We start from the raw sequence: 57,671 nt of genomic DNA, 5'->3' as shown, positions 1-57,671 counted from the left end.
CGAACTCCATCTCAGCCAAATCGATGGCATCGGTTTCGTCCACATGGGCCTGCGTATCGACATCGATAGCATGCTTGAGGGTGTGGGAGGCCGAGATAAAGGCGCCATTGCCTCGGGAATGCACAACGACGTCGCCTCCTATCACGTTGAGCCCTTTGTATGTACGGTCAAAACGCACATGTTGCCCGCCGTCCCTGTCCACTATGACATCACGAACGAAAAACTGATCGCCAGATGATTTTTCAACCGCCTGACCATGGGCCTTGATATGGCCTAGTGCGCGTTTTACCGGATCATGGTTGCTGACGGCCCAGGCTGCAGTAGCATATCCCGTTGTCAGGGTTATCATCATTGAGACAAATAATTTCTTGAGTTTCATAAGTAAATTCCTCAAATAAAATGATTGACTTAGCCTCGATCCCTGAAAATTTTTACTAAAACATTAAGTCATTACCCATACCGCCGATCCATCTCAAAACGTAAGGCACTATGCTTTGGTCTTTTTTGCACTCCAAGCGCAGTACTAGCCGCAATCTTCTTAATGCATTATTAAGCTACACCTATAGGCTATGAAAATATATGGTCCTTATGTACTACTTAATTGATACATCCCACCGCCTTCATCTCGGCATCATCCCAACCGTTAATCATGACTAAGGCATTTCAAGATACTCATCAGGATTTGAGAGGAAACGCAAACCTAACAATCATCATAAGCCTCTAAAATCCAAAACAGCTCAGCACGCTACACCGTGGAACAGGCGAGAAGACTTGCGAATGGAGATTGGATGGAGCGAGATAACCCTTCCCTGCTGAAGCCGTGGGCCGGGAATTTTACGAAGTTAGAGCGAGAGCGAAGTCAAATACGAGGCCATCCTGCACGGCGCCAAGTCATTGTGCTGGCATAGCAAAAAAGGGTAACTTCGTGGCGGACAGGACGTACGCGGGTCGCCGAAGGCGAGGCGAACAGCTTACTTTTCATTGCTGAAGCCGGCAGATCTCTTTTCAGCATTCGCGAAAAATGCTAGCCAGAGATAAGAGATGTCAAATGCTTACCGTCTTAATACCGCGAAGAAGGCCAAGAGAAAGCAACGGGATTTTATATATGAGACGAACCACCTGCAGGTGGCTCGTCAGTGAATCCGCTTTGCGCAGTTCAGATAATCATACCTCCAGCTTTGCCGGAGGTGTTTGACTTGAGCTTGAAATAGTTAGCTTACCTTCCCATGGCACTGCTTATACTTCTTGCCTGAACCGCAAGGGCATAAATCATTCCGGCCGACCTTATCGCCGTAACGAACGAACGGCTGTGCAGCCAGTGGGTCGTTTTCAGCCTCTTCAGGTTCCTGCTCGGCCGCATCCAGAGATGGCGCCTCGGCATGTTCGAAATGCAATTCCTTCGGCGCCTGCGCTTGTCTTTGTGCATCGATGGCTTCGACATCTTCTTCCTGTCTGACCTGCACCTTGCACAATATAGTGATCACTTCGTATTTGATGTGATCGAGCAGATGCGTGAACATTTCGAACGCTTCGCGCTTATATTCCTGCTTCGGATCTTTCTGCGCGTAGCCACGGAAATGAATGCCCTGACGCAGGTAGTCCATCGCCGCCAGATGCTCCTTCCAGCTGTTGTCCAGCACTTGCAACATCACCGATTTTTCGAAATGCTGCATGACGCCCTGAGTGATCTTCTTTTCCTTGTCCTTATGCGCCTGCTCCATCGCCTCGACGATGCGCGCGCGCAGCGACTCTTCCTGCAGTTTACGATCCTCGTCGAGCATTTTCCGAATCTGAACCTCGACATGGAATTCCTGCTGGATATGCTCCTCGAGCCCGGCGATATCCCATTGCTCTTCCATCGAACGCGGCGGGATGTATTGAGTGATCACATTGTTGATCACATCTTTCCGGATCGCGGTGATGATGTCTGAGATTTCTTCGGCCGCCATCAGCTCGTTGCGCTGCGAGTAAACGACTTTGCGTTGATCGTTCGCGACATCGTCGTAAGCCAGAATTTCCTTACGGATATCGAAGTTGCGCGCTTCGACCTTGCGCTGTGCGTTTTCGATCGCCCGGGTCACCCACGGATGCTCGATAGCTTCGCCGTTGCCCATGCCGAGCTTGGCCATCAAGGCCGCAACGCGGTCGGAAGCGAAGATACGCATCAGATCGTCTTCGAGCGCCAGATAGAAGCGCGTAGATCCCGGATCGCCCTGACGGCCGGAACGGCCTCTGAGCTGGTTGTCGATACGCCGCGATTCGTGGCGCTCCGAGCCGATCACATGCAGACCGCCGCTCGCAATCACCTCATTATGGCGATCCAGCCAGACGCCGCGCACATGCGCTTTTTCTTCGTCGGTCGCATCGGGGCCCAAGACTTTCAGCTCGGCGTCCAGATTGCCGCCGAGCACGATGTCGGTACCACGGCCCGCCATATTGGTCGCGATCGTAACCGCGCCGGGCTTGCCGGCCTGTTCGATGATATGCGCTTCGCGTTCATGCTGCTTCGCATTCAACACTTCATGCGGAATGCCTTGTTGTTGCAACAAGGAGGAAAGCAGCTCCGAATTTTCGATCGAGGTGGTGCCGACCAGAACCGGCTGTTGGCGTTCGACACAGCGTTTGATGTCTTCGGCAACCGCCTGGTATTTTTCCGCGGCGGTCAAATAAACCAGATCGCCCATATCCTTGCGGATCAACGGCCGGTGTGTCGGAATCACGACCACTTCGAGTCCGTAAATTTTGTTCAGCTCGAACGCTTCGGTGTCGGCGGTGCCGGTCATACCGGAGAGCTTGTGGTAAAGCCGGAAATAGTTTTGGAAGGTGATCGACGCCAGCGTCTGGTTCTCGCTTTGGATCGGTACATGCTCCTTGGCCTCGACCGCCTGATGCAGGCCTTCGGACCAGCGCCGGCCCGGCATGATGCGGCCGGTGAATTCATCGACGATGATCACCTGATTGCTCTGCACGATGTAATGCACGTCCTTTTTAAACAGCACATGGGCGCGCAACGAGGCGCTCAGATAATGCATCAGACGGATATTCGAGGCGTCGTAAAGACTGCTGTCCTCGACCATCAGGCCGTGCTCGACCATCAGCCGTTCGACGCGTTCATGGCCTTCCTCGGTCAGATGCACCTGACGCGTTTTTTCATCGAGCGAAAAATCGCCGGGCTCACCTTCTTTTTCCTGTTTGGTCAGGAAAGGGATGATCGCATTGGCCTTCATATAGATTTCGGAGCTTTCTTCGGAAGGCCCGGAAATGATCAGCGGCGTCCGCGCCTCGTCGATCAGGATCGAATCGACCTCGTCGACGATCGCAAAATGCAGTTCGCGCTGGACTTTTTCTTCGAGACTGAACGCCATGTTGTCGCGCAGATAATCGAAGCCGAATTCGTTGTTGGTGCCGTAAGTGATGTCGCAGGAATACGAATGACGGCGGACGTCATAATCCATCTGGCTGATGATCACGCCGGTGGTCATGCCCAGGAATTCGTACAGCCGCCCCATCCATTCGGCGTCGCGGCGCGCCAGGTAATCGTTCACGGTGACCACATGCACGCCGCGTCCCGGCAATGCATTCAGGTAAGCCGCCAACGTCGCCATCAACGTCTTGCCTTCGCCGGTCTTCATTTCGGCGATCTTGCCGTCATGCAGGATCATGCCGCCGATCAACTGCACGTCGTAATGGCGCATGCCGAAGACCCGCGACGACGCTTCCCGAACCGTCGCGAAGGCTTCCGGAATCAGGTTGTCGAGCTTTTCGCCCTGTGTAAGCCGGTCGCGAAATTCCTGTGTTTTCGCCTTTAAATCTTGATCCGACAGTTTTTCATACTCAGAAGATAAATCATTGATCCTTTTGACCAACTTTCTTTTCTTTTTAATCAGCCTGTCGTTTCGGCTCCCTACAACAAATTTGACCAGCTTACCCAGCATGTTATTTCCGAAATTTAGTAATTGTGAATCAAAAACCCTGATTATAACCTTTTTGCCGTTTTTTTTATAGCAATGGGGATTACCCATCGGCAACGAAGGCGATCGGCTTGCGCTAAAAACAACTGCCGTAATCCAACAGCAGTTCCTCGCAATTGAAGAAGAGACGCGGATATTCGGCGCGGATGTACAGTTTCAAGGCGTACTCCAAAAACACGGCGACCGTGATGAAACGCGCGCCGGCGCCCTGCCAACGGAAGCGGGCATTCGGCGAACAGCGCCAGATCGACACCGTCCACCAGATGATCGGCAGCAGCAGGACAAAATGCACGTCATCCCAGCTCGACACGGTCAACTGTCCCGATTTGACCAGCCAATCCGCGCTGAACAACGCGGCATTCAACACCCCGAAGAACGGCCAAAATACGGTGCTTAGCCCCTGCCCGCCTACCCAGCACGAAAACAAATAATTATCGAAAGACAATGGCCGAAACGCGCCCTCCGGGGTAGGCGCCAGAACCCACACGATCACAAACAGCCCGGCCATGATAAACAAGGCCTCGGCCGGGCTCAATAAATTGATCTGATTGAACAGGATAGACAACGAATAAATAAACATGATGAACGTATGCAATGCCGCAATCAATCCGGCGCGTAATCCCAAATCAGCACTACCCGAACCGGTACCCGTATGTAATAATACTCCATTTAATTAAGCGGCACTTCGTTAAACCACGACAGCACGGGACATAGGCAATGGACGAAAACAAAAAGAAAGCGCTCGGCGCGGCATTGATGCAGATCGAGAAGCAGTTCGGCAAGGGCTCTGTGATGCGGATGGGTGATGTGGCGGCGTCTCGGGACATCGAGGTCGTTTCGACCGGCTCTTTGGGGCTGGACATTGCGCTTGGCTGCGGCGGCTTGCCGCGCGGACGGATCGTCGAAATCTACGGGCCGGAATCATCCGGCAAAACCACGCTGACCTTGCAGGTGATCGCCGAAGTGCAAAAACTCGGCGGCACGGCCGCGTTCGTCGATGCCGAACACGCGCTGGACCCGGGTTATGCCGAAAAAATCGGCGTGAATGTCGATGACCTCCTGGTTTCGCAGCCTGATACCGGCGAGCAGGCGCTCGAAATCACCGACATGCTGGTGCGCTCCGGCGCGGTGGACATCGTCGTGGTCGATTCGGTCGCGGCGCTGACGCCGAAGGCCGAGATCGAAGGCGACATGGGCGATTCGCACATGGGCCTGCAGGCGCGGCTGATGTCGCAGGCGTTGCGCAAACTGACCGCGAACATCAAGCGTTCGAATACGCTGGTAATCTTCATCAACCAGATCCGAATGAAGATCGGCGTGATGTTCGGCAACCCCGAAACCACGACCGGCGGCAACGCGCTGAAGTTTTACGCATCGGTACGGCTCGATATTCGCCGGATCGGCTCGGTCAAGAAGGGCGAAGAAATAATCGGCAACGAGACGCGCGTGAAGGTCGTCAAGAACAAGGTCGCGCCGCCGTTCAAGCAGGCCGAATTCGAGATTCTGTACGGCGAAGGCATTTCTTTCTTTGGCGAGTTAGTCGATCTCGGCGTCAATTTCGGGTTCATCCAGAAAGCCGGCTCCTGGTACAGCTATGGCGATGAAAAGATCGGCCAGGGCAAGGACAACGCGAAGCTGTATCTGAAAGAGCATCCGGACAAGGCCAGCGAAATCGAAGCGAAAATACGCGCGGAAGCCTTCGGCAAGACGCTGCCGGTTTCGGCTAAGCCCGAACTCGACGACGATTGAAGCCTGCGCTCTGACTTTACGTGGATCAGGCGGACGCCAAAATCAGGGCTGAATGCTTGCGCCTGTTGACCGGACGCGAGCACAGCCGAAAAGAATTGCTGCAAAAACTGGCCGTCAAAGGCTTTGCCAAGGAAAGCATCGAGCCGATCCTGGAAGAATTGAGCGCAGAGAACTGGCAAAGCGATGCGCGTTACGCGGAAAGCTATGCGCGTTCGCGGATCCTGAAAGGTTACGGCCCGACTTTTATCGCCTATGAACTGCGTCAACACGGCATCGATCTCGGCAAGACTCCCCTGTTTGATCTCGAAGCGCTCGCCGAATCGGTCGCCGGCGGCTGGATGGCGCTTTTGCAGCAGATTTATAGTAAGAAGTACGGCAACGACCCGATTCCGAATCGGAATGAATGGGCGAAACGCAGCCGGTTTTTGTTACAGCGCGGCTTTACCAACGCAATGATTGCCGATTTATTGAAAAACATCTCGAACACTTTTTAGCCTTTTAACCGCATAACCTATGAAAAAGTTGACCAGCGCAGAACTGCGCTCCGCCTTCCTGGAATTTTTCCGCCAACGCGGACATACGATCGAGCCGTCCAGTTCGCTGATTCCCGGCAACGACCCTACCCTGTTGTTCACGAACGCCGGCATGGTGCAGTACAAGGATGTGTTTTTGGGACGCGAGCAACGCGACTTTACCCGCGCGGCGACCAGCCAGCGCTGCGTGCGCGCCGGCGGCAAGCATAACGACCTGGAGAACGTCGGCTATACCGCAAGGCATCATACCTTTTTCGAAATGCTCGGCAACTTCAGTTTCGGCGATTATTTCAAGAAGGATGCGATTCATTTCGCCTGGGAATTCTTGACCCAGGAAATGGAGATCCCGCCGCAAAAATTATGGGTGACCGTGTTCGAAGAAGACAGCGAAGCCGAAAGCATCTGGCTGAACGATGTCGGCGTCGACCCTAAGCGCTTTTCACGAATCGGCGCAAAAGACAATTTCTGGTCGATGGGCGACACCGGCCCCTGCGGCCCGTGCAGCGAAATCTTCTACGACCACGGCGAATCGATTCCGGGCGGCCCTCCGGGCTCTCCCGATGAGGAAGGCGACCGCTACATCGAGATCTGGAACCTGGTATTCATGCAGTACGACCGCTCCGCCGACGGCACCCTGACGTCGCTGCCGAAGCCTTCGGTCGATACCGGCATGGGGCTGGAACGGATCGCGGCGGTCTCGCAAGGCGTGCACAGCAATTACGAAATCGACCTATTCCAGAAGCTGCTGAAGGCGGCGGCAAAACTGGCCGGCATCGACGACTTGAACCAAAGCTCGCTGCGGGTGATCGCGGACCATATCCGCTCCTGCGCGTTCCTGATTACCGACGGCGTACTGCCTTCGAACGAAGGCCGCGGCTATGTGCTGCGCCGGATCATCCGCCGCGCGATTCGTCACGGCTACCGGCTCGGCATTCACGACGTCTTCTTCTATCAACTGGTCGCGCCGCTGGTCGAGGCGATGGGCGATGCCTACCCCGAATTGAAAAACTCGCAGGCGCAGGTCGAAAGAATCCTGAAAAAAGAGGAAGAACGCTTCGCCGAAACTTTGGGACAAGGCATGAAGATACTCGAAGCCTGCGTCGCCAAGCTCGAAGGCAAGGTGATTCCGGGCGACACCGTGTTCCAGCTTTACGACACCTACGGCTTCCCGGTCGATCTGACCGCCGATTTCGCGCGCGAACACGACTTGTCTGTCGATCATGAAGGCTTCGAAGCGGCGATGACCGCGCAACGCGATCGCGCGCGGTCGGCCAGCCATTTCGGAAGCGACTACGACCAGGACATCAAGCTCGATGTCGAAACCGAATTTACCGGCTACGACCATCTTGCCGATCAATCTCATATCGTCGCGCTGTACGCCCAGGGCCAGCCCGTCGAAACCTTGCAGGCCGGCCAGGAAGGTGTGATCGTACTGGATAAGACGCCGTTTTACGCCGAATCCGGCGGACAAGTCGGCGATAAGGGCAGAATTACCGTGAACGGCGCGGTATTCGAAGTGACCGACACCCAAAAACAGGGCGGCAATCTGTTCCTGCACAAGGGCAAAGTCATCTCCGGCGCATTCACCCAAGGCCAGGACTGCGCGGCCCATGTCGATGCGAATGAACGCAAAGCGACCGAGTTGAATCACTCCGCGACACATATCCTGCATGCGGCTCTGCGTCAGATTCTGGGCGACCATGTCGCGCAAAAAGGCTCGCTGGTTAATCCCGAGCGCCTGCGTTTCGACTTCTCGCATTTCGAGCCGGTCACGACCGAGGAAATCGCCGAGCTGGAACGGATCGTGAACGAACAAATCCGCCTGAATACGCCGGTCACCGCCGACATCATGGCGAAGGACGATGCGGTCAAGGCCGGCGCGATGGCCTTGTTCGGCGAAAAATACGGCGCGGAAGTGCGCGTTTTGAAGATCGGCGAGTTTTCGACCGAACTGTGCGGCGGCACCCACGTCGAGCGCGCCGGCGACATCGGCTGCTTCAAGATCATCGGCGAAACCGGCGTTGCGGCCGGCGTCCGCCGTATCGAGGCGGTCACCGGTCAAGGCTGCATCGACTGGATTGCGAGCCGCGACAAGGCGCTCGCCTCGATTTCCGGATTATTGAAGAGCTCACCGGACAAAGCGGCCGAAAAGGTCGAACAATTGCTCGAAAAGACCCGCTCCCTGGAAAAACAGCTTGAGCGTCTGAACGCGAAACTGGCCAGTTCGGCCGGCGACGAACTCAGTTCCGGCGCGGTCGAAGTCAACGGCATCAAGGTGCTGGCGGTTAAGCTCGACGGCGTCGATCCGAAATCTCTGCGCGATCTGGTCGACCAGTTGAAAAACAAGCTCGGCAGTTCAGCGATCGTGCTCGCGACCGTTGAAGGCGACAAGGTCAGCCTGATCGCGGGCGTCTCGAAGGATCAGGTCGGACGCGTCAAGGCCGGCGATCTGGTCAATTTCGTCGCGACCCAGGTCGGCGGCAAAGGCGGCGGCCGCCCCGACATGGCGCAGGCGGGCGGCAACGATCCGACCGGATTGGCCAAGGCCCTGGCCGGGGTTCCGGCCTGGGTGCAAGAGCAGACGGCAGGTTGATACAGGCGGGCGGCGATTTTCCGCCCACCGGAACGGCATGGAAGTTCAATCATGATGCGTGATGATATTATCGATACATTGCAGTATATTTCTGCGTGAGCAACTAACACACCTAAGAGATTTTAAAACATGCCAATCTCCATTGATCTCAATTCAGAAACCGAACGGCGGCTTGATTTTTTGGTGACACAAACCGGGCGTTCAAAAGCGGATTATTTGCGGGAAATTATTGAAAACGGCCTTGATGATCTGGAAGATTATTATCTGGCAGCGGAAGTGCTGGAAAAGGTGAGGAGCGGTGCGGAAAAAGTCCATTCGGCCAGCGACATAAGGAAAGAACTTGGTTTGGGTGATTAGCTACGCCGATTCAGCGAAGCAACAACTCCGCAAGCTGGACAAGCAGGCCGCAAAAGCCATTCTCGATTATTTGGAACAGCGTGTTGCCAATATGGATAATCCACGCAGTTCCGGCAAGGCATTGACGGGGCCTTTAGGCGGTTTATGGCGTTACCGCGTCATGGATTATCGGATCATTTGCGAGATACAAGACAGCGAATTACGTATTCTTGTCTTGACGGTTGGCAATAGAAAAAGCGTTTATAAATCAAAATAACATTAAACAGGTAAAAAATGGCACTGTATGTGTTTAAATTCGGCGGCACCTCGGTCGGCTCGGTCGAGCGGATCAAGGCCGTTGCCGAAAAGGTAAAAAAATCGCACGACCAGGGCGATCAGATCGTCGTCGTGGTATCGGCGATGAGCGGCGAAACCAATCGCCTGATCGGACTGGCGAAGGACATTCAGCAGCAGCCGAATGAGCGCGAGCTCGACATGCTGGTCTCGACCGGAGAACAGGTCACCGTCGCCCTGCTCGCAATGGCGCTCGAAGAAGTCGGCTGCCCCGCGTTTTCATTCACCGGCGGCCAGGTCAAGATTCTAACCGACAGCAGCCATACCAAGGCGCGGATTCGCGACATCGACGACAGCCGGATGCGGGCAAAGTTGAATCAGGGCAAGGTCGTCGTGGTCGCAGGATTCCAGGGCGTCGATGAAGAGGACAACATCACGACCCTGGGCCGAGGCGGCTCCGACACCACCGCAGTCGCCCTGGCGGCGGCGTTGAAAGCCGACGAATGCCTGATCTATACCGATGTCGACGGCGTGTACACGACCGACCCTCGCGTCGAACCGAAGGCGCGCCGGCTTGAGCGGATCACCTTCGAAGAGATGCTCGAAATGGCCAGCCTCGGCTCGAAAGTGTTGCAGATTCGTTCGGTCGAGTTCGCCGGCAAGTATAACGTGGCATTACGCGTATTATCATCATTTACAGAAGGTAACGGCACGCTGATTACCTATGAGGACACACAAATGGAAAGCGCATTGATTTCAGGCATCGCCTTCAACCGGGACGAAGCGAAACTCACGATCACCGGGGTACCGGACAAGCCGGGCGTCGCCTCCAAAATCCTCGGCCCGATCGCCGATCTGAATATCGAAATCGACATGATCGTGCAAAACATCGCCGAAGACGAAACGACCGATTTCACCTTCACCGTGCACCGGAACGATTTTCAGCGCGCGAAGGCCTCGCTCGAAAAAACCTGCGCGGAACTCGGCGCGAAAAAAGTCACCGCCGATGACAATATCGTCAAGATTTCGATCGTCGGCGTCGGCATGCGCTCGCACGCGGGCATCGCGAACACGATGTTCCAGACGCTGGCGGCCGAAGGCATCAACATCAAGATGATCTCGACCTCCGAAATCAAGATCTCGGTCGTCGTCGACGAGAAATATCTGGAACTGGCGGTCCGGGCGCTGCACGCGGCGTTCAAGCTGGATCAGGCGGCGTAAGTCAGAGTGTTATTCCGGCTCCGTTTCACCATGAAGCGGAGCCGTTATTTATTGGGTGTCGGCCTTTGATTTCCGAATGTCCATCGATTTGGAACACCCATGCCTCGGAAATTTCTTGATATTTTCATCAAGGCGTGCTGTCAGCCATGTTCGCAACCGGGGCCGCGATGAAAAATCAGTTCCTCGACCGGCACGCCGCCGAGCAAATGCTGCTCTATGATGCGGTCGAGATTGACGGCGGTCACATGGTAATACCAAATGCCGTCCGGTTGGACGCAGACGATCGGCCCGGCCTTACAGGTGGCAAAACAGGTGGTGCGTGTGCGCTTGACCCGCAACGCCCCCTGATCCAGTCCCGCCGCCTTGAATTTTGCTCCCAGGCTGTCGAACAGCGCTTGCGATTCGCCGTCTTGCGTGCAGCGCGGGCCGGTACAGACCAGCAGATGGCGTTTGTAATCGCCCATTTTGGGTTTTTCCGGTAACGGCATGTCATTCATCGCGGGTAATCTCCTCGGATTCGTTATCTGTAACACCACTATCGAGCGCTTGACCGTACTGTTCAAAGGCTTGCTGGAAACTGTCGAGCGCGCATTGGTCGAAGCGATCGCCCGATTTAACCAGCAACAGCGAACAGATCCATGCGCCGCAGGCGTCGATAAAATACAGGCCGCACTGTTGGCCGGCCTGACTGAAAAACCAGGCGCTGGCGATGCGGCCGGTATCGACATGCAAATGACAATGCTCGCCGGCCAGATTCAGCCATGAGCCTTTGCGGGTAAAATCTTTTGCTTCCAGCAGCACTTCGGCGATGGCCGCGTCACTGCGCACCACGGCCCTGAGCCTGCCCCAGTCCCTGGCTGCTGTCAGCACCCTATCCAGATGCTCGGCCGCGATCAGCCGGGCCTGCATGTTGCCCGCGGTGTCATCGGGCCGGGCTTCGGCAATGGCCGCCAGCAATTCGCCCGGAGGCGCGTCGAAATGGGCACCGGCTTCGCGCAGAGTGACCGCCGGATTTTCCCGCAAATGACGACGCACACAGGCATGCCAACCGTTCAGGCCCATCGCCAGCGAACGCCCGGCCTGTTCCCCGTTTTTGGCTTCGCGGGTTAATGTATCGTATTTGTTGGCATAGCCGCGCGGCGTGACCATCAAACCTTCGCGGACGAAGGTGCTGCTGTTGCCGATCAATACCGTACACAGCATGCCGATCTCGCAATCGGCCATCTGCGCCAGCGTAGTCATTTGAATGGCCTGCCGGCGGCGGTAGCCCGATTTGACGATCGCCACCGGCGTATCCGGCGAGCGGTGCAATAGCATAATCCGTTGCGCCTCGACGATCTGCCGGGTGCGGCGGCCGCTTTTGGGGTTATACAGCGCGACGACGAAATCGGCACGCGCCGCCGCTTCCAGGCGGCGGGCGATGACCGGCCAGGGCGTCAGCAAATCCGACAACGAAATCGAACAAAAATCGTGGGTCAGCGGTGCGCCGACCAGCGCCGCACAGGCATTCAACGCCGTTGCGCCGGGAATCACTTCGACGGTGATCTCACTGCTCGGCGTCCAACCGGCCTGGAACAGCACTTCGTAAGTGGGGCCCGCCATGCCGTAAATGCCGATGTCGCCCGACGAAATCAGCGCCACGGTTTTGCCTTGCCGCGCCTGCTCGTACGCTTCGACGCTGCGATCGATTTCCTCGGTCATGCCCTTGCGGATCACTTCCTTGCCGTCGAGCAGTTCCTGCACCAGTTTGATATAGGTGGAATAACCGATGACCACATCCGCCTCGGCGATGGCGGCGCGGGCGCGATGGCTCATGTGTTCCGGGGCGCCGGGACCGAAGCCGACCAACAGAATTTTGCCTTTTTTCATTTAACCCTTTCTGATGCTTGCAATCGAAACCGTGGCGTTTTTGCCGTCTGCGCCGCGGTATTTGTGTTTTTCCAGCAGCAACGCCTGCATCGTCGCATTGGCCGCCAACAACGCGGCAGCCTCGGCAACCGCCGGCGTCCCCATGTATTTACGCACGGTTTCCGACGGATTCGGCACCGGCACTTGCGTCAGTCGTTCGGCGCTATAAAAATGCAAGGGCCAGCCGTGGTCGGCTGCCAACTGCAGTATCGCCGCTTCGTCGTTTTTTTTGTCGATGGTCGCTATGCCGGCAACGGCGGACAGGTCGAGACCGGCCGAGGCCAAAGCCTGATCGACGGCGGCTTGTATTGTGGACAAGGAGGTATCGCGGTCGCACCCCAGGCCCAGCATCACGGCCATCAATCTTGTCCTGCCGGCGGGCGATACACCACCAAGCGTTCGGCGAGATCGTCCCAACAGGCCTGAGCGATGTCGCGTCGGGTGACCCACAACACGGCGCGGTAGCGGTCAAGATCGACATCCTCGAAACGTTCGAACAGATGAATATTGCCCGGCAGCGGTGTCGGCCGAGTCCACCAGTTAAGCGCGCCGGCTTCCTGCACGAAAGCGATCGGTTCTTCGTTGACCACATGCGCCGAGACGCGGGTGATGTTGATTTTTGGCGCCTCGACCTGCCAGCCCAACTCCCGGCCCAAAATGTCTACCGGAATGGTCTTGCCGACATCGGAGGCCGTGGTCAGCACCGCTTGCGCCTCCAGCAAGGCGGCCAGGTGTTCGGCAAAGGCATTGGCACCGCCGACATGACCGGACAGCACCGGAATCACATAACACCCGGCATCGTCGATGACCACCACGCCGGGATCTTCGTCCTTGGATTTGAGATGCGGCGCGATCAGCCGCACCACCGCGCCCAGCGAGATGAACATCACCACCTGGTCGTAGCGCGCAAACAGCATGCCGATATTCGCGCTCAATGTGCCGGGCAACACCTCGATGGGGTTGGCGATGGCCGGCAAGCCGGCGGCGAATTTTTCCGAGACCGCCAGATGCGCGTCGGGCAGTTTTGCGGCCAACTGCAAGGCTTGCGACAGGCCGTGTTTGGTGATCGCGACCAGCACGACGCGGGGTTCTTGTATTGCTTTCATGTTTATTCCGGATTCGATGTTTTTTTGCGGCAGCCGCGAATGATGTCGCCGCGCTGGCGGTGCGGATTGCGAATCAGCAGTAATGACAGGTAGTTGACCTTTTCGCCGCGCAAGCGCTCGACATTGCGTTCGACACGCTCTTCCGGCGTGCCGGCTTTTTCGATAAACACGGCCTGGGACAACAAATCGCGACGTTGCAGCAGTTCGATAATGTCGTCCAGCAACGGTTTGACTTTCAGTAACACCAGGGTGTCGAAATCGTTCAGCAGGCGTTCGACCATGTCGATTCTGTAACTCGCGGGCACGATCGCGACGGTCTCGTCGGTGTCGGCCAGCGGCATCGCCACCCGCGCGGCGGCGGCGTTGTACGAAGGCACGCCAGGGATGGTTTCGATGACTAAGGCGGCATCCAGGGACTCTACTGTGCGCGCCAGATGGCCGAAAGTCGAATAGGTGGACGCGTCGCCTTCGACCATAAACACCACGTCCCGGCCTCTATGCAGTTGCGTCAGCACGGTTTCGGCCGCGCGCAGCCAGTAACCGGCCAGAATCTCGGCATCGTGAGTCATTGGAAAAATCAGCGGCGTGTGTTCTGCCGGCAGCGGCAGACCACCCCGCAAGGCGATTTGCAACGCATGGCTTTCGGCATGCTTGCGCCGGACCGGATAAGTCCAGTGGCAATCGTTACGCTGCAGCAATTCCCAGGCGCGCCGGGTGATCAGGCCCGGATCGCCGGGACCGAGCGAGACGCCGAACAGCCGGCCGTTACTTTGAGTCATGGGTGTCTTCCGTATTTTTTTCGCTACCGGGTTGCGCAGCCACGATCCAGATCGGGTTTTCCGCCTGTAGCCGGTGCATGTCCAGTATCGGTTTGCTGCGGGCGGCTTGTAGTTGCAAGACATCCCAATCGGCTCCGGCGGCTTTTAGCGCTTCCACCGCCGCGGCGAGATTTTCGATCGTCGCAAAGTTCATCACCAAATGGCCGCCATCGCGCAAGCGTTGCAGGCAGAGCGCAATCAGTTCGCGCAACTCGCCGCCGGAACCGCCGATGAATACCGCGTCGGGGTCGGGCCAGGTTTCGAGGCCGTCCGGCGCACGGCCGTGGCGCAGGCTGTAATTGCTGACCCGCAAACTGGCGCGGTTGGCGAGCGCGATGGCGGTATCGTCGGCGTTTTTTTCGATCGCGTAGACATGGCCTCGCGCGCACAGCCGCGCCGCTTCCAGACCCACCGAGCCGGAACCGGCGCCGATGTCCCAGACGATGCTGTCAGGCTTGAGCGCCATCCGCGCCAGCGATACCGCGCGCACTTCGCGTTTGGTAATCAGGCCTTTGTCGGGTTTACGCTGTTGAAAGCGCGCATCCGGCAGGCCAAACAGCGCTTCATCCATGTCACGTTTTTGCCGAATCAAAACGATATTCGGATCGGCAAAACGGCGGCCGGCGGCTTCATCGACGGATAGCCAACCGGAAATGTGTTCGTCCGCTTGCAGCAGCCGGGCGGCCACCGCGATGTCATAATGCGCGGCCGGCGCTTCCTGTTGCAGCATGCGGGCGATACGGTCCGGCGTGTTGTCCGGGCTGGTCAACACCGCCGTCAGCGGCGATTGCCGCAGCAATTGCAGCAACTCGTACAAGCCATGTTGGGCATCGGCGCCGGGGGTCCATTCGCCGGCATCGCGGCTGTGCACCGAACCGATGCGCACAGACTGCCACGACTGTCCCAGTCGGGCGCAGGCCAGTTGCAGCATCGACAGGTTGGGCAGGACTTCCACGTTGCCGTGGCCGAGTTTACCGATCAGGAAGCCGGCGATGCCGTGACACAGCGGGTCGCCGGTAGCCAGAACCACGACTTTTTTTCCTGCGCTTTGCGCGTCGCTGATCCAGGCCGGCACCCGGCTCAACTGGCCGGTCAACTCGTGACATTCGGCGCCCGGCGCAATCGCATCGGCCAGCAAGGCCAGCAGCCGCTGGCCGCCGATCACAACCTCGGCGCTGTTCAGATGCGTCAAGGCTTCGGCCGTCAGGCTGCGGCTGCCGCTATCGAGTACGCCGATGATCCGGCAGGGCTCTGTCATCTCATACCTCTCCGGCCGCTTCGGCCAGCTTGTTGCCATCGAAATCGCACATCAATACCCGTAAATGAAATTGGCCGGCATAACGGCCGTGCAAGGTTCGGATGACGCGTTCGCCCAATGCCCGATAAAACGGATCGATCAGGCCCAGTTCCTCCATCCGCTCGCTGGCATAGCGCGCCATTTCCGAATGGCGGATGTCGTTGCAGACCTCGGACGGAGCGCCGATGTCGGCGGCAATCTCCGCCAGCAAATCGGTATCGACCGCGCTGCGATTGGCATGAGTGATGGTCTCGCCTTGCGCAATCTTGGTCAGTTTGCCGACCATGCCGCCAATCACGACTTCACGTATGCCGCACTTGACCACCGTATCCAATGCGTATTTCAAGAAGTCGCCCATTTGCACGAAGCAGGCCGGCGCGAGCTCCGGCAATTCGCGCATCGTGAATTTTTCGGTGCGGCCGCCGGTGGTCAGCACCACGATCGGCTGGCCCTGATTGGCCGCGACTTCGACGCCCTGAATCACACTGGCGCGAAACGCCGCGGTCGAATAAGGATGCACGACGCCGGTGGTGCCCAGGATCGAAATTCCGCCGACGATACCCAGCCGGTAATTGAGGGTTTTTTTGGCCATGTCCTCGCCGCCCGGCACCGAAATCGTCACTTCCAGGCCGCACTGTTCCAACAACTGCGCGGCGGCGGCACGGATATTGGCTTCGATATTGCGGCGCGGCACCGGGTTGATTGCCGGCCCGCCGACTTCGAGTCCAAGGCCTTGCATCGTGACCGTGCCGACGCCGGCGCCGCCCTTCAATATCACGGCCCCGGGCGCATCCGGCAGCAGACGGACATCGGCGGTCAACGGCGCCTTGTCGGTCACATCCGGGTCGTCGCCGGCATCCTTGATCACCACGGCATGCGCGTTTAGGCCGTCGCAATGCGCATCGCTCACGGCAAACCGCGCCTGTTGGCCGTTCGGCAACTCGCAATCGACCGCTTCCGGCACCGCGCCAGTCACCAGACCCAATACCGCCGCCCGCGCCGCCGCGGCCGAACAGGCGCCGGTGGTGTAGCCTTTGCGGGTGCCTTTGGCTTTTTTTTCCACGCTGCCTGTCAGTCCCGCGCCGATTGTTGCGCTTCGGCCAAGGCCAGCAAGGCATGGATGGCCGCCACCACGAGCGTCGAGCCGCCTTTGCGGCCATCGATCACGATCCAGGGGATGGTGGCGATTTCACTGAGCAGCGCCTTCGATTCTGCCGCCGAGACGAAACCGACCGGCATGCCGATCACCAGGGACGGCCGCAGATCGTCCTCTTGCACCATGCGCACCACTTCCAGTAACGCAGTCGGCGCGTTGCCGATCGCAACGATGCCGCCGTCGAGCAGATTCAACCGTTGCGCCTTGCGCATCGCCTGTACCGCGCGCGTGCTGTTTTCCGCTTTGGCCTGGGCGATCACATCGTCATCGGCGATAAACTGATGGGTGCCTACGCCAAAATGATTCAGCCGCGGCTTGGACAGGCCGACGCAAATCATTTCCACGTCGGCGACTATTGCCGCACCATGCAGCAGGGCCTGCACGCCGGCAGCGACCGCGCCGGGCGAGAACCGGGTCAGGCCGTTGAATTCGAAATCCGCCGTGGCGTGGATCATCCGCCGCACCACCTGCCATTCATCGGCCTGATAGGGGTGCGGACCGGCTTCGGCATCGACGATCGCAAAGGAATCGTGCTCGATGCGGCGGCCGGCGTCGGTGAGTTGTTCGGTGATGGTGTTGTGATTCATGCTACGGCCTCAGGCATGATGGTGAGGACCCAGGCCATGATCGGCGGCGAATTCACGGTATTTGCAGCCATCGCATTCCATCATCACCGGCTGGCTGTTGGCCGTGGCTTCTTGTATGCGCTGTTCCAGTAAGCGGTAGATCTCGTCCTCAAAACCCAGATACGGGCCGAGGACGAAGTGGACATGCGGATACTGGCTCTGCAAACGCGTCACCTGGCGGCGAATGCGTTCGATCAGGGTGCCGGTGAACAAATAAAACGGCAGCACCATGATTTGCCGCATCTCCAGTTTGATCTGACGCTGCACCACCGACTCCAGACGCGGATGGGTGATGCCGGTAAAAGCGATGTCCACCAAATCGTGATCGGTTTCTTCGTACAGCCACCGCGCCATTTTGGCGACTTCCCCGTTGGCAACCCGATCGGATGAACCGCGCCCCAACACGATCACGCCGGTATTGCGCGGGTCGGGCACATCCAGTGTGTGCATCGCTTTGCGCAAATTGCGCTGCAGGATGGTCAGGATTTCCTCGCAACTGCCGAGATGGCGACAATAGACAAACTCCACATGCGGATGGCGCAGCCGGGCATGTTCGATATACTCGGGGATTTCCATCTTGACGTGGCCGGCGGCGTTGAGGATCAACGGCACCACGACGACCTGGCCGCCGTGACGTGCGGCGAGATCCAAGCCGTCGTCGAGCAGCACATCGGCAAATTCAATAAAACAGACTTCGATGCGGCGTTGCGGTTCGCGGGCGCGCCACTGCTCGGCAAACGCCTGAATTTCCAGATTGCCGGAGACTTCACGCGAGCCGTGGCCGACCAGCAGGATGGTTTGTGCTTGCATGTTTGGATTCATGGTTTGCTCGCTTTACGAAAACGATGCGAAAACCCGGCATCGTAGAGTTTGGAATGTCGGATCTCAGGCCAATACCGGGCGCCTAACGCCGGGCTGGCGATGATCATCGCCTGACTGTTGATTTTTTCCGCCCGGCAGCGGTCGCGAATATCTTGCAAGGTGCCGCGCACGATTTTTTCCTCGCCGGGCCAGCTGGCTTTTTGCACGACCAGAATCGGCGCATCCGCCGGCCAGCCGGCCGCCAGCAAGGCTTTTTGCACATGGGCCAGCAAGGTAATCGACAGGAAAATGCATAGCGTGGTGCGATGGGCGGCCAAAGCTTCCAGTTCTTCGCCGGGCGGCATTGGCGTGCGCCCCGAGACACGGGTCAAAATCACGGTTTGCGTGACTTCCGGCAGCGTCAGCGTTTCGCCGGCCACAGCGGCGGAAGCCAGTGCCGAGGAAACTCCCGGCACGACAGCCCAATCGATGCCGGCCTGATCCAGCGGTCTGACCATTTCGGTCAATGCGCCGTAAAGCCCGGGATCGCCGGTTTGCAGACGCACAACGGTGTCATGCTGACGGGCCTGATCGATCAGCCAGGCGGTGATGTCATCCAGCGTCATGTCTTTTGAATCGCGAACCCGGCTGCCAGCCGGTGCGTACAGCGTTGCGGCCTGATTGACCAGGGATCCTGCATACAGCACCGCGCCGGCTTGTGCCAGTAAGCGCTGTCCCTTGACGGTAATCAGTTCGGGATCGCCGGGGCCGGCGCCGACAAACCAGACTTTAGCCATGCCGATTCTCCGGCGATGCCAGGCCTTGGTTTTCATCACCCACACCGAAACGGATGGCCAAAGCCGCCGACACGCTGCCCAATACCAGCCAGAACACAAGATTGCTGAGCGCTGACGCCTGGATGAATTGAACTTGCAATGCCTCAGGTGCCAGACTTTCTGCCATCGCCGGCTGCGGTGCGCCGAGCAGATGGGGACTCAGCAACAGCAAACCGCCTGCCAGTCTCGGCATGGGTTTGCTTTGCAGAAACAGCAAGCCCAGCCCGATTGCCGTGACGCAGACCGTACCCAGCCACCAATATTGTCGAGCCAGCAGGTCGGCGGCCGTCGTGCCGGGCAATTCCGGCGGCAGACCTAAACTTGGCGCCGCGAAAAACACCGCATAACCGGCCAATCCCCAGCCGAACCCGATAACCCAGCCAGGCGGCCGCCGCAAACAATAGGCGCCGGTCAACATCGATGCAAAACCGATGGCCATGACCACGTTGCTGCTGATTGTCGCCAGGGTTCTTTGCCAGCCGTCTTCGGGCTGCCAGGCCTGCTGCGGATGCTCGTGCCCGGCGGTAGCGTCGGCGATGTGGGTATGTGCTAGCGATTCCGCCGCGGTTTCATAAGTTTCGGCTTCGAGGATCAGCGGTGTCACCCACAGAATTTGCATCAGCGCCAGCAAAAGGGCGGCCACTATCCCCGAAATTCCGGCGGACAAAATAATGCGCGGGAGGAGCATGCCGGCCATCAATGGCAGGGAAAGCCGGTGGCGTGGCGGGTGTCGTGGGTGGCGTTGTGCACCTCGGTTAGCGGCGCAAAACCTACGGCCAGTACCAGAGTAGCGCCCAATAGGAGCATGGCCATGCCGGTCAAGACCCGCGCATCGAGCGCGTTAGCCAACGTTGGGAGTGGGGATTGGATAAACATGACAGTCTCCTCGATTCAAAATGGATTTCGGGAGCAGACTGGATTAGAGAATACGCGTACAGAGACGGATATAGGATGTCTCCGGCCTGCGCTCTCCCTCCGAGAGTCAGCAACCATACAGTCGAATCAGGCCGGTCTTCTGGCTCACCTTCATCTGAATTCGCCCACCTTCCCACGCGAAACGCGCAGTGGCATCAAGACGATTCATCAGGCTTACAGCAGCGGGGGCTGCGCCGGAGTAGATGGAAAAAATAACCATCGCACCGGACTTCCCGTTTAACTCTGGCACAGAGAACACGCACCAAAGCACCTAATCGGCGGCGAGTATAATTCATCCGAGGTAGCTATGGCGATTCTTTTCTGCCAAAAACGCCGAATTTCTACGTTCCTGCGCATTGGCGGGGTCGCCGAATTGGCCGTCAGGAAAGGATTAGAAGACGTCCGGGGCTCATGGGGTGAATGGCGCCGAGGGGCGTTTTTATCTCTGGGGTGGCCTGCGAAATCCGGCCGATTGTGGAAGTCGGGTAAGGTATACACCAAAACCGACAAAGAACAGTGCAAAATAGCCTTTACGATCAGAGTTTCTTCACTTCCATTGGGGTAGCGTTCAAAGCGGCAGCAGACGATACCTCGGAGAATCTTGTCAAAAGAAGTTCCCTCGTCTTATGCATCCACTCAAGGGCCACTTGCGCCTCCTTGCGAAATTTGAACGGCCCATGAAATGCGGCGTGATCGTTAAATCGCCTTGCCCGAATGTGTTCCGGCCAGTTGACGACATAATAGCCGGGAGCCAAGGTCTGGCCATGGTTGGTGCAATACTTTCGCTGATAAGACTCCGCATCGACGAGCCAGAAATCACGTATGACTGCGACAATCTCGAAAATATCATAATCCGCATCCATTGAGTCGTTACCCTTGTAATAAAATGAATCAAAACCGGATGCATCCTATATAGGATGATCCTCGCCACAGGAAAAGAAACTCGTCTTCCCCGCCTACCAAGAAGTGCATTCGATCTTAACGAATAACCCACTCCTTTTTTGGCAAGTTTGAGTCGAGCGAGCATCGCCAGTGGGATAAATTAAACCGTATATCAGTGAGCGATAAAATACGTGCGAGCACGTACATAAGGACACTTATTCAATACCAGCGGAGTACGGTGCATTCATACATTTGCCGGTTCACGAGCGAGAGGGTGAAAGCCTAATTTTAGCAATTAAGCTTAATTATCTCGGCGCAAGCAATTTATAGCCAAAATAGCAAGATCCGGGGACTCGAGTCAGAGTGGAAGATGGCTGGCTTCGCACAGGCGGGCCAGTTCCAGGGGATTCGTTGTGCCGGTTTTTTTTAAGATCCGTGCACGGTGAATTTCGACGGTACGGTGACTGATGCCTAGTTGCCGAGCGATTTCCTTATTGGAATGACCCGCCACAACCCAAGACATGATTTCCATTTCGCGGGAGGTAAGACCGTATAGGCGCATACAGAGAGCTTGTTCCGCCAAAGTCTGTTCGGATATCTGTGTTTCGTGCTGCAGCACTGCCTGTATCCGCTCGATCAACAGGTTGTTTGGAACGGGCTTCGTCAGAAAATCGACCGCTCCGGCCTTGATTGCTCGGACCGTCATGGGTATATCGCCATAAGCGGTGAGGAAAATAATCGGCAGGTGTATCTTGCGGCGGATGAGTTCGACTTGCAATTCTTGACCGTTCAAGCCCGGCAAGTTGAAGTCGAGTAGCAGGCAGCCAGGCTGGCCCGGACAATAGTTTTGCAGAAAGTCCTCGGCGCTCTCGAAAGTCTGGTAAGCAAAACCTGCGGTTTCCATAACCAGCCCAAGGCTATGGCGTATCACATACTCGTCATCGACGATAAAAACACAGAATTGAGTGCTCATGTCACGAAGGATAAGGTAAAGTGGACACTGATGCCGTTACCGGCGTTTTGCTCAGCCCACATTCTTCCTCCGTGAGCTTCGATCAAGGCGCGACTGATAGCAAGGCCCATACCTAAACCTTGGGGTTTGGTCGTGTAGAAGGGTTGGAACATGTTTTTCAAGATGGCGATGTCCGTCACGCTTTTTCCGCCGTCACGCACCGTCACCTGCGCCATGGCCGGCGTGTCATCGGTGCTACGCGTTGTTAGGGTGATCGTTCCGGCGCTTAATCCGCTTTCCTGCATGGACTCCAAGCCGTTGCGTAACAAGTTGATCAGCACCTTTTCGATTTGCAGACTATTGGCCCAGACCGGCGGCAAGGCCGCGGCGAGATTCAGTTCTATGCTAAAAACCCCTAAATGTCCGGCCGCCTTGACTAGCTCGAGTGCTTCCCGGGCCAATTGATTGATATCTATCGACTCGCTGAGGGCCTCGTCTTTATGCAATACCGTCATTAATTGCCGTATAACGCCCCCGGCACGCTGTGCTTGCTGGGCGCAAATCTCCATAAGAGAACCGAGCTTTTCCGGATTCTGGTTGCCGGCTTGCAGCATATGTAACGCCACTTCGGCATAAGAGGAGATCGCAGCCAGTGGCTGATGCAGTTCGTGAGCTATGGCAGCCGCCGTTTGGGTGACAACATAGAGCCGGAACGATTGCTCCATCTTATCGCGCCGCTCACTCAATTCCTTTTGCTTCTTGTAGTCGGTAATGTCTAAATTTATTCCCAGCATACGATAGGGACGGTTATTGGGGTCACGCAATAATCCGCCACGAGAGTGAACCCAGCGGTACAAGCCATCCTTGTGACGCAGACGGAACTCCAATTCGAAGACCGGCAGAAGTCCCGAGATATAGTTTTCAGCGGCCGCCAACACCGATGCCCGGTCGTCGGGATGCAAGCGGCATTCCCATTCTTCCCATCGGTTGAGCAATTCGTTCTCGTCAAAGCCGATTTGCCGCTTCCATTCAGGCGATAAGTAGACTGAGCTCGTATTCAGATCCCAGTCCCAATAACCCGCTTTCACCGCTTCGACGACAATAGCGAGTCGCGTCTGGACAGTGCGCAATTCTTCCTCGGCTGTTCGGCGTGCCGTGATATCCTCGCAGGAAATAATAATGCCGCCGATCTTCCCTTCCTGGTTTGTCCAGGGATAAGCCGCCCAACGCAACCAATGCCGGCTTCCGTCCGCTTGGATCCATAAGTCGTCATCGTTTTTCAGAAACGCCCCGGCTTGTGCTTTAACGTGAATCTCTCGCCACTCGGCGGAAATATCCGGATTAACCCAATAATGGTTACGTCCCGTCAGATCATCGTACCCCCGTCCAAACTCTTCGATCCAGCGTCGGCTAGTGACCAGATAGTTCATTTCACGGTCGAACATCGCAATGCTGAGAGGTGCCTGCTCGATAAAAGTCCGAAGCTGAGTTTGGCTCTTCGTTAACGAGTCTTCGACCCGTTTCAGCTCCGTGATGTCCAGAAAAGCGCCAACCGCGCCGCGTGGAAATCCCTCTTCATTGAATAAGGGGGATGCATTGCTGAGCACCGTGATGACCAGACCATCAGGACGGCTGATATCGATAATCTGGTTGGTTACTACTTCGCCGCGGTTAGCACGCTGTATCGGCAGTTCCTCGACTGCCAGCTCGCGTCCGTTCAGCATTGCACAAATGGGGGCCGGGGTGTCCCCTTCCAAAGAAAGCTCGCTGCCTGGCGCTAAGCCAAGCATCCTTTCAATAGCCGGATTACCTCGGATACGACAGCCTGTCGTGTCATCGGCGATACTTAGACCGATGGGCGCGGTATCGAAAATAGCTTGCATTTCCTCTATCCGGCGCTGCAAATGTCGGTTCAAGAAAGTTATTTGCTGCTCTGCCTGTTTTCTTTCCTCGATATCGATGGGAAGTAAGTTCATGTCGCACATGCCAATGAACTCCTGGCTATTATCGGCTAGAGAGATAAATTTTTGCCGTTCCAATTCGGTCTTTTTTTCCCAAGTCATATCTTGGATATAACCATGCCAGAGAGTGCTGCCGTCAGCTTCGCGTAGCGGTATCGAGTGGCCCTCGATCCATATTTCCCCTTTCGTCGGATGGTCGTAGCGGAAACAGTCTTGCCAGGGTTGCATAGTACGAGCAGACTCGGCGATCGTTTCATGGATATGGCCGATATCTCTGGGATGGACGCGAGCAAAGATCGGACTAAAATCTTTGGCTACAGCATCGGGCTTGAGTCCGTATACAGATTCGAAAACCGGACTGGCGTAAGGCATGCAAGCGGAGCCGTCCGGGCGCAACCGGAAGGAACAAATTACCCCAGGCACGGTTGCTGCAACCTTGGTCAGTTGATCCTGCAGCTTAAGCTGCTCCTTTAAAGCGCTATCTGCGCGCACGCGCTCCGTGACATCGCGCAGGATGGCGGTAAATGATTTCTCGCCATTTATCTCGCACAGGGAAATAGCCGCCTCGATCGGGAACTCCTCGCCATCGGCGCGCAGGCCTTTAACAGCAGCCAGTTCGCCCATTTTACGATTGCTGGCGCCGGTACTCCCGAAAGCGCGAATATGCGCGGCATGGGCGGGGCGAAACCGCTTGGGAATAAAACGCTCGAGAGATCCCCCCACAGCTTCATCTGCCGTACATCCGAACATTTTTTCCGCCGCGGCGTTGAAGAGTAATATATGTTGATCGGCGTCGATAGTAATCAATGCGTCCAAAGCCGACTCGACAATTCCGGCATAGCGTTGCCGGCTTTCCCAAAGCGCCCCGGTTAACCTCCGATGAAGGCTGGTGGTGGCGACGATAACCGCGGATAAAACGCAAAAGCCCGCATTTAAAATAAGAACGTCATAAGACTTTAAAATCGAGGCCGGAAACAAAATAAGAGCATTAACTGCAATCAAGGATAAGAACATCGCGAAAATACCCGGGTTCCGTCCGAGCCAGAAAGAGGTCTGGATAATCGCGAAAAAAAATAACAAGAACGCTGCCCGCTCGCCAATCACGGGAACATAGAGTGTTGCTATCGCGGCGATAGCGACTGTCAGCATCGCCCACCCGTAGCGCAACCCATAAGGTTGCGCGTCAAAATAAAGGATAATCGATTGAGTTTTAAATCGTTTAAAGTTCATCCGGTATTGCCGTCTATGCTCATTTCGCAACGGGAATAAGGTTTGCCATCCTCTGGAATATGCTGGTGGCGCATATTTACTGTGACTGAGCAATTGATTGGCGGTTCCTGATTATCTGTTCTTCGACAGCAATGCCGCGGAACGAGCTTAGCCGACAGGATACGGCTTATTGACTATTGCAAATCTTTGGGCAGATCATTTGCCGTGAATCGACGCAGCGTAACCGATATAAGGGCCCCAGGCCGTGACGAGCATTACAGATTTCCCCAATACTACTGTAAATAATCACTGGTTTATAAGTTCTGGGTTCTGGTATTCCTTCGGCGTCGGCGAAAACAACCGCCGCCTGGCTGCCGTAAAACGCCTGATCCAGGGTCAGCGGCATGGCGTATGCCTATGGCCGATCTTGAAGCTCTCCCTCCATGGCAGCGACTTGCCCGTAGTGCCAGTTGATTTTCGACTAACTCAAGGAAATCGGTTTCAATCAACAAGGGCGAGCAATAATAAACACATGAATTTTGGGGAAATCATCCTGCACGCGTCCCGAGTTATTTTCAATATTTTAGAGTCAAAGACGCCGCTTAAAGCTTCAAAGGGCCGAATTAATCATTCGCATTTATTTGTTTAACAGGGAATATTTGGTACCATCCCGACGGCCTGCAGAAGACTCACCTGTTGAGTACAGGCAAAAGATTGGACTTTCATCGGACCGCCTCCCTTATGAAATCCATTTATATCACATCGTCGAGGCACCCTTCGGAGAATCACACTATGAACAATCTCACAGCACTTTCTTTCAGTATCGGCATCTTGGCGGGCGCCGCGACATTCTTTGCGGTAGGCCCGCTCAGCGGATATTTTTTCATCTGGGCGGCAACGATTCCTTGGGCGGCGTATTTCGCACTCGGTGCGAATGAAGCCGCCTTCAAGGGCACGATTACCTGTAGTATTTTCGGCGTCGTGATGGCTTGGATAACGGCCTTCCTGCTTATAAATGTGCCGTCCGACGCGCTGCTCGGGTTTCCTTTGATGGCGGCCTTAACCGTCACCATTGCGGTAATCGTGATGTGTCTCGCCGCGAGCCTTCCTCAATTATCCGCAATCCCGGCCAGCGTGTTCGGTTATTCGATGACCTTTGCCTATCTGCTGCAAACGCCTGACAAAATGACTAAGGACGTTTTGCTTGGCGTCTCATTCAGCAATCCGCTCGTGGTGATTTCGGTTTCGATCGTGATCGGCGTTTATCTTGGCAAGTTTTCAGCGCAGCTGGCCGAAAAATGGACGACGAAGTAATCAACGGTTAACTAGTTGATGACTCCGTCTCGAAGACCCGGAGCGGAGTCAGATTCAAGCAGAGCTAATACGGATTACTGCACTGCAAGAAAAAAAAGGTCCAGATACGACGACAACCACTTTTTTGCTTCAACCCGCACATGGTGGAAGGCTTAGTGATAGAATCGAGAGCGGACGTAGACAATCTTACTGGGCTGCGGCTATTCGTTTAAACCGCTTATTTGACGCATCATGATGGAATTAGTTTGGGTCGGGACGGCTTACCTCGTTGGCTTGATAGCCAGCCGCTTGTCATTTCCGCCGCTTGTCGGTTATCTGGTCGCCGGCTATGTGCTGCATGTTGCCGGAATAGAATCGGCTCACACCTTAACGCATATCGCCGACATCGGCATCGAGTTATTACTCTTTACCGTCGGCCTAAAGATTAAATTGAATTCGCTGTTACGCCGCGAAGTCATCAGTGTCGGCGGCTTGCATTTATTAGTGGTGACCGCTATATCCGCGCTGGGTTTTCTGCTGCTGGGCGAACAAACCCTGGGCGGTCTGGTGTTGGGCACCAGTTTGGCTTTTTCCAGCACCGTACTCGCGATCAAGGTATTGGAGGACAACGGCGAGCTGTCTTCATTGCATGGCCGGGACGTACTCAGTATTCTGATTCTTCAGGATGTCGTGGCCATCGCGCTGCTGGCATTAGCCGACGGCAGACAACCCTCGCCCTGGGCGTTCGCCTTGTTGCTTGTGCCTTTATTACGCCCGCTCGGACATCGCCTGCTCAATGCCAGCCGTTCCGACGAACTGAAACTGCTGCTCGGCGTATCGCTGGCGCTGGCCGGAGGCGTTTCCTCCGAAAGTGTCGGCATCTCGCCGGATATTGGCGCATTATTGATGGGAGTCATGCTAGCGTCCCATCACCAGGTCGACGTTCTCTCCGAAAAGCTCTGGAGCCTCAAGGAAGTGTTCCTGGTCGCTTTTTTTCTGCAGATCGGTTTGGCAGAGTTGCCGAATAAAGACCAAATCATCACCGCGCTTGAGCTTTTGGGCGTGTTGCCGCTTCAAGGACTCTTATTCTTCGGGCTATTTTTGCTGGCCGGCATGCGCGCCCGCACGGCCTTTATCTCGTCGCTCGCGTTAACGACCTACAGCGAGTTCGCGCTGATTACCACCGGCGCGGTGGTAAAGACAAATTTGCTATCATCGGAGTGGAACGCCACAATCGCCTTGGCGGTAGCGGGATCTCTGGCAATCGCCGCGCCGTTAAACCGTTATTCACACCAGTTGTTTTCACGGTTTGAGCCTTTTCTTATCCGCTTTGAAAAAAAATCCGACCACCCCGATCGTCTGCCCGAATCCATCGGTTTGGCGGAATGGCTAATCGTCGGCATGGGACGCACCGGCGTTTCCGCCTATCATACCTTGAGTCAGCAGGATAAACGCGTCGTCGGGCTGGATGCCGACCCCACGGTTTTAGAACGTCTGCTTGCCGAAGGCAAACGCGTGATTTATGGCGATGCGGAAGATCCCGAGTTATGGACAGGGCTGCCGCTGGATAGGGTCAAAGGCATTTTACTGACCCTGCCGGAATTCGATGCCCGGTGTTCGGCCACACTCCAGCTTAGGAAGCGGGGTTACCGGGGGCAAATCGGTACGATTTCCTATTTCCCGGAAGAGAAACAGCAATTAAAACAGCTTGGAGTGGATTTTATCATTCATCCGCTGGTCGAGGCAGGCAATCAGCTGGCCCTGCAACTGATGAGCGGCGATCACGAGGCGGCGGAAGAATAACGACGAGAAGTGGATTGAACACTGTATTAAAGCATTAAAGCGGCAACGCGCACTCATGAAGCCACATCGAGAAAAAGCCTCAGGATTGTTTTCTCGGATGGTCTCATCGTATATCATGTGCGCATCCTAAATGCGCTCCTGCACGCGTCTTGCATCGATTGAAAAACAATAACCTATGAAGATTCTGAGCATTCACTTCAAAAACGTCAACTCGTTGGAAGGCGAGCATCGGATCAATTTTGAGCAATCTCCATTCACCGACACCGGCGTTTTTGCGATCACAGGCCCCAACGGCTCGGGCAAATCCAGCATTTTGGACGCGATTACGCTGGCCTTGTACGGCGAGACTTACCGCTTCGACCGTCCGGCCGAGCATGTGATGACCCGGCATACCGCCGAGTGTTTTTCCGAGATCGTGTTTGCGCTGGGCCTGGATAAATACCGGTCGAGTTGGCGCGTGCTGCGCGATGCAAGCGGCGAGTTATTGCCGACTGAAATGCAGTTTCTGCGTCTGAGTGAACAGGAAGAAACCCTGGCGGCGACGCCGCATGAAGTCAATGCCCGGATGACCGAAATCACCGGCATGAATTTCCGCAATTTCACCCGTTCGATCATGCTCGCGCAGGGCGATTTCGCCGCGTTTCTGAATGCGCTGGACAGCGAGCGGATGGACATGCTCGAAAAAATCGTCGGCAGCGATATTTATGCGGATCATAAACGCGATATCGAAACCCGGCTCGCCGAGGCCAAGCAGAATCTGGAGCGGGTCAACCAGGAGCTGACGCGGGTGCCGATCATGGACGCGGCGAAACGGGAAGCCTCCGAGCATGACTTACAGGACTTCAACGAACAGTTTATCGAATTGCAGGCGGAGTTGAGCCGCCTGCAGGAACAGCAGCTCACGCTGCAAAAGATCGAAGCCCTGCAAGGCCGGATCGAAGGGCAAAAAAAGGAATTGCAGGACTTCGAAAACGAGCACGACCGCATTCAAAAAATCCTGACCCGTCTGGACACCTTGCAGGATTTGAAGCCGTTCGCGCATGACCTGGAGGCGCTTCGGCATAGCGCTCAGTCCGTGCAGGAGAGCCAGTCGGCATTGGCGGCGTTGACGGCCGAGTTGAAGCAACTGGAAGACTTGGTGGCCGGCTACGATCAGCCCCCAATCGCTCCAGAAGCCTTAGGCAGCCAATCGCTCGAAAATCAGCAGCAAGCGCTTTACGACCTGCAAGGGGAAATGAGCCAGCTCGATCTGGCGCGTTCGATGCAAACCGGCAAATTGCAGGCCGTGGCCGCGCAAGGCGTCGAAAAGAAAGCCGCCTTGCAGGAGGTCGACGCCTGGCTCGAACAGCATGCCGCCGATGCCCCTCTGGTCGATAACTTCCCCGAGACGATCAAACTCAAAAATCTGCGCGCGGAAATCAAGGAACTGAGCCAAAAGCAAAAGGCGTTCGACGATTGGGCCAAGAACGCTTCGGCGGCGCTACGGAATACGCAGGCCGCGATCGACAAGGAAACCGTGAGCGTCGCCCGTTTGCAGGAACAAATCGCCGCCGAGGAAAATACCGTCACCGCGCTGCTGCAAGGCAGAACGCCCGATGACCTTGCCGAATTGCACCGCGAACAACAGGAGCGCGTCAAGTCGTTCAAGGCATTGCAGGATCTGGCGATACAGTACCGGAAGCTGAGCGGCAACGGCTCAGGCCTGTTCGGGCTGTTCAGAAAAGCGCCGAGCGCGGCGCCCGATCCGGATGCGCAGGCGGCCGAACTCGCGGAACTGCGAGAAACGATCAAACGCGACGAGAACATCCGGCTGATCCTCGAAGGCGCGGTTTACCGCGAAAACATGATGAAACGGATGGAGGCCGACCGCCATCATCTGATCGACGGCAAGCCCTGCCCTTTGTGCGGCGCGTTGCAGCATCCTTACGCGAAACAACAGCCCGCCATCGGCAGTTCCGAGAAGGCGCTGGTCGATCAGCAGGCGCGGATACGCTCCGAAACCGCGAGGGCCGAGCGGCTGGAAATCGAGGTCGAAGATGCGCGCAGGCTGGCGCAAAAATATGCGCTGACGAATCAAAAGGCGCGGCAAATCCAGGCGCAGTGGGGAACGCTCCGCAACCGGCTGAATATCGGGCAAAACCTCGAGATCGACCAGATCAATCGCATGGGCGAACTCCATGACGAGGAAGACAAGCAATTCAAGGAAATCGCTTTTCTGCTCGGCAAGCACAAGAACAAGATTCAGGGCATCGAAAAACTGAAGGTGCAACTCGTAAAAAGCGGCGCCGCGATCGAGCAATTGACCGCCACCTATCAGAAACTCGAAGCGGAACGGGAAGCTCAGCCGCAGGATCCGTTTGAAGTCGCCAATGCGTTGACCGCGGCGGTTCAGGAAGAAAAGGAACTGGCGGTCAAGGTCGATCAACAACTGGCCCTGATCGGCGAAAAAATGCCCGGCAAAGGCAAGGAAGAGCTGTTTTATGACAAGCTCAGCCGCCGCCGGCACGATTATCACAGCCAGTTGATTCGAAAACAGGGTCTGGAGGAGGACTTGACCGCGCTGGCGGCCAGCGACAAGGCGCTGCGCGAGGAACTGAAGGGCTTGGAAGAAAAGCTTGCCGGGTTCAGCCGCAAGCTGCAAAAGGAAGAAAGCATCGCGCTGCACTTGGCGCTGCTCGACAAACAGAAGCTGATTGCGGCCGAGCGCATACGGCTTGCCGAAAAGCAGGCGCAAGTGAATTTGCTGGAGAAAAATCTCCAGGCCAAAATGCGCGAAGCCAATTTCTCGGGCGTCGAAGAAGTCAAGGAGACTCTGACACAGCAGGCGTCCCGTCCCGAACTGGAACAGAAAGCCGCCTTTTTGGCCCAGCGGGCCGCCGAAACGTCGGCGAGGCTCGAAAGCAACCGGCAGCAACTGGAAGCCGCGGCGCTTGAAAAAGACACCGAGCTGTCGCTCGACGACATCAGCGCACAAGTGCACGACGTCTCGCAGAAACTCGAAATCGCGCATTTCGAAGTGCGGCATCTGGATAACTTGCTGAAGGAGCAAGAGCGCCTGCACAGCAAATACGATGCGGTGCACGCTCAATACGAAGAGCAGGAAGCGCTCGTGAAGGCATTGACCGAAGAGCAGCAACTGATCCATGCCGAAAACGGCATGGCGTTCCGCCGCCGCGTGCAAGAGAAGATCGCCGACCAATTGCTCGGCAAGACCAACGCCTTGCTCGAAAAACTCAGCGGCCGTTATTACCTGCGCAAAATGCCGAGCGAGAAAGGCCTCGCGCTGGAGATCGAGGACACCTTACAGGGCAACGCGCGCCGCCTGCCGCGGAGCCTGTCCGGAGGCGAGAGCTTCGTGGTCAGTCTGGCCTTGGCATTGGGACTTTCCGAACTGGCCAGCAACGGCAAATCGGTCGATTCCTTGTTCCTCGACGAAGGCTTCGGCAGCCTCGACGCCGACACCTTGTTCAGCGTGATCAGCACGCTCGAAAGCCTGCATACACAGCACGGCAAAACGGTCGGCGTGATTTCGCATGTCGAAAGCGTGCAAAAACGCTTCAAGGCGCGCCTGCAGATCGTCAAAAAACCGAACGGCATGGGCATGTTGAAAATGGCGTCTTGACAGGGTGATGCCGTTGAGCGAAGCCGTGATCGGTGAATCTTTTTCGGCTTCGCCCAGGAAAGGCGGGTCGAGACCTGCGCGTTTTAACTCACCCGCCCTTCCCTTCCAACCCCGGAAAACCGAACTTTTGGCCGGATCAATTGGCTAGCCGGGCTAAATTGATTATACTGGCTGCAACAATTTTGCCTTTGCAGCGGGCGTACCCGCTGGACAGGGCCGAAAATGGACCATTTCGCCGGCCGCGGCAAAGAAAATCGCGGTAAAGTATACATACCGTCTTATTCATGTTGATGACTTTAGAAGATGTGGAACCGCGCTCTCCCATCGAGCTGACTCGGGATGAGATGCTGACGATCAGCGCGGAGATCAGCCTTAAGTTCTCTCCGGATAAGACTTCGCTGGCCGCTGCGGATTATTGGCCGCCGGCCAATGTGAATATCCCCCCGCCAGCCGCCGCTTTAGCCGAGCCGCCGCAAATCGGGGGCTTCAGCCATCTGGAATTACAGACGATTGGCCAGGACATCAGCCAGCGCTTCGCGCCGAAAGCCGCCAACGGCGCTCCGGAGCTGCTGTTGCTACCGGTCGATCCCTACCACCTGTATGCCTACTGGAATACAGGCGCCGCGCCGATTGCCCCTGATCAGAAGAATGTACAGCCACCGTTGACTTTGCGTATTTACTGGCGACCGGATGCGGCAGAGGAAATCACCCGCTCGAACATCTGGTTCGACATTCCCGCCGACAGCCCCACGAACCGGAAAAAAGTGCGCCTGCCGATCGATGATACGAGCTATTCCGCCGCCTTGGGCAAGGTGAATCCGGACCACAGCCTCGATGTGCTCGCGCTCTCGAATAGGGTGCATGTACCGACCGCGCCGGACAGGAAACGGCTTGCGCTAGAGCATCCTGCTCAGCAAACCGCGGCCGCCAAGGAACCGGCATTTGCCGTTCACCAACTACAAGGCATCCTGGCCGCGACTCAGCAGGAAGGCGCGTATTTTCCGGAAGGCTGGTCGATCAAACTGCATCCCAGCGATCCTGCGAGCTTAGCCCGCGAATCTGAAAAATTTTATGGCGAACTGATGAGCATTTTTCAAAACAACAGGATCGATGCGGAACTGGTTCCCGAAGCCGCAGCGCTCGTCGAGCAAAATACACTGTCCAGGCACGCCTCGGGACTCGGACTCTGAGACGGCCGATGGAAAAAGGCTTCCTCAGCATCGTCCTGCATGCGCATCTACCTTTCGTGCGCCATCCCGAACACCCGAGCTTTTTCGAAGAAAACTGGCTGTTCGAGGCGATGACCGAATGCTATATCCCGCTGATCGGCATGCTCGACCGGCTCGAAGACGATCAAATCGACTACCGTTTGACCTTGTCGCTGTCGCCGCCGTTGATTTCGATGCTGCGCGACGAGCTCTTGCAGAGCCGCTACCTGAAACATCTGCACCAGCTGATCGAACTGGCCGAGAAGGAAATCGTCAGAACCCGAAAAGCGCCGGAATTCAATAAACTGGCGCGGCTGTACCGGCGCTTTTACCGGCATGCGCTGGCTGTCTATCAAAACCAGTACCACGGCGATTTGCTCGGCGCGTTCAACAAGCATCAGGCGCTCGGCAAGCTCGAACTGATCACGACCGCCGCAACGCACGGCTTTCTGCCCCTGCTCAGCGTCAGCGAGGCCGCGGTGCGCAATCAAATCAACATCGGCGTCGACACCTTCCGCACTCACCTCGGCATCGCGCCGAGAGGATTCTGGCTGCCCGAGTGCGCTTATTATCCGGGGCTCGAAACTTACCTGAAGGACGCCGGCATCGCGTATTTTTTCGTCGATGGACACAGCCTGCTGAACGCCAGCCAGCCGCCGGTCAACGGCGTCTATGCGCCCCTGGCCTGCGACAATGGCGTTGCCGCGTTTGCGCGCGATCCCGAATCGTCCGAACAGGTCTGGAGTTCCCAACAGGGCTATCCCGGCGATTTCGATTACCGCGAATATTACCGCGACATCGGTTTCGATCTGGACCTGGACTACATCGGCCCGTATATTCTTGACGGGCACATCCGCGCGAATACCGGCATCAAATATTACCGGGTAACCGGTGAAAACCAACCGAAGCAACTCTACAACCCGAAAGCCGCGCGGGCGAAAGCGGAACTGCATGCGCGCGATTTCATCCAAAAACGGCAGCAGCAAATCGACGCGCTGGCAGGACAAATGGACCGGCCGCCGCATGTCGTCGCCCCCTATGATGCCGAATTGTTCGGCCATTGGTGGTTTGAAGGCCCCTATTGGCTCGAACAGGTGCTGCGTATCGCGAGCGAAAAGTCAAACGGCATCCGGACGGTCAGTTGCGGCGATTATTTAGCCCAAGTCCCGTCGCAGCAAGTTGCGACGCCTTCCGCCTCGACCTGGGGCGCGCAAGGCTATTCGAGCTACTGGATTAACGAGACGAACGACTGGATCTATCCCTTTCTGCATCAGGCCGCCAGGCAACTGGAAGACTTCGTTTCCGAACTGAAGGGCGTCTCGCTCAATGCCTTGCAGGAAAGAGCGTTCAATCAGGCGGTCCGCTCGCTGCTGCTCGCCCAGTCTTCCGACTGGCCGTTCATCATGAAATCGGGCACCACGACCGAGTACGCGAACAAACGCATCACCGACCATCTGGCCCGCTTCAATTATTTGTACGACAGCCTGCGCAAGGGCAACATCGACGAGCGCTATCTGACCGCGCTCGAAATCATGGATAATATCTTTCCTGATATTGATTTTAGGCATTACCGCGCATTGAAGCCGTCATAAACTTTAACCCACACGGGTACACAGCCATGCGGAAACCTTCACTCACTCCATTGATCGCCGGCCTGATCACGGCATCCCCTCTTGCTACGGCAGCCCCCGTCAAAGATGACTGGGGCATGTGGCTCAGCAATACCTATCAGACCGACTTCGGCGGCAGCAACTATCTGGCGTTTCTGGAGTTGGCGCCGCGCACGAAACACGACAACGGCGAATTCAGCCAGATCATCGTCAGGCCCCTGCTGGGCTATAAACTGACCGATAAGCTGCAGTTCTGGCTCGGTTACACCTGGCAGGGCGAATACAGCAAGGACACCGACTTCGACCTGGCCACCCACGATTTCATGCAGCAAGTGCAATGGATCGACAATTGGACGCCGCAATTGAATTTTCAATACCGCTTCCGCCTGGAGGAGCGTTTTTTTGCGGACGAGGATACCGCCTTCCGGATGCGCCACCGTTTCCGTTTTGTCTACACGCTGCCCGAAACAAAGACTTATCTGATCGCGGCTGACGAGTTGTTCGTGTATTTCAATTCGTTCAACAGCGGCCGTCTGGCTCATTCGGTCCAGCCGGGCATCAACCAGAATCGAAGCTATGTCGGGGTTGGCTACAAGATCACGCCCAAGATCAATATCGATACCGGCTACCAGTTTCAATACGTGAATAATTTCGGCGCGCCGGATGGCGCCAATCACATCTGGCTGACCAATTTCAATATCAATTTTTAGGCGCCGAGGCCAGCATCTCCAACGCCAGCGCGGCCATGTTTTTCGAACCGCCGCCCTGCCCTAATCTCTCCTTGACGCCTTGCAGATGCTCACGCATTTGCAACGCATAATCCGTGTCGGTCAGGATAAGGCCGATCTCGGCGGCCAAATTTTCGGAGCTGGCCTCATGTTGAATCAACTCCTTTACGACGCCTTTGCCGGCCACGATGTTCGGCAGGCCGATGAACGGCGTTTTGACCAGCAGTCGTCCCAGCCAGTAAGTCAGCGGCGATAACTTATAGCAAACGACCATCGGCACGGCCAGCAAGGCGACTTCGAGCGTCGCGGTGCCGGAAGTCGTCATGATTGCGTCGCAGCATTGCATCACGTCATAGGGTTGATCCTTGATCACCGTGATTTTCGCCTTCGAGGCTTGCAGATAGCTTTGCAGCACATCGTCGGCAATCGAGCCGGCTTGCGGCAAGATAAACTGCACGCCCGCCACACGCTCCGCAATCAATGCGGCCGCCGCCAGCATCACCGGCAGCATGCGTTTGATTTCTCCGCTCCGGCTGCCCGGCAGCAGTCCGACGACGGGGTTTTCCGCATGCAAGCCGAAGCGCAGAAAATCCTCGCTTTTGCTGTAGTGCGGACGGACCCTGTCGACCGAGGGATGGCCGACATAACGCACCGGCACGTTCTCGGCCTCGTAATACGCCGTTTCGAACGGAAAGATCACCGCCATCATGTCGATCACCCGCCCGTACTTTTTGACCCTTCCCGGCCGCCATGCCCACACCTGCGGGCTGACATAAAACAGCACCTTGATGCCGATCCGTTTGGCGTAAGTCGCCAGCTTGAAATTGAATTCCTTGTAATCGACGCAGACCAGCAGATCGGGGCGCTCGGCCGCCAGCAGCGACTGCATCAACTTCAGCGCGCGGCGGATTTCAGCATAGTGTTTGATCACCTCGACCACGCCGATCACCGCGATTTGCGATGAATCGTAACGCACGTCGATCCCCGCCCCGGCCATCTTCGCACCGCCCATGCCGATGCCGCGAATGTCGGGCTGGAGTTTTTTCATTTCGATAAACAGATGCGCGGCATGCTGTTCGCCCGACGCTTCGCCGGCGCTGAACATGACTTTATAGGGCTTGTGATCCGACAAGACAGAATCCTCGTGTGGGTTTGAAGCCGTCTATTGTAAGGCGTTTTCAGGCAAAGCACATACCCGATCCGCGTCAAACCCGAACCATATTGGCGGCATTGCCGCGCTGATACCTCAAACCCAGGCATCGCATCGAATGGTCAGGGGCGTATGCCCACTGACCTACAGCTTGTAGATTTGCGAAACGCACCCATCGTGCCAGGCATCGTCGACCACTTGCGACGGCATGGCGACCATTTTGGCTCTGGCCTGGCAGCATATATATAAAAATAATCCTTTAAACCGTTGAAAACTCGGTCAATCTGCTTGGGAGTCAAGGACGGATGCTTTAAGGCAACTCGGTCTTTCAGATGCGAATCAAACTGATAATCCTGAATATAGCTTCTTTGCCGGCTTGGCTTGAGTAGGATATATAACAAGAGCAACATCCCGGGTATAAACAAAGTCGCGGCCAAATCTTGCATTTGACTCCCGAATTTGGACACCACAGAGACGAAACTGATAGCGACTACACTTCCCATTTAATCCTCCAGCTGTAAAAAATTAGGCTGTTTAAACCCGTTAGATTAATTGGCCGTATCGCAAAAAACTCATTTTGCCATGACGGCGTCAGGCCAATTATTCGCCCAAGTTGACGCCACGTCACGCCCCTACTCGCAAATGACCTAAAATATGCGACGAAATACCGGCTTTACCGGATGAAAACCCCACATTGATTGGAGAAACTTGCTAATATAAACCTAACGTTTTTTATGTGTCTTCTATGCCCGTGAATACTCCGTCGATCGACATATTCTTCCATTGGCTGGTCAATACGCCAGAACTTTTGCAGCGTGCCTGCGTGGTCATCGTCGTGACTTATCTGGCGATCCGGCAGCCTTGGTTCAAGCAGGCGATGCGCGGCGTTAACCAGTCTTGGCGGCACCGACTGGTCGCGGCGATCTATTTCGGCGTCTTGGCGATCGTCGGCACCCATAACGGCATCGTGCTGGACATCAGACGGCACGGCGCGGTAATCGAATATCTCTCCAGGCAACCGGCAGGCCTGCAACAGATGCAAGCTATCCTCAGTTTTCGCGACATGTTGGTGCTTTCCGCCGGCCTGTTCGGAGGCCCCTGGACCGGGCTCGGCGCCGGCCTGATCGCGGGCGGCGAACGCTGGCTGCTCGGCGGCTTCGTCGGCTTAGCGAGCGGCATTTCGACCGTATTGCTCGGCTTGGGGGCGGGTTTGGCAAAGCAGGTTTGGCCGCATATCAACAGCCGCCAGGGCACTCTGGCGACGGTCTTGGTCGGCACGGTTGTGCAAAAATATCTGATCGTTTCGCTAAGCGACCCGCACGTTCTGGCCATTGCGACGATCAGGGAAACGATCGTCCCGGAGATCACGGTCAATTGCCTGGGCTGCCTGTTGTTTCACTCGGTGATGCAGGACATGGAACGCGACCGGCTGAAAACGCAGGCGCAGCAAGCCGAACTGAGGGCATTGCACGCGCAGATCGAACCGCATTTCATCAACAATACGCTGAATGCAATCAAGGCGCTGATCCGCCGCGACCCCGAGCAAGCCTCCGATTATGTGGTCAAACTGGCGCGCTTTCTCGACGATACCCGGCAGATTGCAAGAGCCAATTCGATCAGCCTGAGCCAGGAACTGGAGCAACTGGAAAACTATCTCGATTTTCAGCAATTGCGCTTCCCAGGCGCCTTCCACTTTGAACAAGATATCCCTTCTTCATTGCTGGACTGCCAGATACCGCCGCGCAGCCTGCTGACGCTCGCCGAAAATGCGCTGCTGCACGGGCGCGGCCACTCCGGTATATTAACTCTGCGGATTGCCGGCGCCGATCTCGGCAAACAACTGGCATTAAGCATCGAGGATGACGGCCGCGGCATCGCGCCTAACCGCCTGGAGTTGCTGGGCAAACAGCCTGTCAATTCCGAACGGGGCAGCGGCAACGGCCTGTTTCAATTGCATGAAACATTAAAAATTTCCTTCGACGGCGCCGCTACAATCGACATAACGAGTCAGGAAAAAATGGGAACAGAAATCACCTTAATACTGCCGAAAAGGAGTCAGCCATGGTAAACAAGCGGCGCGTGATCATCGTGGATGATGAGGTATTGGCGCGCGACGAATTGGCCGCGATGCTGCACAGCCGGCATCTGGATATCGAGGTGATCGGTGCGCTGGACGGCACCGCCAAAGCGTGGGAACTGATCCAGGCCGATCACGCTATCGAAGGCATTTTTCTCGATATTGACATCCAGACCGAAAGCCGGCGCGCGGGTCTCGATTTTGCGCTGAATTTGCAGCGCCTGGAAAAAAAGCCCTGGATCGTTTTTGTGACCGGCTACCGGGAGCATGCGGTCGAAGCCTTCCAGTCCTTCCCGGTCAACTATCTGGTCAAGCCGGTTGACAACGCCGCAATAGACCGAACGCTCGACTGGGTACGGCACAACTTCCCGAGCGCAAAACCCCAAGCGGAACGCCTCGCTGTCCGCCACCGTATCGACGACCCTTCGGGCGAAAAGCTGTTCTGCACCGAATACCTCGATATCGACGAGATTTTTTATATCCAGAAAAATAACGGCATCAACACAGTCAAAATCGGCCTAGTCAATGGCGAAGTGCTGGACGGCGTTAACGGCACGCTGAAGGAATGGGAACAGCACGGTTTTTTTCAAATTCACCGGCGCAATCTGATTAATCTGCAACATGTACGCCGCGAGGAGCCGCGCATCGGCGAAAATAACGTCTATAAAATCGTTTTCAAAAACAGTCCGGTTAAACTGGACATCGGGCCGGACTTTTTACCAGCGCTACGCGAGCGCCTGAAAGCCCCTTGATTCATCCTTTTCAAACCGCGATTATTCCGGCAATCGAAATCAGCGGGCAGGTATAATTAACCTTTGCCCAGCCCTAAACCTGCCGTTGATGCCTAAAACCTTATTCGCCCGGACGCGGCGCCGCGCCACCGAAGCGCCGCCCTTGCCTACCGGCACAATCCCCTTCATCCTGTACTGCCTATCCAGCTTCAAGGGCTGGATATTGCTGATGTTCATCTTCGAAACGGGCCAGGCGGCCGGCAGTATCCTGGTGCCTTATGCGATCAAAACTATCATGGAAGGTGTCGCGCACGGCCTCCCCGATGCCCGGACCACGCTCGACGCATTGCGGGAGCCCTTGCTGCTTCTGGCCGGATTGAATATCGCCGAAATTTTGTGCAGTCGGGCCAGCGGCGCGGTCTTGATCACGATCGGCCCCCGCCTGCGCCAGCGCACGACGAGCGCCTTGTTCTCCTATCTGCAATGCCATTCGGCGCGCTATTTCAGCAGCCATTTCGCCGGCGCGCTCGCGCACCGGATCAGCGAAACCGCGCTCAGCGTGAACCACACGACCTGGGCGGTGCTGTGCGATTTCTGGCCGATTACGGTCACCTTCAGCGTCTCCGCCGGCTTGTTGCTGGGCGTGCATCAGGGCCTCGGCCTAAGCGTCACCGCCTGGGTTTTTCTGTATGTCGCGATCTCGTTCTGGCTGGCCACGCGCTGCCGGCCTTATGCGCAAAGTTATGCCGGCATTCGCAGCACGACCAACGGCAAGATCGTCGATTCGGTCACGAATAGCCTGAACGCCCGACTGTTCGCGTGTCAGCGATTCGAGCGCGATTATCTGCAAGGTTTTTTGGACACCGAACTGAACGCCGCGCGCCGGACTTTCTGGTATATGGAACGGGTGCGCTGGTTTCAGTTCATCTCCGCCGCCGCGTTGAAACTGGGCACGATTTATTATGCGCTGACGCTCTGGCAAGACGGTCTGATCGGGGTCGGCGATTTTACGATGAGCGTCGGCCTGGCGCTGATCATCATCGGCGATGCGCGCAATCTGTCACGCCATTTTCTGGAGTTTTTCGAATATGTCGGCAATATCGCGAACGGCGTCGAGACGATCGTTGAGCCGCACGAAATCATCGATGCGCCGGGCGCAAAAGCGCTGAAGGTGACCGAAGGACGCATCGAATTCCGGGGCGTGACCTTCGGCTATGATCCGGATCAACCGGTTTTCAAGAATCTGAATGTGGTGATCGAGCCCGGCCAGCGCGTCGGCCTGGTCGGTTTTTCGGGCTCGGGAAAATCGACTTTCGTCAGCCTGATCTTGCGTAACTTCGAGCCGCAACAGGGCAAAATTTACATCGACGGCGCCGACATAGCCAAGGTGACGCAGGAATCGCTGCATGAACAGGTCAGCCTGATTCCGCAGGACCCGACACTGTTTCACCGCAGCCTGAAGGAAAACATCGGTTACGGCAGGCTCGATGCGAACGATGCAGAAATCGTCAGCGCCGCCGCGTTCGCACATGCCGACGACTTCATTCAGGCAATGGCCGAAGGCTATGATTCGCTGGTCGGCGAGCGCGGCGTCAAACTGTCCGGCGGCCAAAGGCAAAGGATCGCGATTGCGCGCGTCATATTGAAGGATGCACCGATCCTGATCATGGATGAGGCGACATCGAGCCTCGATTCGGTCACCGAAAAAACGATCCAGGAAAATCTGACCCGGCTGATGAGGCAGAAGACCGTGATCGCGGTCGCGCACCGGCTATCGACGATCGCCCACCTCGACCGCATTCTGGTCTTCGACCAAGGCCGCATCGTCGAGGACGGCACGCATGATCAATTACTGGCGCTGCAAGGCTATTACTATCGCCTCTGGAGCATGCAGGCCGGCGGCTTTTTGCCGGAAGGCCAGGCTTAGCCCTGTTCCCTTAGCAAAGTGCGTTTCGCGAACACGATCGCCGCGACCGGCATCATGAAGCTCAGCCCCATCACCACGATCAATAGCCAGCCGAGTTCGCTGTAATCCGCAGGCGTCACGATCTGGCCGGTCGCCGCATCGCGAACTTCGCGCGTGATCTCAAAGCCTTGATTCAGCCATTTAGTCAACAGTTGCGACAAGGACAGCGCCAGATTCACAAATGCCGCCATCACCGCGAAATAAGTCGCCTTCAGCTGTTTCGGCGCCGAATGGGCGATCCAGGCCAGCATCGGAATCATCGCGATCTGGCCCAGGGGAGATTCGAGCGCGGTATCGACCAGCGCGATGAAGCGGGCATCGACGACGCCGCCGGTAAGCGCCGCCGTCCAGTGATGCAGCCCATAATAGAGGGCGATATTGGGCAGATAAAGCACGGTCAGCGCGATAGTCAGCGCCGCGATAATATAGGTAATCGGCCGCTCGGCCATGAAACGGCGAAACAGGAACATGCCCAGCAAGGTCAGCGCGCTCGAAATCAGCGACAGCTTCGAGATAAACTGCTGATCGAAGCCGAGATCATCGATCATCCACCAGGTTTCGCCCGCGCCGGTGGTCGGCACCGCGCGAAACGCAAAGATCACGAAGGCGGTGCCGTACAATTGATTTCTGGTTTTGATTTCGAGATCCATCGTCAACCGCCACATCAAAAACAGCACGATGGCCAGCGAGCCGATGAAGACGATCTCCTCGCTGTTCGAGAAGCCGCCCAAGCCCATCACCACCGCGAACAAGGTAAATCCGAGCCCGCCGACCAACAGCGGCCAATTGACCGCGGGCGCTTCATGCGCGCCGGCCGCGGTAATCCGTTCAATATCCTCAAACTCGAAACCTTGCGCGGCGAGCCGCCATTCCTCCTGCGAGCGCAAATAAGACGCCAACGCGACGCCCAGGACCGAGATCACCGGAATCCAAAGCGCCCACCGGTAAATCGACAGATAAACCGCGGCTTTCTCGGCCGCGCCCATCGTGTCGACGCCGCTGAAGAACGCGACGTTGACGCCGGCAACGAGCAGGCTGCCGCCGATGATCGAGACTCGACCCAAGGTTTGCATCGTGGTATGCGCGGCCAGAATTTGCGGTTCGGGAAGCGGCCGGCCTTCGTCATCGAAACGCCGTACAGCCTCCACGGTCATCGCATCGGCCACGATATCCTGAATCACGTAACCGACCGGTGCCAATAGCGCCGATAACACAAACCAGCTTTCGACCGGCCATAGATGCCGCATGTATTCAACATCGCCTAAGAGCTTGATCATGACCAGCAAACTGGCGGCGATCAGCGCCGCGCCCAAATAGACCAGCCCGGCCTTATAGCGCCATAACAAATCGACCAGATGCCCCATCGGCATTTTCAACGCCCACGGCAGCATCGCCCAAAACCCCAAAGCGGCGAGAAACTCGGCGGACAAGCCGAGAGACTCCTTCACGAAAAAAGTCCCGACGATGCCGGTCAATCCGGAAACGCCCGCCGCCAGATAAACCATCAAGGGCGGCACATAACTGATACGCATCTGTCGCCCCAGATCGAGCACATTGCGGTCCAGCCATTGCAGAAATAGAGTCATGATCGACATGGTACTCGAGTCGGCGCTTGATTGATGATTGGTCATCGAAATCCCCAGCAGATGATGCAACGTGCAAATGTTAGGCTATCGACTCTGATGACGTACATAAGTTCGCGGCCTGACGGCAGGCCATTTTAATCCCAGAAGATATCAAGACATTGGCTTTTACCGCGTCCATTTTCTGCCGATTAGACTGGAGCGGGCATTGTGTGCATGAAAGCCCAAAAATTTAAGCGCCTGAAGGGTTTTCGAAGCCGTTTTGAACAATGGAGGAAAAAACTCTAGCCGAGGTGTGGCCAATCCTTGGCTTGCTTCCGCGGGGCAAGCAGTGCCCCGCGGGAAAGTGAATTCCTATCATTTACTGACCATGACCGTTACGGTCGCCGATGCAGTGCCTCCCTTACCATCGCTGACGGTATAGGTGAAGGTGTCGGTTCCTACGATCAAGCCTTTATAGGATAGGCTCTTGCCATTGACGATCGTGCCTTTTTCTGAAGAAATGATCGTCAAATTATCGCCATCGACATCGCTATCGTTACCCAGCACATTGATGCTGACAGACCTTCTTACGCGCACCGACTCACTATCCGGCAATGCAATCGGGGCATCATTGACCGGATTGTTCGAAGTGGCCGTCAATGTTGTAGCGCTGGCCATCGATGAAGCTGGCGTCTGATTGCCGGCCGCGTCGCGGGCCACGACTTGAAAGGTATAGCTGGTACCGGCGGCCAAAGCGCTAATTACATAGTTTGGACTGGTTTGCCAGGCGCTATTGATGCATCCTGGGCCGCCCGCAACACAAATGAACTGATACTTGACCACACCGGAAGCATCGGTTGCCAGCGTTGATTCCATCGCAATACTACTTTCACTTTGCGCAATTGGCGCGCTTTGCCAAGCCGGATCTGGCGACGGCGGCGTGGTGTCGGCAACGAAGGACGGCGGCGGCACTGCACCCGTAATAAAAAACTCGCCTTCGCTGCCGTAGCTGGAATACGGTATCGATGAATTGCCCACGCCGGTGATTGCGAGATAATACCGTCCAGCGTTCACAGAAGCGCTAATCACGGCGTTGGTATCCTCAAGCGGATCGCTGTCGGTCACAACACGACCCGATTCGTCATAGAGCGTCGCCTTGACATCGAGATTGGCGCCGCGCGATTGATCGTTCGTATCACCGGATCGGGTGAATGCGGCCCAAGCCGGCGTAACGGTGATATTGACGGTACCCCCATCGGCATCGAAAGCAAAAACATCGATATCGCCCTGTTTTTCAATGATACCTTTGTTTAAGGTATCGCTGTTTCCCGGATCGTTTTGCGGGTTTGTCGCCAGAATGCTGCCGTCGTTTTCTACGGCGAGCAGACTGGCAGTCCCTAACGCATTGCCGTGATCATCGGCTCTAAACGTCAGTTTATTCGCAATGATGCTGATGTCATCCTGCGTGTTATTGGCGTCAGGATATTCCCCCTTGCTCCATTGCGTCACATTGGTGTAGTAATCGAGGCCCATGATCGGGCCCCAGGACGAATGGCCGCTGCCGAGGCCTGAATAATACCCCACATCGCTGGTGCCATCGTGCGATAAGCCCAGATTATGTCCGAATTCGTGCGCGGCCGCCTCGGCCACATAAGGCGCATAGCCTGAACTCAAATTGTTGTAGTAGACCAGCGCGGGCGAATAATAACTGGCGTACTTAGTGCTGCCGAAAACATTGATATAAGCCACGCCGCCGGCATATTGTGAAGGCATCGCGAGACCCGATGCATCGATGCTATGGGTAAACAAAACCCTCCCAACCGAAGGGCCGAAAGTCGACGGCTCTTCGGTCGTCACGTCGATAGAGAAAGGCGCATAATCTTCGGCAACCCGATGCCAGATTTCGTGAATGCGGTTCAATTCTTCGCCGTTGAATGAATTCGGATCGCCGTCGATGTCAAAGGGCAAAGCGGTAAAAGTTGAGTGGGTCGAATTCCAGGCCGTGCCGCTGATCACATGGCCATCAAAATCCAGAAATACCTTTTTGGCCGCGCCGGGAAGGCTATGCAGCTTGAATACGTCGACAGGCGGCAAAGCAAGTGTATCCGAGGTGCCCGCAGTGGAACTGCCGGTTACCGGCGCCGGCGTTTCGGTATCGCTGTAAAATACGCCGCCTTCCAGATCGACCTCTAAAAACTGGATATCGGCTTCCGGAAAAGAAAATTCGTGCAGCCGTCTCATCGCTTTGAGTTTGCCCGCTCTTGAAAGCCTTTCGAGAGCATGGCGCAAATGGCTTCGCGCCGGCAGATCTTCGATCTGGAAAGGCGCGCCTTTGCCGTACATCCTGTGCGCGTGTAGGCCGGCTTGGGCTCTCAGATCCTGGCGGGAACCCGGCTTTGCGATAGCGACTTCGGTCAATGCGATCAGTAAGGCTAGCGTAATGGCTACGGATAAATAAAAGTTGATCTGGCGCATGGTTGGAGCCCTCCAATATGGCGAGGAAAAATCGGCCAAGATCGCCAAAGGCAGGACAACGGGCCGATTTGAAGTTCCTTGTTAGTATTGCAGAATTGCGCCATTGTTTTTGTGATAGGGTTACCAATACTAAAATATTACATAAACTTGATTTCAATTTGAATCGCAAGATAATATTAACTTACACACAAGATAAGCCGCTTTCACAAAAAAACGACCCAGCCTGATTTTGCAGTTTACGATGCTGGCAAAAGGCCGCATTGATCCTGCAAGACGGAGACTTGGAACGCCCTTCTGACTACTCCGCAATCATGCCGTTTTTCAGATAACTTTCCGCATAACTGAACACGATGTCTGCATCGGGAAGTACTTGGGCCTCGTCCTTGCCCTTGTAGTCGAGACGAAACAAAATGTCCTTGATGATATTGATCCGGGCGATTTTTTTGTTGTCGGCGCGCACCACGATCCAGGGCGCATCCAAATGATGCGTTCTCGCGAACATAATATTGCGGGCGAGGCTGTAGTCATCCCAATGCTTGACCGCTTCCAGATCGACCGGACTGGTCTTCCATTGTTTCAGCGGGTCCCGTTCACGGTCATCGAGACGCCGCTTTTGTTCTTCACGGCTGATGTCCAGGTAATATTTCAAGAGTTTAATCCCCGAACGCACCAGCATTAATTCAAAATCCGGCACGGTTTCGAGAAACGCGTGATATTCCTGGTCGCTGCAATACCCCATCACGCGCTCCACGCCGGCGCGGTTGTACCAGCTGCGGTTGAACAGCACCATCTCCTGCGCCGCAGGCAGATGCGGCGCATAGCGTTGAAAATACCAGCTGCTCTTATCCCGATCGGAAGGCTTGCCTAACGCCACCACGCGGGTTTCGCGCGGACTCAGATGCTGAATGATGCGCTTGATCGAGCCGTCTTTGCCGCCGGCATCCCGGCCCTCGAAGATAATCAGCACTTTTTCGTCATGCTTGATGATGTGCTTTTGCAGCTTGACCAGTTCGATCTGCAATTGCGTCAGTGTGGCTTTGTACGCTTCCTTGCCGATTTTTTTCGCGCCGTGTTTATGTTTGATGTTCATCTGATTACTCGCCGATATTAACCAGCCAGCCGCCGCTGCCCTTGCACTGGTTTGCCCCTTCCGCGCTAATATTGATCCGCGCAAAAGTCCCATGCAATACGGCTGGCAGCGTTCCGCTGACCTGATAGCCCTGCGCCACCGGTTTAACTGCAATCGCTGCGGACAGATCTTTGACGACCACCCTGATCGTGTCCGGCTGGGTATTGGGAGAAGCCAAAAAGGAAAACTTGGAGTTTGCTGGGACGTCCGCCTTGTCTGCCGGGTAGAATTGACTGAAGCCGGGTTTGGCGCAGGCTTTTGAGCTACTGCTGCTGCCGTAACCCCAAACCACGCCGGTCATCAACAGCAACGGGCCTAGCCCGAGTATTTGCCATGCTTTCATTCGCTTGTCTCCAGAGGTTTGTCGAGTGGAAATGCCGGATTATTGCAATTGATCGAGCCGTTGCCGAGCCGCCGCGCCGAAAGCTGAATCCGCTTCTTTTTCAGAGATGCGCTTCAATGTGTCCAAACTTTTGTCATTCAACAAGGCGATCGCCTGCAGCCGCACCGCCGGATAATGCGCCCGAAGCGCCGCCAGTTCCCTGAGATAAGCATTGGATTCGTTCAGCAATCGCAGCAGGATTCTTTCAGGGTCGCCGGTGAAAAGATCGCGGACCAGATTATCGTAATGCTCCTGTTCCCTCAGCACATCGCGGGGGTCGGCTCTAGGCGGTTCGGTGGGATCATGGCAGCAGGAACTCATGGCTTTTCTCCGCGTGTTGAAGACTCCGAATATGTTACACCCAAACAGGCCGCAACAAAATGGCAACACATGGGTACGGCTTGGCGAAACACATGATCCGTCAACCCAAAGGCCCGGCTTGGATCGCAAAGCGCTTATCGTTGCATTAGACAGAGTGTTACACTGCCCGAAGCAATTCCGATCCCCAAATTCTAGCTCAAGAAGCAACTTATGCATAAACTCAGCCTCTCTGCATTGCCCTTATACGTTCAGGTGATTATCGGCGTCGTTTTCGGCGCCACGCTGGGCGTCCTTTTCGGGACCGAAAATTATGGCTTCGGCTTATTGAGCAACGCGACGCTGGGTCAATTAGGCCAGTTGGTAATCCGTCTGTTAAAAGCCCTAGCGACGCCGCTGGTCTTCTTCGCGATCCTGGAAGCAATGGTCAATACCGACCTTTCATTCAAGCACGGCCGCCGTCTTCTGGCTTTATGCTCGATGAATCTGGCCGTGGCGATCGTGATCGGCTTGACCTTGATGAACGTCCTGCACCCCGGCCGCGCTTGGGAAGGCAAACTGACGGCGATGACCTCCCAGCTTCATGCCGGCGCCACCGCCATTGCCGCAAAACCGATGCCGGAAAATCTGTCGCTCGATCCGCTGAAAAACATCATCGGCACCATTCCCGAAAGTTTGTTTGAGCCGTTTGTCAAAAACAACGTGATTGCGATCATTTTATTGGCCTTGCTGGCCGGCACTGCGATCCGCCGATTCAAGCAGCAAAGCGCGGATCAGGATCAATCCGGCCTGCATCTGCTCGAAAAACTGATCAGCGTCTGTTATCACTTGCTGATTCAGATGCTGCTCTGGGTCGTCAAGGCGATTCCTTTCGCGGTTTTCGGCGTGGTTGCGCAAGTGGTCGGCAAATCGGGGCTAGACGTTTTTGCGCTGGTTGCGGTGTTTTTGGCCGCCATGCTGACCGGCCTGCTACTGCATGCGCTCGTCTATTATCCCTGCATGGCGAAATGGGGCGGCAAGATGCCGGTCAAACGTTATTTCGGCGAAGGCGCCGATGCGATCCTGACCGGTCTATCGACCAACAGCAGCCTCGCGACGATGCCGATCACCCTGCGCTGCCTGACCGAAAACATGGGCATTTCGAGCCGGTCGGCGCGCTTGTCGGTCTGCATCGGCACTAATTTGAACAATGACGGCATCATTCTGTACGAAGCGATGGCGGCGCTGTTCCTGGCGCAAGCGATCGGCTTCGATCTAACGCTGGCTCAGCAATTGATCATCGTCGCCGCCGCCATCATGGTCGGCGTCGGCATTTCGGGCATCCCGGAAGCCGGTTTAATCGCCCTGCCCCTGGTACTCAGCACCGCCGGCCTGCCGGAAGCGCTGGTCGTTACCGCGGTGCCGCTGATCACCACGATCGACTGGATCATTGCCCGCTGCCGCTCCGGGGTGAATGTGATGAACGATCTGCTGATTGCGATCCTGCTCGACCGCCTGGAAAAAAGCAGGCATTAAGCTAAGCGCCGAACTTACGCTGTTTAATTCGATCGAATTGGGGTATTTTATGACATCCGGGCCATCTTAAGCTTTTGCGAATATGAGTCATAACGCCACCTTTACCAGAATCAAATGGATGATCGTTCTTTTGTTGGTCATGTTACTGGATACATTACCCTTTCCTATCCTGGGTTTTATCATGCTGTATATTCTAATTTTCCGGCCGCAATGGTTCATAAACGCGGTGTTGCAGATATACAATCATGCCGGCCGCGGCGATCAAAACGACGCGAATTGATCTCAATTAAATCAACCTGTACCATTTATCATGAACACATATAAAGATTCCCTCTCCTCCAGACTGGTATTATGTTTCATCGTATTGGTCGGTTTGATCATCCTGCATGTGATTCCACTGCCGATATTGGAAACCCTGGTGCTGTATGTATTAATCACACGGCCCTACTGGTTTAAAGATCTGGTCGATCAAATTTATCGCAGTAAAAAGCCGAGTGAGTCAGCGGATGAATAGAAATAAAGCGGCTTTTCTTCCCACACTGATTTGCGCACTGGTTTAAAAAAATCGTGGATTCGATTTATAGCAGGGAAGAGATTAAACAGAACAATCATTCGGTCTGAACCCGCAACCGCGAAAGCGTCGGATTTAAGTAAGCAAACAGTGGGATTCGAAAATAGGCGGTCGCCCAAAAACGCGAGGCAATAAAAAAGGGCTATCCTTTCGGATAGCCCTTCGAATATGGCGTCCCCAAGGGGGTTCGAACCCCTGTTACCGCCGTGAAAGGGCAGTGTCCTAGGCCGCTAGACGATGGGGACAGAATCTGGTCTGTCCGGCATGCCGTTCTATAAATCCTGGCATACCTTTGGCCTTTACTTATTCTCTATCTAAAATCAACCTAATCGTTGACTTGACTAGTGGCGTCCCCAAGGGGGTTCGAACCCCTGTTACCGCCGTGAAAGGGCAGTGTCCTAGGCCGCTAGACGATGGGGACAGAATAAGTGTCAATCATCTGATTTGGTGGAGCCAAGCGGGATCGAACCGCTGACCTCTTGCATGCCATGCAAGCGCTCTCCCAGCTGAGCTATGGCCCCCAACATCATCAGTTGAGAAAGCCCATTATACAGGATTCACAAACCTTGTCCAGCATTAATTTAAACTTTTTATGTAATCGATCGCTTTTTGTATTCTGGTCAGGGTCTTATCCTTGCCGAGCAAGGTCAAGGTCACGTCGATCGCCGGCGATACGGCCGTGCCGGTTACCGCGACACGCAACGGCTGCGCCACCTTGCCCATGTTCAACGCTTGCGCTTCGGCCAGGTCGACAATCTCCTGATGCAGCGCCTCCCCTTGCCAGTCTTCGACGTTCGCGAATTGCCGATAGAGGGCTGCCAGCACCTCCGCGGCTTCGGCGGTGAAATTCTTTTTGACCGCTTTTTCATCGTACACATCAAACTCGCGGTAGAAAAACGCGCTGGCCCGAGCCATCTCGACCAAGGTCTGGCTGCGTTCCCGTTGCGCTTTCACGACCTCGACCAGGTCCGGCCCTTCCGAAGGATCGATGCCCAACTGGCCGATATGCCAGCTCAAATGCCGCGCGACATGCGCCGGATCGCTGTTCATAATATATTGGTGATTCAGCCACAACAGCTTCTTCGTGTTGAAGGTCGATGCGGAGACATTCACGTTTTCCAACGCGAAATATTCGACCATTTCATCGATCGAGAACACTTCCTGATCGCCGTGCGACCAGCCGAGGCGCACCAAATAATTCAGCAACGCTTCCGGCAGATAACCCTCGTCGCGGAACTGCATCACGCTGACCGCGCCGTGACGTTTGGACAGCCGCGCGCCGTCCGCACCGAGTATCATCGGCAAATGCGCATACAACGGCACAGGAGCGCCCAAGGCCTGCAAAATATTCATCTGCCGGGGCGTATTGTTGATATGGTCATCGCCGCGAATCACATGCGTGACCTTCATGTCCATGTCGTCGACCACGACGGTCAGATTATAGATCGGCGAACCGTCAGTCCGGGCGATCACCAGGTCATCCAGTTCCTTGTTCGCGACCGCGATGTCGCCTTTGACCAGATCGTTGATCGTGACCACGCCATCCACAGGATTTTTGAAACGGACCACATAGTCGCGGCCATCGTCGCCTTTGTGCCCCGCATCGCGGCACTTGCCGTTGTAGCGCGGTTTTTCCTTATTGGCCATTTGCTCGTTGCGCACCGCTTCCAGCTCTTCCTTGCTGCAGCAACAATAATAAGCATCGCCCTGCGCGAGCAGTTGCTGAATCACTTCCTTGTAGCGATCGAAATGGTGCGTTTGGTAAAACGGCCCCTTGTCGTATTCGAGACCCAGCCAGGTCATGCCTTCTAAAATCGCATTGACCGATTCCTGAGTCGAGCGCTCGAGATCGGTATCTTCGATGCGCAAGATGAAATCGCCGCCGTGCTTGCGCGCGTAAAGCCAGGAAAACAGGGCGGTGCGGGCGCCGCCGATGTGCAAATAACCGGTAGGACTGGGAGCGAAACGTGTGGTGATTGTCATTGAATTCCGTTATGTGTTAAGCAAAAAATTCGGTTCATTTTGTGAATTGTCGCCTATTTTAGCGTTTATCCGGCATTCGCTTCAAAATTCCGCTCAATCACCCCGCCTTTCAGTCCACACAACACGACCCAAACGGCATGATTGTCGTGACCGTGCGATGAGCGATCAGAACCGCGCATTGGACACGCCCGCCTCGCAAAACGGGCATTGTGTTAGGAAAATCTCAAAAAGTTCAACCCCATAAAAATAAGCTACTCAAAACATACCGACAATGTTAGAATCGGAGCTTGGTATTGATACTGCAGATTCCTTTATCTTCATCGTTTTGTAACAAGGAGATTTTTCAATGAATAAACCACTCATCACCGCGGCATCGCTTGGGGCGCTGCTCATTTCCGGTTGCGCATCAACCCCCGTGAGCTCTTTTGAACCCTTTCAGGCCAGAGACCTGAACGAATTACTGACTTCCGGGCAGTATCAACAAAAGACCGACAATTTTTTTGTGATTAACGATTCGTCTTCCTCGATGGGAGAAGACTATCAAGGCGCGGCTTTTGCTTCCGGCCAGACACCGGCAAAACTTTCGGTGGAAAAGGAAATTCTGTCTCGAATCAACCAAACCATCCCCGATCTGAAACTGACTGCCGGTATCCGCAGTTTTGGCTTCGGCCCTTGCACCAGCTGGGGCAGCACGCTGTTGAATCTGCCGCCAGCCGCCTACAGCAAAGGCACGTTCACCGCCGGCATCGACGCACTGACCTGCGCGAGCGGCGGTTCACCGATGCATGAAGCGGTCGAAGCCGCGGCTTCCGACCTTTCCAGCACATCGGGCCGTATCGCCTTGCTGATTCTGAGCGATGGCCACGAACTCGAAGCCAGCCCGGTTCCCGCAGTGCAAGCCCTCAAGCAACAATACGGCGACCGTCTTTGCGTGTACTCTGTCTGGGTCGGCAATAAACATGAAGAAAGCGGCAAATTATTACTGAACAGCCTGTCCGATGTTGCCGGTTGCGGTTTCCGCGCAGATGCAGAGAATGTCGCCACTCCGGCCGGCATGGCTGAATTTGTCAAAAACGTTTTCCTGAAACCTGCAGCGCCAGCCGCGGCTCCAGGCTGTGAAGCGACCGACAGCGATAGCGATGGCATCAACGACTGCAACGACCGCTGCCCGAATACATTGAAAGGCGCGCATGTCAATCAATTCGGCTGCTGGATCATCGATGTCAAATTCGACAATGACAAGAGCAACATCAAGCCGCAATACTACGGCGAACTGGATAGCGCAGCCGAAGTCATCAGCAACAACCCGGGCGTGACGATCGAAGTCCAAGGCCACACCAGCAATACCGCATCGGCCGAATACAACCAAAAACTTTCCGAACGCCGCGCGACCGCCGTAGCGAAATACCTGACGCGTAAAGTCGGCGCCAGCGCAACACTGGTACCGCAAGGTTATGGCTTGACTAACCCGATCGATACCAATGACACCGAGGAAGGCCGCGCCAATAACCGCCGCGTCGAACTGAAGGTTATTCAATAACCTTCAGCGTTTCTCTCGAAACCGGAAGACCCCATCGGTTTTCCGGTATTCGAATCAGACATGGCCGCATCGATGATTCATTCTGTTTACAGGAATGATCGACGCGGCTTTTTTATGCGCGGCTGTTTTTTTCTCTCGCTCTCAGCTCCTAACATTCCGCCAATTTTTGCAAGGCGAATTGAATGTTTTTCCGAATTCGCTCGGCATCGCCAGCGGCCAGAGAAAATTGCAAGGCCGTTTCACAAGCCTCCCGGCTTTCCTGATAGCGCCCGGTCCAGTAAGACGCCACCGCCAATTCATCAAAAATTCGCCACTGATAAACTTCTTTTTCGACAAACAATATGTCGCTTGGGAATGGAATTTCGCTGCCCGCTTTCGCGAATAAATAAGCTTGCGCATACCAGCCCTGATTACGGCAATAGGCGGCCAGCTCATGTAACGGTTCGGCGCCCCGGCTTGGCCGCATTTCATAGGCTTTCAGCAACTGCGAGACAATCTCGCCATACGGCTTATTCATAATCACCGCCAATTTTCCGGCCTGATATTGCGCAACGAAGTTTTCCTCAACCCAACCCGGCATCTCGGCGCGCCGTAGATAATTTGCGTAAGCTTTTTGATATTGTTTGGCATCCCGGTAAGATTGCGCCAAATAAAAACGGCTGCGGCAGTCCTCGGGATTTTTTTTCAATTCAGTTTCGAGCAAGCGCGCATCCTTCAGAAATTTTTCCTCGGCGCTGACGCCGCGGGAACGCACCCCTTCGCCCTCATGAAAAATGATCCAGGCATCGGACAGCGATTCAATCGAAGGCGAACCCTCGGCGAGCAGATATTCATGCACAACCCCCTGCCATTGCCAGCGTGTTTGCGAAATATCTATCAAATTACTGAGGCTATATCGTAAGATTCCATGATGCTTTTCGAGGCGATAGGAAATACCGGGCTGCAATTTACGGTAAAACTGCGGATCGGAGCAAGCCAGTTCTTCGTCGGCGTCGATAATCAGCACCCAATCGGCCTTCCCTGAGCGGTAAGCATATTGCAAAGACTGATTTCGATTAAAACCGAAATTGACCCATTCATGAATGTGAACTTCTCCGGGAATCCCGGCCTTTTCCATCCATGCCTTGATAAACTCGGGCGTACCATCGGTGGAGCCGGTATCGACGATCACATAATAACTGATAATGTCTTTGATAGATGCAAACAAACGCCCAAGCACGGGCGTTTCGTTTTTTACGATCATATTCAGACAAATGCGTTTTTTCGTCATGACACTATTTCCTTGAGCCTATGTATCGTTCCATTGCGCAAACCGCTGACAGCATTGCAGTGAAACCGGTGTATAAAAGTTTTCGGAATATTATGTAAAAAAATGATCCTGATGTGAATCCCTCTGGACTCGCGATCAAAATTCAAGGTCATTTAAATCTGAAGTCCATAAAAAAAGAACCCATCGCGTGGATGGGTTCTTTGATCGACAAAGTGGGGGGCTAAAAAACGAGAATTTACCCCGGATTAGGAGCGGCACAAACAACATAAACGGTGTACTGACCCGGCGTCGGAGGATTATTGCCGTTCGACGACGTCCAGGATACACCCCAGCCATTCGGCGTTATCGAGCCATTTGCGGCGACTTCAGCCTGATTAAATAAAGGTAGGCTTCTTACGATCTGCGCACTGTTTGCCGCTGGCGCACCGCCACCGCCGAATGCGACTTCGGGCGCAACACATTCGGCAACCACCAGAGCATTATTACCGGGGTTAACTTGCATAGCATATCTGACCACCACCGTGCCTAAGGCGCCTCCGGTAAGGCCATTGTCACCCTTTGGACCTTGAGGACCTGTTGCGCCATCCGCTCCCGTCGGACCTTGAGGACCTACCGGACCTGGTGTGCCATCTGCCCCCGTCGGACCTTGAGGACCTACAGGACCTGATGCGCCATCTGCACCCGTCGGACCTTGAGGACCTACAGGACCTGATGCGCCATCCGCCCCCGTCGGACCTTGAGGACCTACCGGACCTGATGCGCCATCCGCCCCCGTCGGACCTTGAGGGCCTGTATCGCCGGTTGCACCCGCCGCGCCTGTCGCACCGGTATTATCCCAAATGATCTCCAGTTTCGGCTCATGCGCCGTGGCTTTACCTTCCTTGCTGTCCAGTCGGATATTCAGATCATCGCTGCCTTGCAGTACAAAACTGACCGCCGTCGCGCCATTGCCCAAACTTTCTTTGACATAATCGGTGACATCAAACTCCACCCATTGATTAAGCTGTGGAGTCGCGTCCCCAATGAGCGTTCCGATGTTCAAGTCGGCATTTTTAATCGTCATCTCGCCTACGTTTGTACTTGATTGAAACAAGCTCAATGCCCCCGTTGCTCCTTTCCTCTTCGGCACGAACAGCTTTAACTTGGCCTGAGTTAGCGTACCCGTTGGCGCCCCGTTAAGACTAAATTTCAGATAACCTGTTTGCGTTGTACCGCGCACCTGAATGAATGCGGCCTTGCCAAAATTTTTCTTCACCTGGGCAGATGACACGTAACTGTCATCAGTCAATGTAAAATCCGCCAAGGCAATAACAGGCATCGCCGTTAGTGCGGCAACGGCCCCCATTAAGGCTAACGATTTAATCTTATACTGTTGTTTGTGAACGTGATGATTTTTATTATTCATGTTGCCCCCTTCATTTATAAAATTTAAATTATTCTATCTAATAGAATCAGTTGAACATCACATTCATGCTTCACGAACCATAAGAGCACAGTCACCTTCCTTTTCGCTTCCTTAAATATTTAATGTAGCTCCGACAGTTCCTTATTTTAAAAGCCGATCGATGTTTGTGATAAATATAGCAAAGATTAAAAAAAACTTAATATTTGATACATAGTTAACTTAATAATTGAGAACTAGATCGCAAATTTAACAAAAACCTATGCGCTTGAAAGAGAAAGCTCGTTAGACTAACAATCAAGATATGGCGATACAGCCAAAAACACGAAAAAAAAAAGCGCCGTCAGGGAATGGCGGCGCTTTTTATTATTTAGATACGCCAAAGGCGTTAGAGAATGGGAAGAAAAATAAGCTTCTACGCTTAGTCGATCACTTCAATACCGCCCATATAAGGTAGCAAAGCCTCCGGAATCCGAATCCGTCCCTCCGCATCCTGGTAATTTTCGAGTACCGCGATCAAGGTTCTGCCGGCGGCCAAGCCAGAACCGTTCAGAGTATGCACGAGTTCCGGTTTGCCGGTTTCGGGATTGCGCCAGCGCGCCTGTAGGCGGCGTGCCTGGAAATCCTTGAAATTGCTGCATGAAGAAATTTCGCGGTAAGCGCCCTGCCCCGGCAGCCAGACTTCGAGATCGTAAGTCTTGGCGGAAGAAAAGCCGGTATCGCCGGCGCACAGCAGCATACGGCGGTACGGCAGGTTCAGTTTTTGCAGAATCGTTTCTGCATGTTGCGTCAGCTCTTCATGCGCCCGCGCCGAATCATCCGGCCTGACGACCTGCACGATCTCGACTTTTTCAAACTGATGCTGGCGGATCATGCCGCGCACGTCGCGGCCGTAGGCGCCGGCCTCGCTGCGGAAACACGGGCTGTGGCAGACCAGCTTCAGCGGCAGGTCTTTCGCATCGAGAATCACGTCGCGAACGATATTGGTGACCGGCACTTCCGCGGTCGGAATCAGATACAACGGCGGATTATCGCCCGCCTTGAACAAATCCGCCTCGAACTTCGGCAACTGGCCGGTGCCGCGCAAGCTGTCCGCGTTGACCAGATACGGTACATAGGTCTCGCTGTAGCCGTGCTCGCCGCTATGCGTGTCGAGCATCAACTGAATGATCGCCCGTTGCAGACGGGCCAGCGCGCCGTTCAAGACGACGAAGCGCGCGCCGCTCAGCTTGGCGCCCAACTCGAAATCCATGCGTTTGTTTCTGGCGCCCAGATCGACGTGATCCTTCGACGTAAAGTCAAAAGTCGGCAAGGTGCCCCAGCGGCTGATTTCGACATTGCTGTCTTCGTTCTTGCCTTCCGGCACATCGATGTCGAGAATGTTCGGTATATACTCCAGCAGCGCCGTGACCGCCGCCTGAATCTCGGTCAGTTCGGTTTCGGCCTGTTTCAATTGATCGCCGAGATGCTGGACCTGATCCATCAACGGCTGAATGTCCTCGCCCTTGGCCTTGGCCTGTCCTATCGCCTTCGAACGGCTGTTGCGCTCGTTTTGCAGTTCCTGCGTTTTGACCTGCACGTCCTTGCGGCGGTTTTCGAGGTCGGTATAAGCCTGCTTGTCGAAAGCAAAGCCGCGTCTAGCCAATTGCTCGGCGACATAATCGAGTTCGGTTCTAAATAACTTGGGGTCTAACATGATGGATACGTTACTATTAATATCAAGAAAAAAATCTAGCTAAAATGCGCCTGGGCCGGCCAACTGACGATATGCTCGAAATGCAGTTCGGCCTGCAAGACGGCGATCGCCTGCATGACCCTGTCCGGCTCGTCATAGAACTCCAGGATCAACGGCAGTTCGAGCGATAAATCGACCAGCGACGAGGTATGGATTTCGCGCGAGGCGCCCATGCCCTCGATGCCGCGAAACACGGTCGCGCCCAGGATTTTCTGCCGGTCGCGCAATATGTTCAGCGCCTTTTCGAGGCGCATGTCGCCATCCAGCACGTAAATTCTGGCAAGCATTATCGGTTTGATGCTCATATCCTTTCACCCGCGCTCAGGCCGAGCCATAACAACAATAAACACAACAAGCCGTTGCCGGCAAATACCCCCGCGATCAGATTCAGATGGGTCTCCAGCGCAAAGCCATGCTCAAGCAGGTAGAGCACC

49 protein-coding genes, 3 tRNA genes and 1 riboswitch (2 of these 53 only partly in view) are annotated in these 57,671 nt (G+C 55.5%); of the genes, 19 read left to right on the top strand and 33 right to left on the bottom strand.

Annotated elements, in window-relative coordinates:
- From METLA_RS0103570 to METLA_RS0103560, 3 genes are all read right to left on the bottom strand, one after another.
- Nucleotides 1–379, bottom strand: partial view of a M4 family metallopeptidase gene (locus METLA_RS0103570; protein WP_024297248.1) — the beginning only. Its footprint begins 1,166 nt before the window's first position; only the first 379 of its 1,545 coding nucleotides appear in the window; the start codon lies at nucleotides 377–379; the stop codon falls past the left edge of the window.
- A gap of 832 nt (nucleotides 380–1,211) precedes the next feature.
- Nucleotides 1,212–3,935, bottom strand: coding sequence for a preprotein translocase subunit SecA (secA, locus tag METLA_RS0103565; protein ID WP_024297247.1), 2,724 nt, complete (start codon nucleotides 3,933–3,935; stop codon nucleotides 1,212–1,214).
- A gap of 112 nt (nucleotides 3,936–4,047) precedes the next feature.
- Nucleotides 4,048–4,551, bottom strand: coding sequence for a hypothetical protein (locus METLA_RS0103560; protein ID WP_024297246.1), 504 nt, complete (start codon nucleotides 4,549–4,551; stop codon nucleotides 4,048–4,050).
- 137 nt (nucleotides 4,552–4,688) lie between these two features.
- Here METLA_RS0103560 and recA point away from each other — a divergent pair, with 137 nt between their 5' ends.
- The 6 genes from recA to METLA_RS0103530 all read left to right on the top strand — a co-directional run bounded on the left by recA (nucleotide 4,689) and on the right by METLA_RS0103530 (nucleotide 10,697).
- The gene (gene recA, locus METLA_RS0103555) at nucleotides 4,689–5,720 is read left to right on the top strand and encodes a recombinase RecA (protein WP_024297245.1); all 1,032 of its coding nucleotides are present in this window, start codon (nucleotides 4,689–4,691) and stop codon (nucleotides 5,718–5,720) included.
- 20 nt (nucleotides 5,721–5,740) lie between these two features.
- Nucleotides 5,741–6,214 (top strand): regulatory protein RecX, encoded by a 474-nt coding sequence (locus METLA_RS0103550; protein WP_024297244.1) that lies wholly within the window; start codon nucleotides 5,741–5,743, stop codon nucleotides 6,212–6,214.
- Nucleotides 6,215–6,233: 19 nt separating this feature from the next.
- Nucleotides 6,234–8,846, top strand: a complete 2,613-nt coding sequence (alaS, locus tag METLA_RS0103545) for an alanine--tRNA ligase (RefSeq protein WP_024297243.1) — start codon at nucleotides 6,234–6,236, stop codon at nucleotides 8,844–8,846.
- 129 nt (nucleotides 8,847–8,975) lie between these two features.
- Nucleotides 8,976–9,203, top strand: coding sequence for a type II toxin-antitoxin system RelB family antitoxin (gene relB / locus METLA_RS0103540; protein ID WP_024297242.1), 228 nt, complete (start codon nucleotides 8,976–8,978; stop codon nucleotides 9,201–9,203).
- Complete coding sequence (locus METLA_RS0103535; RefSeq protein ID WP_342665893.1) at nucleotides 9,196–9,459, top strand: type II toxin-antitoxin system RelE family toxin; 264 nt, start codon at nucleotides 9,196–9,198, stop codon at nucleotides 9,457–9,459. Before relB ends, METLA_RS0103535 begins: the two co-directional genes overlap by 8 nt.
- Nucleotides 9,460–9,476: 17 nt before the next feature.
- On the top strand, nucleotides 9,477–10,697 hold the full coding sequence (locus tag METLA_RS0103530; protein WP_024297240.1) for an aspartate kinase: 1,221 nt from the start codon (nucleotides 9,477–9,479) through the stop codon (nucleotides 10,695–10,697).
- Between the two features lie 140 nt (nucleotides 10,698–10,837).
- Here METLA_RS0103530 and METLA_RS0103525 read toward each other — a convergent pair whose 3' ends face one another.
- The 15 genes from METLA_RS0103525 to METLA_RS21270 form a co-directional block, all read right to left on the bottom strand.
- A complete protein-coding gene (locus tag METLA_RS0103525) occupies nucleotides 10,838–11,194 on the bottom strand; it encodes a (2Fe-2S) ferredoxin domain-containing protein (RefSeq protein WP_024297239.1) in 357 nt (118 codons plus the stop codon).
- Nucleotides 11,187–12,566 carry a precorrin-3B C(17)-methyltransferase gene (gene cobJ, locus METLA_RS0103520; RefSeq protein WP_024297238.1) on the bottom strand — a complete coding sequence of 460 codons (1,380 nt, stop codon included), beginning with the start codon at nucleotides 12,564–12,566 and terminating at the stop codon, nucleotides 11,187–11,189. The genes METLA_RS0103525 and cobJ overlap by 8 nt, the downstream gene beginning before the upstream one ends.
- A complete protein-coding gene (locus tag METLA_RS0103515; RefSeq protein ID WP_024297237.1) occupies nucleotides 12,567–12,965 on the bottom strand; it encodes a cobalamin biosynthesis protein in 399 nt (132 codons plus the stop codon). It lies immediately after the preceding gene.
- Nucleotides 12,965–13,711, bottom strand: coding sequence for a cobalamin biosynthesis central domain-containing protein (locus METLA_RS0103510; protein WP_024297236.1), 747 nt, complete (start codon nucleotides 13,709–13,711; stop codon nucleotides 12,965–12,967). The genes METLA_RS0103515 and METLA_RS0103510 overlap by 1 nt, the downstream gene beginning before the upstream one ends.
- A 2-nt stretch (nucleotides 13,712–13,713) precedes the next feature.
- Complete coding sequence (gene cobI, locus METLA_RS0103505) at nucleotides 13,714–14,490, bottom strand: precorrin-2 C(20)-methyltransferase (RefSeq protein WP_024297235.1); 777 nt, start codon at nucleotides 14,488–14,490, stop codon at nucleotides 13,714–13,716.
- A complete protein-coding gene (locus METLA_RS0103500; protein ID WP_024297234.1) occupies nucleotides 14,477–15,787 on the bottom strand; it encodes a bifunctional cobalt-precorrin-7 (C(5))-methyltransferase/cobalt-precorrin-6B (C(15))-methyltransferase in 1,311 nt (436 codons plus the stop codon). Before METLA_RS0103500 ends, cobI begins: the two co-directional genes overlap by 14 nt.
- A gap of 1 nt (nucleotide 15,788) precedes the next feature.
- Nucleotides 15,789–16,889 (bottom strand): cobalt-precorrin-5B (C(1))-methyltransferase, encoded by a 1,101-nt coding sequence (locus tag METLA_RS0103495; RefSeq protein WP_024297233.1) that lies wholly within the window; start codon nucleotides 16,887–16,889, stop codon nucleotides 15,789–15,791.
- A gap of 8 nt (nucleotides 16,890–16,897) precedes the next feature.
- Nucleotides 16,898–17,569: a precorrin-8X methylmutase gene (locus METLA_RS0103490; RefSeq protein WP_024297232.1), complete on the bottom strand. Its 672-nt coding sequence runs from the start codon at nucleotides 17,567–17,569 to the stop codon at nucleotides 16,898–16,900.
- A 9-nt stretch (nucleotides 17,570–17,578) separates the two neighbouring features.
- Entirely contained in the window at nucleotides 17,579–18,418 is an 840-nt protein-coding gene (locus METLA_RS0103485) for a sirohydrochlorin chelatase (protein WP_024297231.1), read from the bottom strand.
- 8 nt (nucleotides 18,419–18,426) lie between these two features.
- Nucleotides 18,427–19,206, bottom strand: coding sequence for a precorrin-4 C(11)-methyltransferase (gene cobM / locus METLA_RS0103480; protein WP_024297230.1), 780 nt, complete (start codon nucleotides 19,204–19,206; stop codon nucleotides 18,427–18,429).
- Nucleotides 19,199–19,942, bottom strand: a complete 744-nt coding sequence (locus METLA_RS0103475) for a CbtA family protein (protein ID WP_024297229.1) — start codon at nucleotides 19,940–19,942, stop codon at nucleotides 19,199–19,201. Before METLA_RS0103475 ends, cobM begins: the two co-directional genes overlap by 8 nt.
- Nucleotides 19,942–20,121: a CbtB domain-containing protein gene (locus tag METLA_RS0103470; protein ID WP_024297228.1), complete on the bottom strand. Its 180-nt coding sequence runs from the start codon at nucleotides 20,119–20,121 to the stop codon at nucleotides 19,942–19,944. Before METLA_RS0103470 ends, METLA_RS0103475 begins: the two co-directional genes overlap by 1 nt.
- A gap of 112 nt (nucleotides 20,122–20,233) precedes the next feature.
- Nucleotides 20,234–20,450, bottom strand: a riboswitch (cobalamin riboswitch).
- Between the two features lie 246 nt (nucleotides 20,451–20,696).
- The gene (locus tag METLA_RS0103465) at nucleotides 20,697–21,023 is read right to left on the bottom strand and encodes a hypothetical protein (RefSeq protein ID WP_024297227.1); all 327 of its coding nucleotides are present in this window, start codon (nucleotides 21,021–21,023) and stop codon (nucleotides 20,697–20,699) included.
- Nucleotides 21,024–21,400: 377 nt separating this feature from the next.
- Complete coding sequence (locus METLA_RS0103460) at nucleotides 21,401–22,015, bottom strand: response regulator transcription factor (protein ID WP_024297226.1); 615 nt, start codon at nucleotides 22,013–22,015, stop codon at nucleotides 21,401–21,403.
- Entirely contained in the window at nucleotides 22,012–25,185 is a 3,174-nt protein-coding gene (locus METLA_RS21270) for a PAS domain S-box protein (protein WP_024297225.1), read from the bottom strand. Before METLA_RS21270 ends, METLA_RS0103460 begins: the two co-directional genes overlap by 4 nt.
- A 244-nt stretch (nucleotides 25,186–25,429) precedes the next feature.
- Between METLA_RS21270 and METLA_RS22430 the strand changes: the two genes are divergently transcribed.
- The 7 genes from METLA_RS22430 (at nucleotide 25,430) to METLA_RS0103425 (ending at nucleotide 35,410) form a co-directional block, all read left to right on the top strand.
- Complete coding sequence (locus tag METLA_RS22430) at nucleotides 25,430–25,813, top strand: hypothetical protein (RefSeq protein WP_152539360.1); 384 nt, start codon at nucleotides 25,430–25,432, stop codon at nucleotides 25,811–25,813.
- A gap of 143 nt (nucleotides 25,814–25,956) precedes the next feature.
- Nucleotides 25,957–26,478, top strand: coding sequence for a DUF1097 domain-containing protein (locus METLA_RS0103450; RefSeq protein ID WP_024297224.1), 522 nt, complete (start codon nucleotides 25,957–25,959; stop codon nucleotides 26,476–26,478).
- Nucleotides 26,479–26,709: 231 nt separating this feature from the next.
- A complete protein-coding gene (locus tag METLA_RS0103445) occupies nucleotides 26,710–28,260 on the top strand; it encodes a cation:proton antiporter family protein (protein WP_024297223.1) in 1,551 nt (516 codons plus the stop codon).
- 175 nt (nucleotides 28,261–28,435) lie between these two features.
- On the top strand, nucleotides 28,436–31,882 hold the full coding sequence (locus METLA_RS0103440) for an AAA family ATPase (protein WP_024297222.1): 3,447 nt from the start codon (nucleotides 28,436–28,438) through the stop codon (nucleotides 31,880–31,882).
- A 290-nt stretch (nucleotides 31,883–32,172) separates the two neighbouring features.
- Entirely contained in the window at nucleotides 32,173–33,072 is a 900-nt protein-coding gene (locus tag METLA_RS0103435) for a DUF4912 domain-containing protein (protein ID WP_161635379.1), read from the top strand.
- Between the two features lie 8 nt (nucleotides 33,073–33,080).
- On the top strand, nucleotides 33,081–34,682 hold the full coding sequence (locus METLA_RS0103430; protein WP_024297220.1) for a glycoside hydrolase family 57 protein: 1,602 nt from the start codon (nucleotides 33,081–33,083) through the stop codon (nucleotides 34,680–34,682).
- Nucleotides 34,683–34,708: 26 nt separating this feature from the next.
- On the top strand, nucleotides 34,709–35,410 hold the full coding sequence (locus METLA_RS0103425; RefSeq protein WP_024297219.1) for a DUF2490 domain-containing protein: 702 nt from the start codon (nucleotides 34,709–34,711) through the stop codon (nucleotides 35,408–35,410).
- Here METLA_RS0103425 and lpxB read toward each other — a convergent pair.
- Nucleotides 35,400–36,560 (bottom strand): lipid-A-disaccharide synthase, encoded by a 1,161-nt coding sequence (lpxB, locus tag METLA_RS0103420; RefSeq protein ID WP_024297218.1) that lies wholly within the window; start codon nucleotides 36,558–36,560, stop codon nucleotides 35,400–35,402. The two genes, METLA_RS0103425 and lpxB, sit on opposite strands and share 11 nt — an antisense overlap.
- 763 nt (nucleotides 36,561–37,323) lie before the next feature.
- On the opposite strand from lpxB, the gene METLA_RS0103410 reads away from it, so the two are divergent.
- From METLA_RS0103410 to METLA_RS0103400, 3 genes are all read left to right on the top strand, one after another.
- On the top strand, nucleotides 37,324–38,646 hold the full coding sequence (locus METLA_RS0103410; protein ID WP_024297216.1) for a LytS/YhcK type 5TM receptor domain-containing protein: 1,323 nt from the start codon (nucleotides 37,324–37,326) through the stop codon (nucleotides 38,644–38,646).
- Nucleotides 38,640–39,407: a LytR/AlgR family response regulator transcription factor gene (locus METLA_RS21265; protein WP_024297215.1), complete on the top strand. Its 768-nt coding sequence runs from the start codon at nucleotides 38,640–38,642 to the stop codon at nucleotides 39,405–39,407. Before METLA_RS0103410 ends, METLA_RS21265 begins: the two co-directional genes overlap by 7 nt.
- A gap of 88 nt (nucleotides 39,408–39,495) precedes the next feature.
- Nucleotides 39,496–41,313, top strand: coding sequence for an ABC transporter ATP-binding protein (locus METLA_RS0103400; protein ID WP_024297214.1), 1,818 nt, complete (start codon nucleotides 39,496–39,498; stop codon nucleotides 41,311–41,313).
- Here the strand turns inward: METLA_RS0103400 and METLA_RS0103395 are convergent.
- From METLA_RS0103395 to METLA_RS0103375, 5 genes are all read right to left on the bottom strand, one after another.
- Nucleotides 41,310–42,947 carry an MFS transporter gene (locus METLA_RS0103395; RefSeq protein WP_036282062.1) on the bottom strand — a complete coding sequence of 546 codons (1,638 nt, stop codon included), beginning with the start codon at nucleotides 42,945–42,947 and terminating at the stop codon, nucleotides 41,310–41,312. The genes METLA_RS0103400 and METLA_RS0103395 overlap by 4 nt on opposite strands.
- Nucleotides 42,948–43,292: 345 nt before the next feature.
- Entirely contained in the window at nucleotides 43,293–45,392 is a 2,100-nt protein-coding gene (locus METLA_RS21260; protein ID WP_024297212.1) for an Ig-like domain-containing protein, read from the bottom strand.
- A 298-nt stretch (nucleotides 45,393–45,690) separates the two neighbouring features.
- On the bottom strand, nucleotides 45,691–46,482 hold the full coding sequence (gene ppk2 / locus METLA_RS0103385; RefSeq protein ID WP_029646374.1) for a polyphosphate kinase 2: 792 nt from the start codon (nucleotides 46,480–46,482) through the stop codon (nucleotides 45,691–45,693).
- Between the two features lie 4 nt (nucleotides 46,483–46,486).
- Nucleotides 46,487–46,864 carry a hypothetical protein gene (locus tag METLA_RS0103380; RefSeq protein WP_024297210.1) on the bottom strand — a complete coding sequence of 126 codons (378 nt, stop codon included), beginning with the start codon at nucleotides 46,862–46,864 and terminating at the stop codon, nucleotides 46,487–46,489.
- Nucleotides 46,865–46,903: 39 nt separating this feature from the next.
- Complete coding sequence (locus METLA_RS0103375) at nucleotides 46,904–47,224, bottom strand: hypothetical protein (RefSeq protein ID WP_024297209.1); 321 nt, start codon at nucleotides 47,222–47,224, stop codon at nucleotides 46,904–46,906.
- 210 nt (nucleotides 47,225–47,434) lie between these two features.
- Here METLA_RS0103375 and METLA_RS0103370 point away from each other — a divergent pair, with 210 nt between their 5' ends.
- A complete protein-coding gene (locus tag METLA_RS0103370; protein ID WP_024297208.1) occupies nucleotides 47,435–48,736 on the top strand; it encodes a dicarboxylate/amino acid:cation symporter in 1,302 nt (433 codons plus the stop codon).
- Between the two features lie 310 nt (nucleotides 48,737–49,046).
- Nucleotides 49,047–49,250 (top strand): hypothetical protein, encoded by a 204-nt coding sequence (locus tag METLA_RS0103360; RefSeq protein WP_024297206.1) that lies wholly within the window; start codon nucleotides 49,047–49,049, stop codon nucleotides 49,248–49,250.
- Between the two features lie 226 nt (nucleotides 49,251–49,476).
- On the opposite strand, the gene METLA_RS0103355 is transcribed toward METLA_RS0103360, so the two are convergent.
- The 4 genes from METLA_RS0103355 to gltX all read right to left on the bottom strand — a co-directional run bounded on the left by METLA_RS0103355 (nucleotide 49,477) and on the right by gltX (nucleotide 51,290).
- A tRNA-Glu gene (locus tag METLA_RS0103355) sits at nucleotides 49,477–49,552 on the bottom strand.
- A 100-nt stretch (nucleotides 49,553–49,652) separates the two neighbouring features.
- Nucleotides 49,653–49,728 (bottom strand) — tRNA-Glu (locus tag METLA_RS0103350).
- Between the two features lie 24 nt (nucleotides 49,729–49,752).
- A tRNA-Ala gene (locus METLA_RS0103345) sits at nucleotides 49,753–49,828 on the bottom strand.
- A 55-nt stretch (nucleotides 49,829–49,883) separates the two neighbouring features.
- On the bottom strand, nucleotides 49,884–51,290 hold the full coding sequence (gene gltX / locus METLA_RS0103340; protein ID WP_024297205.1) for a glutamate--tRNA ligase: 1,407 nt from the start codon (nucleotides 51,288–51,290) through the stop codon (nucleotides 49,884–49,886).
- A gap of 346 nt (nucleotides 51,291–51,636) precedes the next feature.
- On the opposite strand from gltX, the gene METLA_RS0103335 reads away from it, so the two are divergent.
- On the top strand, nucleotides 51,637–52,830 hold the full coding sequence (locus tag METLA_RS0103335; RefSeq protein ID WP_024297204.1) for an OmpA family protein: 1,194 nt from the start codon (nucleotides 51,637–51,639) through the stop codon (nucleotides 52,828–52,830).
- Nucleotides 52,831–52,978: 148 nt separating this feature from the next.
- On the opposite strand, the gene METLA_RS0103330 is transcribed toward METLA_RS0103335, so the two are convergent.
- From METLA_RS0103330 to crcB, 5 genes are all read right to left on the bottom strand, one after another.
- A complete protein-coding gene (locus METLA_RS0103330; protein WP_024297203.1) occupies nucleotides 52,979–54,100 on the bottom strand; it encodes a glycosyltransferase in 1,122 nt (373 codons plus the stop codon).
- A gap of 235 nt (nucleotides 54,101–54,335) precedes the next feature.
- On the bottom strand, nucleotides 54,336–55,505 hold the full coding sequence (locus METLA_RS23685; protein ID WP_024297202.1) for a CBM96 family carbohydrate-binding protein: 1,170 nt from the start codon (nucleotides 55,503–55,505) through the stop codon (nucleotides 54,336–54,338).
- A 418-nt stretch (nucleotides 55,506–55,923) separates the two neighbouring features.
- Complete coding sequence (gene serS, locus METLA_RS0103320; protein ID WP_024297201.1) at nucleotides 55,924–57,198, bottom strand: serine--tRNA ligase; 1,275 nt, start codon at nucleotides 57,196–57,198, stop codon at nucleotides 55,924–55,926.
- A gap of 35 nt (nucleotides 57,199–57,233) precedes the next feature.
- Complete coding sequence (locus METLA_RS0103315; protein WP_029646370.1) at nucleotides 57,234–57,542, bottom strand: DUF190 domain-containing protein; 309 nt, start codon at nucleotides 57,540–57,542, stop codon at nucleotides 57,234–57,236.
- A protein-coding gene (gene crcB, locus METLA_RS0103310; protein ID WP_024297200.1) for a fluoride efflux transporter CrcB crosses the window boundary here: on the bottom strand, nucleotides 57,539–57,671 show its 3' portion. It continues 575 nt past the right edge of the window; the window shows 133 of its 708 coding nt (coding positions 576–708); its start codon lies off the right edge, out of view — the gene reads right to left on this strand; the stop codon is at nucleotides 57,539–57,541. The genes METLA_RS0103315 and crcB overlap by 4 nt, the downstream gene beginning before the upstream one ends.

Origin of the sequence: Methylomicrobium lacus LW14, from assembly GCF_000527095.1 — a bacterium.
In the GTDB taxonomy this organism is placed as follows: domain Bacteria; phylum Pseudomonadota; class Gammaproteobacteria; order Methylococcales; family Methylomonadaceae; genus Methylomicrobium; species Methylomicrobium lacus.
The sequence above is the reverse complement of the archived record's forward strand: the minus strand, read 5'-3'. Positions and strand labels throughout refer to the sequence as shown.

What these genes read in the sequence shown, in the direction of transcription:
- METLA_RS0103500 (WP_024297234.1), bottom strand. Translation starts at nt 15,787, where the DNA reads ATGACAGAGCCCTGCCGGATCATCGGCGTACTCGATAGCGGCAGCCGC.
- cobI (WP_024297235.1), bottom strand. Translation starts at nt 14,490, where the DNA reads ATGACTCAAAGTAACGGCCGGCTGTTCGGCGTCTCGCTCGGTCCCGGC.
- METLA_RS0103450 (WP_024297224.1), top strand. Translation starts at nt 25,957, where the DNA reads ATGAACAATCTCACAGCACTTTCTTTCAGTATCGGCATCTTGGCGGGC.
- serS (WP_024297201.1), bottom strand. Translation starts at nt 57,198, where the DNA reads ATGTTAGACCCCAAGTTATTTAGAACCGAACTCGATTATGTCGCCGAG.
- METLA_RS0103475 (WP_024297229.1), bottom strand. Translation starts at nt 19,942, where the DNA reads ATGGCCGGCATGCTCCTCCCGCGCATTATTTTGTCCGCCGGAATTTCG.
- METLA_RS0103370 (WP_024297208.1), top strand. Translation starts at nt 47,435, where the DNA reads ATGCATAAACTCAGCCTCTCTGCATTGCCCTTATACGTTCAGGTGATT.
- METLA_RS0103395 (WP_036282062.1), bottom strand. Translation starts at nt 42,947, where the DNA reads ATGTCGATCATGACTCTATTTCTGCAATGGCTGGACCGCAATGTGCTC.
- METLA_RS0103440 (WP_024297222.1), top strand. Translation starts at nt 28,436, where the DNA reads ATGAAGATTCTGAGCATTCACTTCAAAAACGTCAACTCGTTGGAAGGC.
- METLA_RS0103485 (WP_024297231.1), bottom strand. Translation starts at nt 18,418, where the DNA reads ATGCAAGCACAAACCATCCTGCTGGTCGGCCACGGCTCGCGTGAAGTC.
- METLA_RS0103530 (WP_024297240.1), top strand. Translation starts at nt 9,477, where the DNA reads ATGGCACTGTATGTGTTTAAATTCGGCGGCACCTCGGTCGGCTCGGTC.
- METLA_RS0103515 (WP_024297237.1), bottom strand. Translation starts at nt 12,965, where the DNA reads ATGGCCGTGATGCTGGGCCTGGGGTGCGACCGCGATACCTCCTTGTCC.
- ppk2 (WP_029646374.1), bottom strand. Translation starts at nt 46,482, where the DNA reads ATGAACATCAAACATAAACACGGCGCGAAAAAAATCGGCAAGGAAGCG.
- METLA_RS0103410 (WP_024297216.1), top strand. Translation starts at nt 37,324, where the DNA reads ATGCCCGTGAATACTCCGTCGATCGACATATTCTTCCATTGGCTGGTC.
- METLA_RS0103400 (WP_024297214.1), top strand. Translation starts at nt 39,496, where the DNA reads ATGCCTAAAACCTTATTCGCCCGGACGCGGCGCCGCGCCACCGAAGCG.
- METLA_RS0103465 (WP_024297227.1), bottom strand. Translation starts at nt 21,023, where the DNA reads ATGGATGCGGATTATGATATTTTCGAGATTGTCGCAGTCATACGTGAT.
- METLA_RS23685 (WP_024297202.1), bottom strand. Translation starts at nt 55,505, where the DNA reads ATGAATAATAAAAATCATCACGTTCACAAACAACAGTATAAGATTAAA.
- METLA_RS0103430 (WP_024297220.1), top strand. Translation starts at nt 33,081, where the DNA reads ATGGAAAAAGGCTTCCTCAGCATCGTCCTGCATGCGCATCTACCTTTC.
- METLA_RS0103445 (WP_024297223.1), top strand. Translation starts at nt 26,710, where the DNA reads ATGATGGAATTAGTTTGGGTCGGGACGGCTTACCTCGTTGGCTTGATA.
- METLA_RS0103460 (WP_024297226.1), bottom strand. Translation starts at nt 22,015, where the DNA reads ATGAGCACTCAATTCTGTGTTTTTATCGTCGATGACGAGTATGTGATA.
- METLA_RS0103335 (WP_024297204.1), top strand. Translation starts at nt 51,637, where the DNA reads ATGAATAAACCACTCATCACCGCGGCATCGCTTGGGGCGCTGCTCATT.
- METLA_RS0103380 (WP_024297210.1), bottom strand. Translation starts at nt 46,864, where the DNA reads ATGAAAGCATGGCAAATACTCGGGCTAGGCCCGTTGCTGTTGATGACC.
- METLA_RS0103375 (WP_024297209.1), bottom strand. Translation starts at nt 47,224, where the DNA reads ATGAGTTCCTGCTGCCATGATCCCACCGAACCGCCTAGAGCCGACCCC.
- METLA_RS0103525 (WP_024297239.1), bottom strand. Translation starts at nt 11,194, where the DNA reads ATGAATGACATGCCGTTACCGGAAAAACCCAAAATGGGCGATTACAAA.
- cobM (WP_024297230.1), bottom strand. Translation starts at nt 19,206, where the DNA reads ATGGCTAAAGTCTGGTTTGTCGGCGCCGGCCCCGGCGATCCCGAACTG.
- METLA_RS21265 (WP_024297215.1), top strand. Translation starts at nt 38,640, where the DNA reads ATGGTAAACAAGCGGCGCGTGATCATCGTGGATGATGAGGTATTGGCG.
- METLA_RS0103470 (WP_024297228.1), bottom strand. Translation starts at nt 20,121, where the DNA reads ATGTTTATCCAATCCCCACTCCCAACGTTGGCTAACGCGCTCGATGCG.
- METLA_RS0103315 (WP_029646370.1), bottom strand. Translation starts at nt 57,542, where the DNA reads ATGAGCATCAAACCGATAATGCTTGCCAGAATTTACGTGCTGGATGGC.
- METLA_RS21260 (WP_024297212.1), bottom strand. Translation starts at nt 45,392, where the DNA reads ATGCGCCAGATCAACTTTTATTTATCCGTAGCCATTACGCTAGCCTTA.
- recA (WP_024297245.1), top strand. Translation starts at nt 4,689, where the DNA reads ATGGACGAAAACAAAAAGAAAGCGCTCGGCGCGGCATTGATGCAGATC.
- METLA_RS21270 (WP_024297225.1), bottom strand. Translation starts at nt 25,185, where the DNA reads ATGAACTTTAAACGATTTAAAACTCAATCGATTATCCTTTATTTTGAC.
- alaS (WP_024297243.1), top strand. Translation starts at nt 6,234, where the DNA reads ATGAAAAAGTTGACCAGCGCAGAACTGCGCTCCGCCTTCCTGGAATTT.
- cobJ (WP_024297238.1), bottom strand. Translation starts at nt 12,566, where the DNA reads ATGAAAAAAGGCAAAATTCTGTTGGTCGGCTTCGGTCCCGGCGCCCCG.
- relB (WP_024297242.1), top strand. Translation starts at nt 8,976, where the DNA reads ATGCCAATCTCCATTGATCTCAATTCAGAAACCGAACGGCGGCTTGAT.
- METLA_RS0103490 (WP_024297232.1), bottom strand. Translation starts at nt 17,569, where the DNA reads ATGAATCACAACACCATCACCGAACAACTCACCGACGCCGGCCGCCGC.
- METLA_RS0103360 (WP_024297206.1), top strand. Translation starts at nt 49,047, where the DNA reads ATGAACACATATAAAGATTCCCTCTCCTCCAGACTGGTATTATGTTTC.
- gltX (WP_024297205.1), bottom strand. Translation starts at nt 51,290, where the DNA reads ATGACAATCACCACACGTTTCGCTCCCAGTCCTACCGGTTATTTGCAC.
- METLA_RS0103330 (WP_024297203.1), bottom strand. Translation starts at nt 54,100, where the DNA reads ATGACGAAAAAACGCATTTGTCTGAATATGATCGTAAAAAACGAAACG.
- METLA_RS0103425 (WP_024297219.1), top strand. Translation starts at nt 34,709, where the DNA reads ATGCGGAAACCTTCACTCACTCCATTGATCGCCGGCCTGATCACGGCA.
- METLA_RS0103560 (WP_024297246.1), bottom strand. Translation starts at nt 4,551, where the DNA reads ATGTTTATTTATTCGTTGTCTATCCTGTTCAATCAGATCAATTTATTG.
- secA (WP_024297247.1), bottom strand. Translation starts at nt 3,935, where the DNA reads ATGCTGGGTAAGCTGGTCAAATTTGTTGTAGGGAGCCGAAACGACAGG.
- METLA_RS0103510 (WP_024297236.1), bottom strand. Translation starts at nt 13,711, where the DNA reads ATGAAAGCAATACAAGAACCCCGCGTCGTGCTGGTCGCGATCACCAAA.
- METLA_RS0103435 (WP_161635379.1), top strand. Translation starts at nt 32,173, where the DNA reads ATGACTTTAGAAGATGTGGAACCGCGCTCTCCCATCGAGCTGACTCGG.